The following is a 55,387-nucleotide window of genomic DNA, read 5'->3' on the forward strand; positions in this document are numbered from 1 at the left end:
TCGATCGCAGCTGGTACAACCGGGCAGGGGTCGAGCGTGTGATGGGCTTTGCCGACGAAGATCAGGTCGAACAGTTCTTTCAGGACGTTCCCGAATTCGAACGGATGCTGGTGCGCTCGGGCATCCGGTTGGTGAAATACTGGTTCTCGATCACCGATGAAGAACAGCAGATGCGCTTTCTGATGCGCATTCACGATCCGCTGAAACAGTGGAAGCTGTCGCCCATGGATCTGGAATCCCGGATCCGCTGGGAAGATTACACCAAGGCCAAAGAGGATATGTTCGAGCGTACCAACATCCCCGAGGCCCCGTGGTATATCGTGCCCGGCAATGACAAGAAACGCGCCCGGCTGAACTGTATCAGCCATCTGCTGAGCCTGATTCCCTATGAGCCCGTGCCGCAAGACGACGTCGCCCTGCCGGATCGGGTCTTTAATCCCGATTATGAGCGCGAATATCTGCCCCGGGACTTATATGTTCCGCAGAAATATTAATATCTTACAGATTTGTTCCGGATTTTTTGGAACAAATCGGTTCACCTCGGAGTTAATATAGCGATTGAAGCTGTGGCGGCCGTGCGTTCACCCCTAAGATCCCACCGCCACCCGAGATTTTTGCGTTTGCGCCCCGGCGCAGCCCGATTTTCAAGCGTCGACGTCGCCCGTCCGGATAACCTATGGTTTCTGGGCGGGCTTTTTTATGTCCCGTGACCGAAACGGAGGAAAAGCCATGCCCAAAGGATATTGGGTCGCCCATGTCGATATCGACGATCCCGCCGCCTATGAGGCCTATCGCCGCGCCAATGCGGCGGCCTTCGACAAATACGGCGCGCGGTTCCTGATCCGCGGCGGATCGCAGCAACTGCTCGAGGGTCAGGCCAGGGCCCGATGTGTCGTGGTGGAATTCGATTCGGTCGAGGTCGCGCGGGCCTGTTATCACAGCCAGGAATATCAGACGGCCAAGGCATTGCGCGATCCGGTGTCGCGGGCGGATGTGACAATTGTGGAAGGTTGCCCGTAAAACTGCTAGGGATAACATCAGATCCAAGAATCTGTCTCTAGTGAAAGTCTCCGATGTTCCGCAATCTCTTGTCCAGGCTGTTTACCGATGATCCCAATCCGGTCCGGCTGGCATCGGAAGATGCCGAGGTCGCGATTGCGGCGCTGATGGTGCGGCTGGCCCGCGCCGATGATCGGTATTCGCGCGAAGAACAGGACCGGATCGACCAGGTTCTGTCACGCAGTCGTGGCGTCACCCGACGCGAAGCGGCCGAGCGTCGCGCCGCCGCCGAGATGATCGAGGCCGAGGCCCCCGACACCGTCCGTTTCACCCGCCATATCAAGGACCGCATCGCGCTTGAGGATCGGCTGACCGTGATCTCGGCTTTGTGGGAGGTCGCTTATGCCGATAAGCGCCGCTCTTCGGAAGAGGAAAGCCTCGTGCGGCTGGTTTCGGGATTGCTGGGCGTGACGGATCGCGATTCCGCGCTGGCCCGCCAGCGCGTGCGCGAGGATATGGGCCTGCAGCCGGTCAGCAAATCGGCCTAGAACCCCAGCCTGTCGCGCAAACCATACCAGGCCATCCCCGCCACCAATAGCGGCCCGCGCAGCATGGAACCGCCCGGAAAGACCCGTGTCGGAATGGCTGCCATGGCATCAAAGCCGTCCGCCTGACCCTGAACCGCCTGCGCCATCAGCTTTCCCGCCAATGTCGCCAGCGCCAGACCGTGACCGGAAAAGCCGCTGGCCGACAGGCAATTCGGCGCGGGCCGGGCGAAACAGGGCATCCGGTTCATGGTGATCGCCAGCGTCCCGCCCCAGGCATGGGTCAGCTTCACATGGGCCAGCTGCGGATAGACCGACAGCAGATGCGGCCGCACCAGCGCGGCAATGTCCTGCGGAAAACGATAGGTCACCGTCTCGCCACCGCCGAAGATCAGGCGGCGTTCCTCATCCATGCGCCAGTAATTCACCACGAATTTCGTATCCGCCACGGCGCTGCGTTCGGGCAGGATCTCGGGCGCGCGATTACCCAAAGGCTCGGTCGCGACGATGTAATTGTTGATCGGCATGACACGGGCGGCGATCCTGCGGTTCAACCCGCCCAGATAGCCATTCGCCGCCAGGATGACCTGATCGCAGACGATCTGGCCCTGCGCGGTAAAGACAGTGCTTTTTCCCGCGGCGCTGCCATGCTGGATGCGCTGCACCGGGCTGTTTTCAAAGATCTGCGCGCCCGCAGCCTTGGCCAGCCGCGCCATGCCAATGGCCAGATTCAGCGGATGCAGATGCCCTGCCCCACGATCCAGATCCCCGCCGACATAGGTTTCGCTGCCCAGCAGCCGCGACATGCCGTCAATATCCAGCGGTTCGATCTTGTCATAATCGTAATGCCGCGCCAGATGATCGGCCATCTGCATGGCGTGATCGACCTCTTCACTGGTGCGACAGGCATGGGCGATGCCGTCGGTCACCGGCACATCGCTTTCGGCCGCCAGTTCGCGGACCAGCGCCTTGGCCTCTTCCGCGAGATCCCACAGCCGCCGGGCTGTGTCGCGGCCCAACTTGTCTTCCAGCCAGTCGACCTCTTGCCGCTGGCCCGAGCCCATCTGCCCACCATTGCGCCCCGAGGCGCCAAAGCCCACGCGATGCGCCTCCAGCAGGACGACCCGCCTGCCCGCCCGCGCCAGATGCAGCGCCGCCGACAGGCCGGTATATCCCGCCCCGACAATGGCGATATCGGCCCGAACCTCACCCTGCAGCGCGGGAAAGGGCTCCAGTTCTTGCCGCGTCTGGGCATAGAGGCTGGCGGGATATTCCCCGCGCCGGTCATTGGCGTAAAGCAGGTTCGTCATGTGGTGATCCGTCAAAGCGGCCTGATTTCTTTAACCATATTTCATGGCAGGACGGGACGAAACATCCATTGTCATCTTTTCACGCAGCCGAAAAAGGCGGCTATGCCGAAATCAGAGTTCGTTTTTTCAGAACGAATATTCAATTGTATGTTCTGTAATTGAGATCATATTCAGCATGTGCTGCCGCAGGGAATTCAACCCTTACGCGACAGTCGCACGGTACATATCGAATGAAAGGATGTTACCATGTCTTCTCCTGCAAATTTCAACGGTGCCAGACCCGTCATCGACGCCGATGATGCCGTCATGCTGCTGATCGACCATCAAAGCGGCCTGTTCCAGACGGTCAACGACATGCCAATGACCACGCTGCGCCGCCTTGCCGGGGCGCTGGCTTCCATGGCGACGCTGGCCAATATTCCCGTGATCACAACGGCCTCGGTTCCGCAGGGGCCGAACGGCCCGCTGATCCCCGAGATTCACGGCAATGCGCCCCACGCCAAATATGTCGGGCGCAAGGGCGAAATCAACGCCTGGGACAATCCGGAATTCGTGAAAGCCGTCGAGGAAACCGGGCGCAAGACGCTGATCATTGCAGGCACGATCACCAGCGTCTGCATGGCCTTCCCCGCGATCAGCGCCATTGCAGCAGGCTACAAGGTGTTCGTCGTCGTGGACGCCTCGGGCACCTATTCAAAGATGGCGCAAGAGATCACGCTGGCCCGTGTCGTTCAGGCCGGGGCGGTCCCGATGGACACCGCCGCCGTCGCATCCGAGCTGCAAAAGACATGGCATCGCGAGGATGCCGAAAAATGGGCCGAGATCTATACCCAGATCTTCCCCGAATATCAGTTGCTGATCGAAAGCTATCAGAAGGCCCGCGAGGTCGAGCATCAGGGAGAAGAGCTGGATTCGCAGAAAAGCTGACGCCTTATCCGCAGGCGTAAGTCGCACGGCCCCGGAAATCCGGGGCCGTGCCGCGATCAGACATTCAGCAACAGATGTTCACGTTCCCACGGGCTGATCACCTGCAAGAACTCTTTGTATTCATTGCGTTTGACGGCTTCGTAGACGGCTGCGAACTCTTCGCCCAGCACGTCGCGCATGGGTTTGCTTTCGTTGAACAGATCCAGCGCATCGCCCAGATTATAGGGCAGCTCATCCTGCGACATATAGGCGTCGCCCAGACATTCGGCGCGCGGGCTTTCCTGTTCGATCAGGCCCAGATAACCGCAGGCCAGCGACGCCGCGATGCCCAGATAGGGGTTGCAATCCATGCCTGCCAGACGGTTTTCGACGCGCCGCGCCTCGGGTCCGGAAATCGGCACGCGGATGCCGGTCGTGCGGTTGTCGCGCCCCCATTCCAGATTGATCGGCGCGGCAAAATCCGGGACATAGCGGCGATAGCTGTTCACATAGGGCGCCAGCAGCGCGATGGCCGCAGGCAGATGACGCTGCATTCCGCCGATGAAATGCAGGAAAGCCTCGGTCTCGCGCCCGTGATCGTCGGAAAAGACATTCTTGCCGGTTTCAAGATCCACGACGGAATGGTGGATATGCATGGCGCTGCCGGGCTCGCCCTCGATGGGCTTGGCCATGAAGGTCGCGAAACAGTCGTGACGCAGCGCGGCCTCGCGGATCAGGCGCTTGAAGAAGAAGATCTCATCGGCCAGCGCGACGGGATCGCCGTGGTTGAGGTTGATCTCGACCTGACCGGCGCCGCCTTCCTGCAGGATGCCGTCGATCTCGAACCCCTGTGCTTCGGCGAAATCATAGATGTCGTCGATCACCTTGCCATATTCATCGACCGCCGACATGGAATAGGCCTGCTTGGCCGCCGCGCGACGGCCCGTGCGCCCCATCGGCGGGATGATCGGCTGGTTCGGGTCGGTATTCCGAGCGACCAGAAAGAACTCCATCTCGGGCGCGACGACGGGCTTCCAGCCCTTTTGCCGATACAGCTCGACCACGCGTTTAAGCACGTTGCGCGGCGCGATGGGCACCGGATTGCCCTTCTGGTCATGGGCGTCATGGATCACCTGCAGCGTCCAGTCCGCCGTCCAAGGGGCAGCCGTCGCCGTGGTGAAATCCGGCGTCAGGATCATGTCCGGTTCGGTAAAGGCACCCGAGGGGTTGTCCGCCCATTCCCCGGTGATGGTCTGCAGAAAGATCGAGTTCGGCAGATAAAACTTGTCCTGCCGCCAGAATTTCGACGCGGGCATCGCCTTGCCCCGCGCCACGCCTGCAATATCGGCGACGATGCATTCGACCTCATCCAGCCGGCGATCGGCCACATAGTTCCTGGCCGCTTGCGGCAATCGGTCTGTCCAGTCGCTCATGCGCCCCCCTGCGACGTGTTGCCCGCAGCAGCACGCGATTTCCTGAAAAAGCTCTCGATCCGGTCCGCCATATTGGCCGAGGCCTTGGCCTCTCCCATCCGTCCGGCAGCGCGGTCCAGCAGATCATCGGGGACAACGCCCTTGGCGCGCGTGTCCATCAGGCCCTGCACGAAATCGTCGTTGAATTCCGGATGCGGCTGAATGGTCAGCGCCTTGTCGCCATAGACCAGCGCCGCATTGGCGCATTGATCGTTGCGGGCAATGACCGACGCGCCTTCGGGCAGTTCGACGACCTGATCCTGATGCCAGGCATTCAGCCGCAGCTTTTCACCCTGAAAATCGTAATCCTGCGTGCCGACAGCCCAGCCGCCCTCGTATTTGACCACCTTGCCACCCAGGGCCTGCGCGATGATCTGATGGCCAAAGCAGATGCCGACCATGGGGACAGGCGCGGCATAGGCCTGACGGATAAAATCCTCCAGCGGCGGGATGAAGGGATGCGGCTCATAGGCGCCGTGGCGCGATCCCGTCAGCAACCAGCCATCCGCGTCGTGGATCGTGTCGGGAAATTGCATCTCCTCGACATCCCAGATGGTGAACTCAAAGCCGCGTCCGGCCAGAAGCCGCACGAACATATCCGGATAGTCGCCCAGGTCGTCCTTCAACTGCGCGGGCGACTTGCCGCATTGAAGTATGCCGATACGCATGAAAAACCTGCGAAGTTATTGCCTGTGAAATCGTAATCGTCCGACAGGGGGTGCCGCAAGGGGGCAAAGCGATTTAGCGCGGCGACAGGCTGGCAGCAGCCGTCAGGGGCGGCTAACCTGTCACGGAAGCAGAAAACCAAAGGAAGCCGCCATGCCGCATCTGCGCCCCGAAATCGATCCCGATGGGTTAGAGGAATTTTCGGTCGTCTTCACCGATCGGTCCCTGAACCATATGTCGCAACGTTTTCAACAGGTCATGCGCGATCTGTCGGAGATGCTGAAGGATGTCTATGGCGCGGCGCAGGTGGCGGTGGTCCCCGGCGGCGGCAGCTATGCGATGGAATCAGTGGCCCGGCAATTCGGTCGCGATGCCCATGCGCTGATCGTCAGAAACGGCTGGTTCAGCTATCGCTGGACGCAGATCTTCGAAGCGGGCGGCTTTGCGCGCGACACCACCGTGGCCATGGCCCGCCCCGCCGGGAACGAGCCGCAGCCCGCCTATGCCCCGCCCCCGATTGATGAGGTGGTGGCAAAGATCCACGAGGCGCGCCCCGACGCGGTCTTTGCGCCGCATGTCGAAACCTCAGCCGGGATCATCCTGCCTGACGACTACATCACCGCACTAGCCCAGGCCGCGCATGAGGTCGGCGCGCTGATGGTGCTGGACTGCATCGCATCGGGCACGATCTGGGTCGATATGCAGAAAACCGGCGTCGATGTGCTGATCTCGGCCCCTCAGAAGGGCTGGTCCGCATCACCTGCGGCGGGTCTGGTGATGCTGTCGGACCGCGCTGCCGCAAAGCTTGCCGACACCGAAAGCGACAGCTTTGTTCTGGATCTGAAGAAATGGCGCGCCATCACGGAAGCCTATGAAAATGGCGGCCACGCCTATCACGCCACCATGCCCACAGATGCGCTGCTGGGCCTGCGCGATGCCATGGTCGAAACGCGCGAGATGGGGCTGGAGGCGGCCCGCGAGGCGCAGTGGGATCTGGGCCGCAAGGTGCGTCAGATGCTGGCCGAGAAAGGCATCCGTTCCGTCGCCGCCAAAGGGTTCGAGGCGCCGGGCGTTGTCGTCAGCTATACCAGCGACCCCGACATCAAAAGCGGCAAGAAATTTCTGGATCAGGGCATGCAGATCGCTGCAGGTGTACCCCTGGCGGTGGAGGAAGGATCCGATTTTTCGACCTTCCGGCTGGGGCTGTTCGGGCTGGACAAGCTGAAGGATGTCGATGGCACCGTGTCGCGGCTGAAAGCCGTGACCGATCAGCTGCTTTAACGGTCGCGCGTATTCACCGGATAGGCGGTTGTGTAATGCAGCCGCTCCATCGCGAAATGCGAGGTGACGTTTTTCAACGGCACGGCCTCGGTCAGGCGGCGATAGAAATCGTCAAAGGCCGCCATATCCGCGACCGCCACCCGCAGCAGGTAATCCATTTCGCCTGCCATGCGGAAGGCCTCCATCACCTCGGGCAGTCCGGCAATGGCGCGCAGAAAGCTGTCGCGCCATTCCGCGCCGTGATCCACGGCCTCGATCCCGACAAAGACCGACAATCCGAAGCCCAGTTTCGCCGGATCCGCCAGGGCGACGCGGCGGGTCAGCACGCCCGCCGCCTCCAGCTTCTGGATGCGCTTCCAGCACGGCGTCTGCGACAGACCGACGCGATCTGCGATCTGGGCGATAGGCAGGGTCGCATCCTGCATCAGCGCCGCGACGATCTTGCGGTCGATCAGGTCCAGTTCCGGCATCACGGCTCTCCTTCGGATTCCGGGGCAAGATGAAAGCAGCGGCGGGAAAAATCCACCGGTTTCATCGCGATTTTCCGGGTCGGGAGCCGTTGGCAGGTCAGTCGGCCTGCTGCCAGGCGCAGATGCCAAGGAAATCATCCTCGGTCCGGTCGGAATTGGCGATCAACCGGCTGTCGCCATCGCGGCAGACAACGGTGTAATCGTCATATCCTGCCATATCGGCCAGGATCTGATCCCAGTGGCGATATTGTACCGTATGCCCCTCGCCGGGATAGGCCGTGGCCTTCGCGACATTGGAAAAGGCGGCCTGCCACTGCTCCATATCTGTCTTCGTCACGACCTCATCCGCATCGCCGTAATACAGATAGACCGGCGCAGTCACCGCAGAGACATCGGCCACGGCATTCTCGCCGCATATCAGCGTATATTCATGCGCCAGCGCAGAGGCATCGCCCATCTGCCCACCGACGTAGAAAGAGCGTGTCCCATCGGCATAGGCTCGGGTCTGCCAGCCCGGCACCACCAGCACGGGCGACCCCGGAACGCCCCACCAGTCCTTCGGATTGTTGGTATAGGCCGACAGCACCTGCGCCCAGTCCTCGGTGCTGCGCGAACAGTCCGGCTGGCTGCGCGTTGGCAGCGTCCGCGACACCGCCGCGCCCGCATGGATCGACAGCACGCGATCCGGCACCGCAGCGGCCAGATGGGCGGCATAGGCGCCACCGCCAGAGATCGCCATGATCGCGAACTTGTCCACGCCCAGATGATCCAGCACGGCCAGAACCTCCTCGACGTAATCCTGATAGCCCAGGGCCGGATCAAATGAGGATTCGCCAAAGCCGTTCCGCTCGACCGAGATCACGCGCAGCCCCAGCTCTTCACGCATGGATCGGGCAAATTCGGTCAGTTGGAACGCTTCAAGGCTGGTGCCCTGACCGCCGATGAACACGACCGCGCGGTCATCCGCATCGCCTTCGTCGATATAGTATGAAATCCGGCCATCGCGCGACAATTCGTGAACTTCCGCGCCGATATGATCGAAATCGTTCTGAAGCTGGATCGTGGCCGCGTCCCGCCCGTCCGGCATCGGCGACGCCGTCTCATCCGCCAGCGCGGGAAGCGCCCCGGCCACGCCAAATCCGATCACCATCGCCCAATTCAAACTGTTCATCTGCATCCCCTCCATTGCGATATCCGGCAAGGGCCGCATCGAAGATGCCACCGACCGATATCCTGCACGTGTTTTCAGATGCAGGAAGTTTAGTCAGCCAGAACAGAATGATCGCGCAAAATTCGAAGCAAACCGTACAAATTACGCAGCATGGCGCGAATAGGCGGTCATGCGGGACCCGTCAGGCGCGCGCATCCTCCAGGATCATCTGCGCCGCCTTTTCCGCGATCATCATCGTTGGCGCATTGGTGTTGCCGCTGGTGATGCGCGGCATGACCGAGGCATCCGCGATCCGCAGCCGTCCCAGGGCGCGCATCCGCAGGCGGGGATCCACCACGGACCCCGCATCCGCGCCCATGCGGCATGTCCCAACCGGGTGAAAGATCGTCGTGCCAATATCGCCCGCGGCGCGCACCAGTTCGGCATCGGTCGCAAAGCCATCGCCCGGCATATGCTCTTGCGGGCGATAACGGGCGAATGCGGGCTGGGCCGCAATCTCTCGCGTCAGGCGAATGGCGCGGACCGCCACATCCCGGTCACTTTCGGTGGACAGATAATTCGGTCGGATCGCCGGGTGATCGCGGAAATCGGGACTGGTCACATGGACCGAGCCCCGGCTGTCCGGGCGCAGGTTGCAGACGCTGGCGGTCATGGCGGGAAAGGGGTGAACGGGGTCGCCGAACTTGTCCAGGCTGACCGGCTGGACGTGAAATTCCAGATCCGCCGTCGCCTTCTGCGGTCCCGATCTGGTGAAAATGCCCAACTGGCTGGGCGCCATCGACATCGGGCCAGAGCGTTTCAGCAGATATTCCAGCCCGATCCGGGCCTTGCCCCAAAGATGCGATGCCTGCTCGTTCAGCGTGGGCACGCCGGTCACCTTATAGACCATGCGCAATTGCAGGTGATCCTGCAGGTTTTCGCCCAAAGCATCGACCTGAACCTGCGGCGTGATCCCCGCCGCCTGCAGGATATCGCCACGCCCGACGCCCGAATGCTCCAGGATCTGGACCGAGCCGATGGCCCCCGCCGACAGGATGGTTTCGCGATCTGCGGCGATCTGCCTGCGCTGGCCCTGATGGTGCAGGATCACGCCGCGCACCTCGCCCGCCTTGATCACCAGACGCTCGACCGAGGCGCCGGTCATCACCCGCAGATTGGGCCGCCCACGCGCCGGGCGCAGAAATGCCTTGGCCGCGCTCCACCGCCAGCCATTGCGCTGCGTGACATCGAAATAGCCGCCGCCCTCATTATCGCCGCGATTGAAATCATCCGTGCGCGGGATGCCAGCCTGCTCGGCCGCGTCCAGAAACGCGTCCAGCACGGCCCAGCGGACGCGCGCGGTTTCCACCCGCATCTCGCCGCCAGAGCCGTGGCTGTCATCGGCGCCGCGATAATAATCCTCTTGCCGGGTGAACAGCGGCAGCACATCGTCCCAGCCCCACCCGGCACAGCCCATCTGACGCCACTGGTCGTAATCGGCAGCCTGCCCGCGCATATAGATCATGCCATTGATCGACGAGCATCCGCCCAGCACCCGACCGCGCGGATAGATCAGCGACCGCCCGTTCAGACCTGCCTCGACCTGCGTCCTGAAGCCCCAGTCGGTGCGCGGATTGCCGATGCAATAGAGATAGCCGACGGGAATGTGGATCCAGTGGTAGTTATCCGATCCGCCCGCCTCCAGCAGCAGCACCCGGTTGGCGGGATCGGCGCTGAGACGGTTGGCCAGCACGCATCCCGCGCTGCCCGCACCGATGACGATATAGTCATAGCTTTCCATCGCCTTCCCCTTTCCTGCCCTCCGTCAGGATTCAGCGCGAAACCCCAGCTTGCGGCCCAGTTTCGAGGCGAAGAATTCGCCGATCAGGCCCCGGCGGAACAGCAGCACGCAGACCATGAAGACCAGCCCGGTGATGATCGTCACCGGAAAATCCGAGGTCGCCAGATAGTTTTGCAGCGTCACCACCAGCCCGGCGCCAAAGACCGGCCCCGCCAGGGTGCCGATCCCGCCCAGCAGGGTCATCAGGATCACCTCGCCCGACATCTGCCAGGCCACATCGGTCAGGGTCGCGAATTGAAAGACCAGCGCCTTGACGCTGCCCGCAAGCCCCGCCAGTGCCGCCGACATCACGAAGGCCCCCAGCTTGTAGCGCGCCACCGAATAGCCCAGCGAGATCGCCCTCTGTTCATTCTCGCGAATGGATTTCAGGATCATGCCGAAGGGCGAATTCACAAAGCGCCAGATGATCAGCAACCCGATCACAAAGACCGCCGCGACGAAGTAATACATGTTCATCGTCGATTGCAGGTCGATGATCCCGAACAGCATGCCGCGCGGCACCGACTGGATGCCATCCTCGCCATGGGTGAACCTGGCCTGCAGGCAGAAGAAGTAAAACATCTGCGCAAGCGCCAGCGTGATCATCGCGAAATAGATCCCCTGACGGCGGATCGCGATGGCACCGATGATCAGCCCCAGACCCGCCGCGCCCAGAACGCCCAGCAGGATGCCCGCCTCGGGCGGCCAGCCCCAGACCTTGACGGCATGGGCGGTGAAATAGGCTGCGCCTCCGAAGAAGGCGGCATGACCGAAGCTCAGCAACCCGGTATAGCCCAGAAGCAGGTTGAAGGCCGAGGCGAACAGCGCAAAGCACAGTAGCTTCATCAGGAAGATCGGGTACAGGAATTGCGGCGCGATCAGCAGCGCGGCCAGCCCGATCAGCAACAGGGCGCGCCGGATATTGACGGCCTGAGGGTGGATCGCGACCTCTTCGGTCGGGATGGTTTCGGATCCGGTCGACATCTCAGACATCCTTTCCGAACAGGCCCGCCGGGCGCAGGACCAGAACGATGGCCATGATCACGAAGATCACGATATTCGAGGCCTCGGGGTAGAACACCTTGGTCAGCCCCTCGATCACGCCCAGCATATAGCCGGTGACGATAGCGCCCAGGATAGAGCCCATGCCCCCCACCACGACCACCGCAAAGACGACGATGATCAGGTTCGTGCCCATCAGCGGGCTGACCTGATAGATCGGTGCCGCCAGCACGCCCGCGAATGCCGCCAGCCCGGCGCCAAGCGCATAGGTCAGGGTCAGAAGCAGCGGCACGTTCACGCCGAAGCTTTGCACCAGTGTCGGGTTTTCCGTTGCCGCGCGCAGATAGGCGCCCAGCTTGGTCTTTTCGATCATCAGCCAGACCGCCAGACAGACCGCCATCGAGGCAACCACGACCCAGCCACGATAGATCGGCAGGAACATGAAGCCCAGATTGACCGCGCCGCTCAGTTGCGGGGGCGGTGCATAGGGCTGACCGGATGCCCCGAAGAAATAGCGGAACGTCCCCTCGATCGTCAGCGCCAGACCAAAGGTGAATAGCAGCCCGTAAAGGTGATCCAGCTGGTACAGGCGCGACAGCATCGTGCGTTCGACGATGGCCGCGAAAAGCCCCACGATCAGCGGCGACAGGATCAGCGCCAGCCAGTAATTCACGCCGAAATTCGTCAGCAGCAACAGCGCGACGAAGGCGCCCAGCATATATTGCGCGCCATGGGCAAAGTTGATCACCCGAAGCAGGCCGAAAATCACCGCCAGACCAAGGCTGAGCAGCGCATAGAAAGACCCGTTGATCAGGCCGATCAGCAATTGCCCCATCAGCGCCTGAACGGGAATACCAAAGATCATCGTCATCCTAGACCCCCAATTCGCGATGCAGCATGTCCATCTGCTGCGGCAGGTCGGCCACCGGGAATTCCGCGATCATCTTGCCATGATCCATCAGATAGAAGCGGTCGGCGACCTTGGCTGCAAAGCGGAAATTCTGTTCGACCAGCACCACGGTCATGCCGCGCTGTTTCAACTGTTGCAGCACATCGCCAATGGCCTGAATGATCACCGGGGCCAGCCCCTCGGTCGGCTCGTCCAGCAGCAGGCAGCGCGCGCCGGTGCGCAGGATCCGGGCCATGGCCAGCATCTGCTGCTCGCCGCCGGACAGCTTGGTGCCGGGGCTGTTGCGGCGTTCGCGCAGGTTCGGAAACAGCTCGTAAATCTCGGCGACCGACATGCCGCCCTCGGCCACCTTGGGCGGCAGGGTCAGGTTTTCCTCGACCGAGAGGGTGGCAAAGATGCCGCGCTCTTCGGGGACGAAGCCCAGACCTGCGCGGGCCGTCTTGTGCAGCGGCACCGACATCATGTCCTGCCCCGCAAAGCTGATCTTGCCCTGACGCTTGCGCAAAATCCCCATGATCGTGCGCAGGGTGGTGGTCTTGCCCATGCCGTTGCGGCCCAGGATGCAGATCATCTCACCTTCGTTCACATGCAGATCCACGCCATGCAGGACATGGCTTTCGCCATACCAGGCCTGCAGCTTGGCGACATCCAGCAAAGGCGCACTCATTCTTCCGTCCCCATATAGGCTTCGCGCACGCGCGGATCGGCCGAGACCTGGGCATAATCGCCCTCGGCCAGGATCTCGCCCCGCTGCAGCACGGTGACATGGTCGCAGATATCGGCCACCACGCTAAGATTATGTTCCACCATCAGCACGGCGCGCTCGGTCGCGACATTGCGGATGATATCGGCCACCATCTGCACATCCTCTTGCCCCATGCCTGCCATCGGCTCATCCAGCAGCAGGACCTTGGGATCCAGCGCCAGCGTGGTCGCAATCTCCAGCACGCGCTTGCGGCCATAGGACAGATCGGCGGCGCGGTGATCGCGATATTCGGACAGGCCAAGCTGGTCGATCAGCTCATCCGCGCGCGCGTTCAGCCGGTCCAGCGCCGAAAGCGGCAGCCAGAACTGCGTGGCCAGCCCGGCCGGACGCTGCAAGGCGATCTTGACGTTCTCGCGCACCGTCAGATGCGGAAACACGGCCGAGATCTGGAACGACCGCACCAGCCCCATCCGCGCGACCCGGTCGGGCTTTGTCTTCGTGATATCCGTGCCCAGCAGGGTGATCCGGCCGCGCGTCGGTTGCAGGAACTTGGTCAGCAGGTTGAAGACCGTGGTCTTGCCCGCGCCATTCGGGCCGATCAGCGCATGGATCCGCGCATGTTCGACATCCAGATCGACGTCATTGACCGCCGTGAACCCTGAAAAATCCTTGCCAAGGCCACGGGCGGACAGAACCACCCGTGGCTTGGACTGCGTCGCAGCAGCTTGACCCATGACTTACTGGACCAGCGGGCAGCCGCTTTCGGCGGGATTGATATAGGCCTGATCGCCGGGAATGGTGGCGACGACGTTATAGTAATCCCAATCCTCGGCGATCTGGTCGGGGGCCTTCACCTCCATCAGATAAACGTCCGAGATCATGCGACCATTCGGCGCAACCTTGCCGTTTTCGGCAAACACGTCCTGAACCGGCAATTCGTGCAGCTTGGCCGCGACGGCCTCGGTCTCATCCGTGCCGGCGGCCTCGATGGCCTTCAGATAGGAGGTGACCGCGGAATAGGTGCCCGCGTGAACCATGTTCGGCATCACGCCGGTCCGCTCCATGAAACGCTTGCCGAATTCGGCGGTCTCTGGCGTGCGGTTCCAGTAGAAGCTTTCGGTCAGGTTCAGGCCCTGCGCAGCCTCGGCCCCCAGACCGTTCACCTCGGCAATGGTGAACAGCAGCGCGGCCAGCTTCTGCCCGCCCTGGGTGATGCCGAATTCCGCCGCCTGCTTGATCGAGTTCTGCGTGTCCAGACCTGCATTTGCCAGGCCGATGATCTTCGCGCCAGAGGCCTGCGCCTGCAGCAGGAAGGACGAGAAATCGGTGCTGGCCAGCGGATGGCGGACCGAGCCCAAGACCTTGCCGCCCTGCGAGGTGACGAAATTCGTGGTGTTTTCCTCCAGCGAATAGCCGAAGGCGTAATCGGCGGTCAGGAAATACCAGCTGTCGCCGCCCGCCTCGACCAGCGCGCCGCCGGTGCCGACGGCCAGCGCATGGGTGTCATAGGCCCAGTGAAAACCATAGGGCGAACATTGCGCGCCGGTCAGTTCCGTCGTCGCCGCGCCGGTATTGATGGTGATCTTCTTTTCATCCTTCGACAGCGCCTGCACCGCCAGCCCGACCGAGGATGAGGTCAGTTCCATGATCGAATCGACCTGTTCGGTATCGTACCATTGCCGCGCGATGTTCGAGGCGATGTCGGGCTTGTTCTGGTGATCGGCGGTGATCACCTCGATCGGGGCATCCAGCACGGTACCGCCGAAATCCTCGACCGCCATCCGCGCGGCCTCATAGGATGATTTACCGCCGAAATCGGCGTAAACGCCTGACTGATCGTTCAAAATACCGATCTTCACCACACCGTCCGAAATCTCGGCAAGCGCGGGCATGGCCGTCAGGCCGACCGCTGCGGTCGAAAGTAGAATCTTGCGCATATATTCCTCCCAAGGCGCGACCCTTCTGCCAGAAACACGGCGGATTCGGGCGGGATCGCTGGCCTGCTCCAAAAATAACGGACGACTCCTCTGCCTCCGATGCGGGAAGGATGGCCGCAAATTGGTTTTGACACAAGTGTTCAGATAAGAATAGCTTTACGCATCTATTGTACATTTATGAACAGATGACACAGCTTAGCTGGGATGACCTGCAATTCTTTCTGGCGGTGGTCCGCGACCGTCAACTGTCCCGCGCGGCGCGGCGGCTGGGCACCTCTCATGTCACGGTATCGCGCCGGATCGACCGGCTGGAACAGGCTCTGGGCACGCGCCTGTTCGAACGCCACCCGCGCGGCTATGAACTGACCCCGGCAGGCCAGCGGCTGATCGACACGGCCGAGCGGATGGAGGAAGCGGCCGAGGATATCCCGACGCACAGCAATCCGGGCGCCGATGCGATCAAGCCCTTTCGACTGTCCGCGCCAGAGGGCTTCGCCAAGCTGTTCTCGACCTGCATCCTGCCGGAATTGCTGGCCCGCTTTCCGCTGACATCGCCCGAACTGATCACCATGCCGCAGGTGCTGTCCCCTTCGCGGCGGGCGGCGGATATTTCCGTGACGCTGGATCCGGTCAGCAGCGGCCCCTATCGGTCCGAGCGAATGGCCGATTACACGCTGCACCTTTACGCGACCCGCGATTATCTGGACAGCGCCCCCGCCCTGACCTGCCGAGAGGATCTGCGAAATCACTGCATCATCGGCTATATCGAGGAGATGATCTTTGCCCCCGGTCTGGATTATCTGGGCGAGATCCATCCGGCGATCCGCGCCTCGATCACAAGCTCCAGCGTGTTCAACCAGCTTTCGGCGGTGCGCGGCGGGCTGGGCATCGGCGTCCTGCCCTTCTACATCGCCAATAAATATCCCGAATTGCAGATCATGCTGCCCGATCAGATCACCCTGACGCGAACCTATTGGCTGACCTGCCATCGCGATATCCGGCGGATGCGGCGCGAAAGAACGATGATCGAGTTTCTGATCGCGCAGGTTCAGTCACACGCGCCCCTGCTGATGCATCCCGCCGCACGGAAGGGCATGACGCAGCCCTAAGCACCGCGGACAGCAAAAGACCGCCCCGATATCATCAGGACGGCCCGAAAAGCGGTCAGATCCGCTGCGCGGTCAATGTGTCCAGGGCGCGCGACGGTCGGTGGCGAAATTTTCGCCATAGCCGCGCGGGCGGACATTGGCGGCGCGGGAATGCGGTTCCTGCACCACGTAATCCAGCCCCTTGTCGCGGGCGTAATCTTCGGCCTGCTTGCGCGTCTCGAACCGCAGGCGCACCTGGCTTTGGGTGTCGTCGCTGCTGGTCCAGCCCATCAGCGGGTCAATCTCTCGCGGATCAGCCGGCGGGTATTCCAGAACCCAGACCTTGGTCCGTGCCACGCCGGACTGCATCGCATTGCGGGCGGGCTGATAGATTCGAACGCGCATGGCTGTGACCTTTCCGGCTGGCTGGTGAAGGTTTATCGCCAATATGGCCATTCTGTTCAAGACCCTCTGGAACAGAGAACCGGCGTCGTGAGTTGGATTTATGTGCACAATTTGAAGGAGGATCCCATGATGACGCGCTTTGGCTTTGCTCTTGGACTGGCCCTGCTGGCCTCGCCGCTGATGGCGCAGGACACCGCGCCCGCCGATTCCGGCGCCGAGATGCCCGAACCGGCCGCCGCCCCGCAGCTTGAAGGACAGGTCCCGATGATCGCCGAGATCAAATCCGCGACCGGGGAAAGCCTTGGCACCGCGACGGTCAGCGATACCCCGTCCGGGCTTACGCTGGTCACAGTCGAACTGACCGGCGTTACGCCCGGCATTCACGGCTTGCACATCCATGAAACCGGCACCTGCACGCCACCTGATTTCAAATCGGCGGGCGGCCACCTGTCCGGGGACAAGGCGCATGGCGTCATGTCGCCCGAAGGGCCGCATCCCGGCGACATGCCCAATATCCATGTCCCCGAAAGCGGCGAACTGATGCTGGAATATTTTGCCTCGGGCCTGACCGAACAGATGATGGATGATGAGGATGGATCGGCCATCATCATCCACGAACAGCCCGATGATTATTTCGGCCAGCCTACCGGCCATGCCGGTGCGCGTCTGGGCTGTGGCACCTTCGCCGCCGCAGAATAAGCCGGACAACCAACCTGCGCCCCCTGCGGGCGCAGGCTGCTATTCGGGCAGATCGCCCACGCCATCGCCCAGCGTGAATGGCCCGGTCAGTTCGGCATCGCCGCGCTGCTTGTCATAGATGCAGACCATGACATCCTGCCCCTCGGCCCCGAAATTCACCGCGACCAGAGCGGCGCCATAGTTTTCCGAGCCGAAGGGATTCACATTCACCTGCACCTGCGCATTATCGGGCACCTCGACCAGATCCCGGCAGGCTGCGTCAACATCCTTGCGGAACTGGTCCCAGGCCTCGTCGCTGGACGCATGGGCCAGCGGCGCCAGACCCGCCGCGAACATCGCTGAAATCAGAACAAGCCGTTTCATCTTCGCCTCTTTCCTGTTTGTCAGGGAACGACTGACGCGTGTAAGCCGTTCTGGCAATAAACAGAGAGGTGAATGAAAATGTCATTCCTGTCGCGAATAATTGTTCCTCTGGTCGCAATCTCGGCGATTTCAGGCTGCAATTCGACCAGCTCCGTGCGCAGCTGCGCCGAGGCAAGGCAGCAGGTGCAGGTCGGGACGAATATCGGCGATATCACCCTGCCCAGCGGAATACCGACCCGGGTCATCTCTCCCGGCATGGCGATGACCGAAGATTACAGCCCCAACCGGCTGAACGTCTTTGTCGATGACAAGGGCTGGATCGCGCGCGTAACCTGCGGCTGATCAGCGCAGCCACCGCAACAAGGGACGGCCAGCGGCGATCAACCGCTGGACCGGCGCTTCGACCTTTTATTGCCGCCGCGCTGCCCGGCCCGACCGGCGGTGGATCGGCCCGACGACTTGACGGCAGCCTCGGCCGCGTCCTCGATCACCGATTGCCGGGCAAGCGGGTCGTCGGCAATCGCCAGATCGACCGCTTCCAGACGCTTCACCTCATCACGCAGTCGGGCGGCCTCTTCGAATTCCAGATTTTCGGCGGCCTTGCGCATCTGGCTGCGCAGCGCGTCAAGATGGGCGGCCAGGTTCGACCCGACCATCGGCTTGTCGATCTTGGTGGTGATCCGCGACTGGTCGGTATCGCCCTGCCACAGACCGGCCAGAACATCCTCGACATTCTTGCGCACCGTCTGCGGGGTGATGCCGTGCTCTTCGTTATAGGCCATCTGCTTCTGACGGCGCCGCTCTGTCTCGGCCATGGCGCGTTCCATGCTGCCGGTAATCTTGTCGGCATAGAGGATCACCCGGCCATCCGCATTCCGCGCCGCGCGCCCGATCGTCTGAATGAGCGAGGTTTCGCTGCGCAGGAAGCCCTCTTTATCCGCATCCAGAATCGCCACCAGCCCGCATTCCGGAATATCCAGCCCCTCGCGCAGCAGGTTGATCCCGACCAGAACATCAAAGGCCCCAAGGCGCAGGTCGCGCAGGATCTCGATCCGCTCGATCGTGTCGATATCGCTGTGCATATAGCGGACCTTGACGCCCTGTTCGTGCAGATATTCGGTCAGATCCTCGGCCATGCGCTTGGTCAGGGTCGTCACCAGCGTCCGCATTCCCGCCGCCGAGACCCGCCGCACCTCATCCAGCAGATCATCGACCTGCATCTCGACGGGGCGGATCTCGACCTGCGGATCCAGAAGGCCGGTGGGGCGGATCACCTGTTCGGTAAAGACACCGCCGGTCTGATCCATTTCCCAATTCGCGGGCGTCGCGCTGACGAAGACGGATTGCGGCCGCATCGCGTCCCATTCCTCGAATTTCAGCGGGCGGTTGTCCATGCAACTGGGCAGGCGGAAACCGTGCTCCGCCAGCGTGAATTTGCGCCGGAAGTCGCCGCGATACATGCCGCCGATCTGGGGCACGCTGACATGGGATTCATCGGCAAAGACGATGGCATTATCGGGGATGAATTCGAACAGGGTCGGCGGCGGCTCGCCCGGCGCGCGACCGGTCAGATAGCGGCTGTAATTCTCGATCCCGTTGCAGACGCCCGTGGCCTCCAGCATCTCCAGATCGAAATTGGTGCGCTGCTCCAGCCGCTGGGCTTCCAGCAGCTTGCCCTCTTCCTGCAACTGCTGCAGCCGTTGGGTCAGCTCCTTCCGGATGCCCTTGATCGCCTGCTGCATGGTCGGGCGCGGCGTCACGTAATGGCTGTTGGCATAGATACGGATCTGCTTGAAATTATCCGTCTTTTTCCCGGTCAGAGGGTCGAATTCCGTGATCGCCTCCAACTCGTTTCCGAAGAAATCAAAGCGCCAGGCGCGGTCTTCCAGGTGGGCGGGCCAGACTTCGACCAAATCGCCGCGCACGCGAAAGCAGCCGCGCTGGAATGCGCTGTCCAGCCGCCGGTATTGCTGCGCGACCAGTTGCCCCAGAAATTCGCGCTGATCATAGGATTGGCCGACGATCATGTCCTGCGTCATGGCCGAATAGGTCTCGACCGAGCCGATGCCATAGATGCAGCTGACCGAGGCCACGATGATCACATCGTCGCGTTCCAGCAGCGCGCGGGTGGCACTGTGGCGCATCCGGTCGATGGCCTCGTTGATCTGCGATTCCTTCTCGATATAGGTATCGCTGCGGGCGACATAGGCCTCGGGCTGGTAATAGTCGTAATAGCTGACGAAATATTCGACCGCGTTATCCGGAAAGAAGCCCTTGAATTCGCCGTATAATTGCGCTGCCAGGGTCTTGTTCGGGGCCAGGATGATGGCCGGGCGCTGTGTCTCTTCGATCACCTTGGCCATGGTGTAGGTTTTGCCGGTACCGGTGGCGCCCAGCAGAACCTGATCCCGCTCACCATCCCTGACGCCCTGCGCCAGTTCGGCAATCGCCGTCGGCTGATCGCCTGCGGGCTTGAATTCGCTGGCCATGACGAAGCGCTTGCCGCCCTCAAGCTTGGGGCGGGTGACCTCGTCAAAGCGATGAACCGGTGCGTTTGTGTTATTGTGACCCATGCGATCCAAGGTGGGTTTGCGGGGCGGAAAGTCAAGCCGGGCTGCTGACAGGACAGGTCAGCAGGCGACGGGTACGGTGTGTCGCCGAAAGGCGTGACAGCAATGCCCCCCTTGCGTCGCCCGTCGAAAACGCGCCAAGGCGGAAGCAAAAGGCGGCTGAACTATCGTGTCTGTCTGAAAAAGTGGTGCCCGGAGGCGGATTCGAACCACCGACACGCGGATTTTCAATCCGCTGCTCTACCAACTGAGCTATCCGGGCACTGGGGGAAGCATCTCTGCCGCCCTGCGTGGAGCGGTGTTTACGGGCGCTTCGCGCGACTGTCCAGCCCCAAATCGCTGTTTTTTATCTCTCGCTCTTCTTCATCCGAGGCGATCTCGTCCAGTGGCGCGCCGGGGATGACATAGTCGCCGCGCAGCCAGCGGGCCAGATCGACATCGGCGCAGCGTTTCGAACAGAAGGGGCGGTATTCCGGCTGGCTTTTCTTGTCGCAGATCGGGCAGGCCATCAGTCCTTTCCTTCCCCGGCAAAGAGACGCGCCAGGGCGACCCGGTCGCGCTTCTTGTTGATCTCGTAAAGTCCCATCGTGGTCCAGCCGACCAGCGAGGTCTCGGCGCTTTCGCCCTTGAATGCAGCCTTCAGAACCTGATCCAGCGTCGCGCGGTCACGCTTGGGCATGGGGGCGAAATCGACGACGATCTGCCCGCCCAGGCCACGCAAGCGCAATTGCCGCGGCAACTCGCGCGCCAGGGCGATATTCGCCTTGAGCGAGGCGGCAGGCGTCGTATCCGCGCCGGTATTGACGTCGATGGCGGTCAGCGCCCGGGTCGTCTCGATATAGGCGCTGGCGCCCTGCTGCAGATCGACGCGCGATGACAGCAGCGCGTCAATGGCATCGGTCACGCCGAACCGGTCAAAGCTGCCCTCGCCCTCTTCCACGGCATCCGGCGCGGGATCGGCCCAATCCATCCAGGCCTGCTCCCAGGCATCGGGGGCGTCCAGCAGCAGTTCGGCCTCACCCGTCGCTTCCGCGGTGATCTGGTCGGCCAGGTCCAGCAATTGCCGCAGTTCTTCGGCGATCTCGTCCAGATCAGCCGTTTCCGCCGCGCTGCGCATGACGATGCCATGGGCGCGCTCACCAAGCGCGTCTTGCCCAAGCTGCTGCAATTCGCTGCGCGTCTCGGCATCGCGGATACGGCGAGAGACATTTACACCCGGCGCCCCCGGCGTCACCAGGGCGCAACGGCCCCGAAAGGTCAGCCGCGGCGACAGCGGGATCGCCTTGCCTTCATCGGCTACGCCCGCGATCTGGACCAGCATGGGCTGACCCTCACGCACGCCGGACCGCTCTCGCAGGTAGCCGCGCTGGCCATCGGGAAGGCGGACGAATGCGCCGCCCTGCCCCTTCATCAGCCGCTCGACCACGCCGCGACAGATTGCAGCGGGACGCAGGGGCGCCAGCGCACCCGGATCAGCCATCAGATCGACAAGCTGACCGTCCACCATCAGCGCAGCGGCCTCGGCCCCGAACATATGCCCCAGAACGACCTGCCGTCCCTTCATGGCTGAACCTTCTTTCCAAAAATACCGGCAGAGGCCAGCATCGCCGCCGTTTCCGCAAGTGGCAGCCCCACCACCGATGAGAAAGAGCCCTGGATCCACGGGATAAAGGCGGCGGCGGCGCCCTGGATGGCATAGGCGCCGGCCTTGCCCTGCCAGTCGCCGATCTCCAGATAGCGTTCCAGTTCGGCGGCAGCGATCGGGCGCATGCGGACCTGCGTTTCCACCAGCCTCGCGCGCGAATCTCCGTCCCGGTGCAGGACGATCGCAGTCAGAACGCGATGCCTGCGGCCGGACATCAGCCGCATGAAACGCGCCGCCTCGTCGCGATCTTCCGGCTTTCCCAGAATACGGCGACCAAGCGCGACGGTGGTATCAGCGCACAGCAGGACCTCGCCCGGCTTCGCGCCCAGGGCTGCGGCCTTGGCCAGCGCGATGCGGCGGACATAGTCACGCGGCGCTTCGTCCTTGCGGGGGGTTTCGTCAATATCGGCGGCCCGCAATTCGTCAGGCGTAATGCCGATCTGCGCAAGCAACTGCAATCGCCGCGGGCTTGCAGATCCAAGGATCAGCCGCGGCGTCATGTCTTGCGATCGGGTTTTGACATCGGCAGAGGTGCCGACGTCACTTGAAGCGGTAATTGATCCGCCCCTTGGTCAGGTCATAGGTGTTCATTTCCACCTGAACCTTGTCACCGGCCAGAACACGGATGCGGTTCTTGCGCATCTTGCCCGCCATATGTGCGATGATTTCATGGCCGTTTTCAAGCTCGACCCGGAATGTCGCATTTGGCAGGAGTTCCTTCACGACGCCGGGAAATTCGAGCATTTCTTCCTTGGCCATGGTCGCTCCATACTAATCATCCCGCAGGATTCGGGACGCGGGTTAAATGCGACCAAGTCCGGAGAAATTCAAGAGGAAAGCACGACATCACCCATTTGATACCGCCTTTGGCACCGTTTGAGGCTGCGTTTCCACGATTTCAGAGCCGGGCATGGCATCGTTTCGGAACTCATCGGGGCCGAAAGCGTCATGCGGCAAAGGCTCGGTCGTGGGGGTGACGGGCGCGGGCTGAACAGGCTCGGCAGTGGTCGTGGCATCGCGGCCCAGGCGGATGGCGTGGCATCCCTCGGCCTCTCCGAACTTTCCGGTGGCAAGCAATTGCCCGTCCGTCGTCTCAAGCCGGGCGGCGGCGATGTTGACGCGCGGCAAAGGCAGGATCTTGCCCGGCTCCAGCCCGCGAAGATCCTTCAGCGAGACCTGACGACGAAACAGCACGCCGATCAGTTCAATGGGCGCTTCTTGCATCGCCTCCATCAAGACGCCCACATGCTGCGGGGCGGGGCGGGTGTCGGCGGCCGAAGCCCGCCCGGCTGTTTCGCTACGTGGCGCGGGCTGCGAGGGCAGGCTGCTGCCGTGAACATGCGGCAAGGCCATGAAAATGCGGGCCTCGCGGCCATCATTGCCGCCAAGACGCAGGCGGAAGTCCAGACTGCGATAGGGTTTCTCTTCCAGCATCAGGGCCAGCGGACGCGGGTCGTCCAGATGCGTCGCATAGCGATACCCGGCGAAATCCTCGCTGCCTTCGACGCCCATCATCTCGGTCGCCAGTTCGGTCAGCATGCCATTGACGAAATCCACGCAGAGCAGGGCATCGCTTCGGGTCAGCCTGCGCCGCTCGGCCGGGCGGGTGGTCACGCGGCCAAGCGCCTGGATCTCGATCAGCGCGGTGACCGTTTCGGGGCAAAGCGCCATGACGCCGACCGATTCACCCGGCCCCTGCACCATTGCCAGCAAGGCCGGATCCGGCAGCACCTCGGTGATTTCGGCCTGGGTCAATGCCCCTATGTCAATCGAGATCGGCTGCACGCCCAGCTGATACAAGCGTTCTGCCGCGCGGCCGACCGCCGTGGCGGCGGCCCGTGTCGGCGTCTGCACCACAGGCTGGGGGAATTGCGGCGGCCGGTCGCCATCCGACATCGCCTGTTCCCGCGCCGCGATCAAACGGCGAAGAACGCCGAGACTTTCCGATTGTTCAACCGCTGCCGTCATCAAGCCAAGTTCCGAATCACATCAACAAACCCTGATCCGTAACCTTGCAGATTTGGCTTTATGAAAGGTTTACGCCCGCCGTTCGACCACGCCTCCGGGCAGCATGCGATTGACCACCGCGCACAGATCCCGGCCCGCAAAGGGGCGCGGCAGAACCGCATCGGCATGGATCGCCTCGACCCGCTGGTTCTTGCCGCCCGTCAGCATCACGACAGGCGTCAGCGCCAGGCTGAGATCGCCGTCGCGCCGCAATTCGGACAGGATATCAACGCCGTCCTCTCTGGCCCCTGCCCTGCCTGAAGAGGTCAGATCAAGGATCACCAAACGCGGACGCACCTCGCGTATCACCTCAAGGCAGTCCTGCCCTTTGCGGTGAAACGCGACGTCCCAGCCGTGTCGCGACAGCACGATCTTGGCCATCTTGGCGACGTTTCGCCCGTTCTCAATCACGAGAATATCCAGCATTGCGCCCGTCAGCCTCCCCCAAAGCCATCACCGCAATAAGTAAAATTTTGCCGCAACAATATGATTTTACATAGACAAATGAATATCCCACAAAGGGGATAGGCGAAATTCCGCCCATTTCCGATAATTTAAGTTAATTTTTCAGACCGAGACGCCCTGCCGTCCCGCCAGATCGGTAAAGAACTGCCAGGCAACGCGGCCAGAACGACCGCCACGGGTCGCCTGCCATTCAATCGCCTCGGCCCGCAGTTTTTCACCTGCAATTTCAAGTCCATAGGCATCGCAATAGCCCGCGACCATGGCCAGATATTCGTCCTGCGAACAGCTGTGAAAGCCCAGCCAAAGCCCGAACCTGTCCGATAGCGAGACCTTTTCCTCGACCGCTTCGCCGGGATGGATCGCGGTCGAGCGTTCGTTCTCGATCATGTCGCGCGGCATCAGATGACGGCGGTTCGAGGTCGCATAGAGAATCACATTGGCAGGCCGACCGCTGATGCCGCCATCCAGCACCGCCTTGAGCGATTTATACTGCGTGTCGTCATGGCTGAACGAAAGATCATCCGAAAACAGCAGGAAACGCCGGTCCGCAGCGCGGCCCAGAATTGCCAGAAGCCGTCCGACGCTATCCAGATCCTCGCGCGCGATTTCCACCAGAACAAGCGGCAGGCCCTGCGCCACGGCCTCGGCATGAACCGCCTTCACCAATGAGGATTTTCCCATCCCGCGCGCGCCCCAGAGAAGCGCGTTATTGGCGCCGTAACCGCGGGCGAATTGCAGCGTATTGGCCAGCAGCGTGTCCTTGGCCCGGTCAATGCCGATCAACTGCGCAAGATCCACCCGCGCCACCGTTTCGACCGGCTCAAGGCGGTCGGGATCGGGGTGCCAGACATAGGCCTCGGCCTCTGTGAACCGGGGAAGCGGCGCGGGCGCGGGCGCAAGCCGTTCAAGCGCGGCTGCGATCCGCTCCAATGGCGCGCTCAGGTCTGACGGGTTCATGCCTGACCTTCGTCCTCATCCTCGACCCAGGTGCCCGCTGCGCGCATCTCGGCCTCGCGGCGCTTTTCGATGCGGCGGATCAGGTGGATCGAGACTTCGTAAAGCGCGAAAACCACCGTGAACAGGATGATCTGGGAGATCACGTCCGGCGGGGTCGCGACCGCGGCCAGCGCCAGGATCGCCACCACCGCATAACGACGCACCGAGGCCAGACCGTTCGCCGAAACCAGCCCCGCCTTGCCCATCAGCGTCAGCAGCACCGGCAATTGAAAGCTGAGCCCGAAGGCCAGGATGAACTTGATCGTCAGGCTCAGATATTCCTGCATCGAGCCCTGGAAGGCGATGCCCGCCACGCTGTCGGTGGTTGTCACCTCATCCGTCGTCGCCACCACCGGGGCCTGCTGGAAGCTGAGGAAGAAGTCATAAGCCATTGGCAGGATGATGTAATAGGCGAATGTCGCGCCAAGCGCGAACATCAGGGGCGAGGCCAGCAGGAAGGGCAGAAAGGCCGCCTTTTCGGACCGGTACAGGCCGGGCGCGACAAAGCGCCAAAGCTGGTGGGCGATGACCGGAAAGGACAGCGCGAAGCCGCCGAAGAAAGAAATGTTGATGGCGGTAAAGAAGCCCTCTTGCAGCTTGATGATCTGCAACTGGCAATTCTGGCCTCGCGCCTCAAGCGCAGCACAGATCGGCTGCGTCAGGATGTTATAGATCGGCTGCCAGACGGTGTAGCACAGCACCATGGCGACGATGAACGCCGCCAGCGACCACATGATCCGCGTCCGCAGCTCGGCCAGATGCTCGATCAGCGGGGCCGAGCTGTCGTCAAGCTCATCATCCTGGAGGGGCGTAGAGGCCAATTCAGTTGTCTTTCCTGTCACTGCGCCGCACGGCATGCAGCCTGCGCGATCCCGGCTGCGCGGCGACCTGCGCCTGCGCCTCCGGCTGCGGATCTGCGGGCGGCGGCGGGGCGTCGGTCGCGCGCTGCGGCGCATTCGGATCGACCGGAGCGTTGCTGCGCGACGTGGGAATCTTCGGATCCCATTTCTCGAACTTGTCGGCCGCGCGATCCAGCGCATCCAGACCCAGGGATTTCTTCGATGTCAGCGATTTGACATCGTTCAGCGTCTTGGCCGCCTCATCCAGGCCGGATCCGCGCGCCGCCTCGTCCATGGCCGAGGTAAATTCGCGCGCCATGCCGCGCGCCTTGGCCGTGAACCGGCCCAGCGAGTGGAACAGATGGGGCAGATCCTTTGGACCGACAACGATCAGCGCGACCACGCCAATCAGCAAAAGCTCGGTCCAGCCGATGTCGAACATGCTGTGGCCTTAGCTGCGGTCGGTGGTCTGATCGGTGGTATGCGGCGTCACGTCACGGGCTTTCTCGCCCGGCACCTCACCGGTCGTGTCTGCCGCCTTTTCGATTTCGTTATTGCTGTCATTCACGCCCTTCTTGAAGGCGGTAATGCCCTTTCCAACCTCGCCCATCAGCGACGACACCTTGCCCCGGCCAAACAGGACAAGAACGACGACCGCGATCAGAAGAAGGCCGGGAAGGCCGATATTGTTGAACATGGTAAGCTCCCTCTTCGGGCGGTTCAGGACGCCCGCGGTTGCAGGTTTATGCGCTCATACCGGCAATTGCAAAGCTCTATTACGTGATCTTTCCGACAGCATTTGCCCGCGATTGCCACGCCCTTGCGTCATCTGATCCCGAAGGCATGCCGCATCCGCCTGTCAGGATCAAAACCGCGACAATTATAGCCTGTTTTCGGCGGGCAGTCATGGACAAGCGGGGTTTTGCTGTTCATTTTCGGCGCGCCAGACATGTTTCAGCCAGTATCAGGATCACAGCGATGCCCACCGATGACACGATGCAGCTTGTCTATTATGCGCTGCTGCTGGTCGTGATCGGCGGCGCCCTGCTGTTCGAGCTGTCGGGCCGCGGCAGCAAGGCGCGGCGGCAACTGGCGCTGTGGGTGGTGATCTTCGCCGGTGTCACGCTGGTGGCGAAGATGTGGGACGATGGCGGCATGTCGCGACAGCAGGTGCTGGCCGATGGCCGAATCGAGATCCCGGCCGGGCGCGACGGGCATTTCCGGCTTGACGCGCAGGTCAATGGCGAGACGATCCGTTTCATGGTCGATACCGGCGCCTCGACCATCGCGCTTGGGCCCGATGACGCCCGCAGGGTCGGGATCGACCCCGACGATCTGGCCTATATCGGCTCTGCCCTGACCGCGAATGGCGAGGTGCAGACCGCGCCCGTGACCCTGGAAGAGCTGGCCATCGGCGATATCGTCGACCGCAATGTCAGGGCCTGGGTGATCGGTGGCGATCTGGACGGATCGCTTCTGGGCATGTCCTATCTGCGCACCTTCGCCCGTGTCAGCTTTGAAGGCGACAGGCTGATACTGGAACGATAAGTTCACCTTGCACCCCCCTGATGCTGCGGATAGTGTCTGGCCATTCCGTTGGGGTGCCCCGTTCCGGGGCTGAGAGGCATCGCGCCGACCCATCGAACCTGATCCGGGCAATGCCGGCGTAGGGAACGGAGATTGGCCTTGCCCGAAACGGCGCGCTTTCACCCTGCCCTTACGTCACCTGCCCAAGCGGAGGACGTATGCGCGGCACGGCAAGGCTTTTGATCATCGCAGGATCCGACAGCGGCGGCGGTGCGGGCATTCAGGCCGATCTGAAGACCGCCTCGGCGCGCGGGGTCTATGCCAGCACGGCGATCACCGCGATCACGGCCCAGAATACGCAGGCCGTGCAGGCGGTCGAACTGCTGTCGCCCGCGCTTGTGCAGGCGCAGATCCGCGCGGTTTTGCAGGATATCGGCACCGATGCCATCAAGATCGGCATGCTGGGCTCTGCCCCCATCGCGCAGGGTGTCGCGCAACTGCTGTCGGAACAGGACATCCCCGTGGTGCTGGACCCGGTGATGATCGCAAAATCCGGCGACGCGCTGCTGGACCCGGATGCGGTCGCGGTCCTGCGCGGGCAATTGCTGGGTCAGGCGACGTTGCTGACGCCGAACCTGCCCGAGGCCGCCTGCCTGCTGAACGCGCCGGTTGCCAAAACGGCGGAACAGATCCGCGATCAGGGGCGCGCGCTGATGGGCATGGGGGCGCGGGCCGTGCTGATGAAGGGCGGACATGCGGCGGGGCCGGTCTGCACCGACTGGCTGCTGAGCGCCGATGGCGTGCAGGCCTTCGAGGCGCCACGGATCGACAGCCCCAACACCCATGGGACGGGCTGTTCGCTGTCATCGGCCATCGCCTCGGAACTGGCCAAGGGGCGCGGGCTGGTGCAGGCGGTGGCAGCGGCCCATGGCTGGCTGCAGGGCGCGATCCGGGCGGCGGACCGGCTGCAGATCGGTCAGGGGCATGGCCCGGTGCATCATTTTCACGAGATCTGGGCATGAGCCAGCTATTCTCGGTCCTGGGCGCGGGGGTCGCCGGTCTGACCGTCGCCGCCGAACTGGTCCATCGCGGTGCCCATGTGGAGGTGATTGACCCGGCAGGCGGACCGGGCGCGCATGGCTGTTCCTGGTGGGCGGGCGGCATGCTGGCCCCCTTCTGTGAAGGCGAAACGGCCGAGGAACCGGTGACGCGGCTGGGCCAGCAGGCCGCGACATGGTGGGAAAGCGTAGGCGCACAGGTCACGCGGCGCGGGTCGCTGGTGCTGACCCTGGGACGGGACCGGGCCGAGCTTGACCGCTTTGCCCGGCGCACCTCTGGCCATAGCTGGCTGAACAGCGATTGCCTGTCCGAGATTGAACCGACGCTGGCCCATCGCTTTGACCGCAGCCTGTTCTTCGACACCGAAGCCCATATCGATCCGCGCCAGGCCCTGACCGCCCTGCAGGACGGTCTGTCACGGGCGGGGGTCAAGGTCGGTCACGCCGCGCCGCGCGGGCGGATCATCGATTGCCGGGGTCTGGCCGCGGCCGATCACCTGCCAGACCTGCGCGGCGTCCGTGGCGAGATGGCGCTGCTTCACGCGCCCGAGGTGCAGATCAGCCGCCCGGTCCGCCTGCTGCACCCGCGCCATCCGATCTATGTCGTGCCGCGCGGCGACGGCGTCTACATGCTGGGCGCGACCCAGATCGAAAGCCAGGATCGCGGCCCGGCGCGGCTGCGATCGGTCGTGGAACTGCTGAACGCCGCCTATGCGCTGGACCCGGCCTTTGCCGAGGCGCAGGTGCTGGAACTGGGCGCGGATGCCCGCCCGGCCTTCCCCGACAACCTGCCCCATATCCGTCGAAAAGATGGAAGATTATTTGTCAATGGATTGTTCCGGCACGGATTTCTGCTTGCGCCAGCCGTGGCGCAGATGGTCGCAAATCTGCTGCTGGATCACGAAAAACCCGAGGTAATGGATGAAGATCACGGTGAATGGTGAACCGAAGGAGATCGCGGCAAGCGCCCTTGCCGACGCGCTGGCCGAGCTTGGCTATGCCGGCGCCCGCATCGCAACGGCGGTCAATGAAACTTTCGTACCTGCAGCATCACGCGGCGACACGATCCTGACCGAGGGCGACCGGATCGAGGTTCTTGCCCCGATGCAGGGGGGCTGAGATGCCGGTCTTCTATGACACCGAGATCGCCTCCCGGCTGATGCTGGGCACGGCGCAATACCCCTCGCCCCGGATCATGGCGGATGCCTTTCGCCAATCCGGTGCAGGCGTCGCCACCGTCTCCTTGCGCCGCGAAGGTGCGGGCGGTGCGGGGGATGGGTTCTGGCAGATGATCCGCGATCTGGGCGTGGCCGTCCTGCCCAATACCGCAGGCTGCCACAGCGTGCGAGAGGCCGTCACCACCGCCCATATGGCGCGCGAGGTCTTTGCCACCGACTGGATCAAGCTTGAGGTGATCGGCCATCCCGACAGGCTGAACCCCGACCCTTTCGGTCTGGTCGAGGCCGCACGGATCCTGACCGGCGACGGGTTCAAGGTCTTTCCCTATATGACCGAGGATTGCGTGCTGGCGGAACGGCTGTTGGATGCGGGCTGCCGGGTACTGATGCCCTGGGGCGCGCCCATCGGAACCGGGCTTGGCCTGAACAACCCTTACGGGTTGCGCATCCTGCGGGCGCAGTTCCCCGAGATTCCGATGGTGATCGACGCGGGCATCGGCCTGCCCAGCCACGCCGCTGCCGCATTGGAAATGGGGTTTGACGCCGTGCTGCTGAACACCGCCGTCGCCAAGGCCGGCGATCCTGTCGCCATGGCCACCGCCTTTGCCCGCGCCATCGAGGCTGGCGCATTGGCCCATGCCGCCGATCCGATGCCCGCGCGGGACATGGCCCGGCCCTCGACCCCGGTCATCGGTCTGGCAGAGCTTGCCTGATGCTGGATCGCTTCTATCCGATCTTCGATCACCCCGACTGGCTGCGCCGCGCCCTGCCTCTGGGCGTGAAACTGGTGCAGATGCGGATCAAGGACAGCCCGACGCATGAACTTCGCAGCATGATCCAGACCAGCCAGCAGCTGTGCCGCGCGGCCGGGGCGACGCTGGTGATCAACGATCACTGGCAACTGGCCATCGATCTGGGCTGCGACTGGTTGCATCTGGGGCAAGAGGATCTGGACGACGCCGATCTTGGCGCCATCCGGCGCGCCGGGCTGCGGCTTGGCGTCTCGACCCATGACCATGCCGAACTGGACCGCGCGCTTTGCCTGTCGCCGGATTACGTGGCGCTTGGCCCGGTCTGGCCGACGATCCTGAAAAAGATGAAATGGCACCAGCAGGGCCTGGGGCGGCTGCGTGAATGGCGCAGGCTGACCGGCAATATTCCGCTGGTTGCCATCGGCGGGCTGTCGGTTGCGCGCGCGCCGCTGGCATTCGGCGCGGGGGCGGATATCGTTTCCGTCGTCACTGATATCACCCTGAACGCCGATCCCGAACAGCGGATCCGCGACTGGATCGAGGCCACGCGATGAGCCGCTATGACAGACAGCTTGCCGTCGAGGGCATGAGCCAGTCCGCCCAGAACCGCCTTGCCAGCAGCACGGTTCTGGTCGTCGGCGCGGGGGGATTATCGGCGCCCCTGCTGCCCTATCTGGCCGGGGCCGGGGTCGGGCATATCCGGCTGATCGATCCGGATGTGGTCGAGGAAAGCAACCTGCATCGTCAAACCCTGTTTCGCATGTTCGACCTTGGCCTGCCCAAGGTTCTGGCGGCGGTCGGCGCGCTGAAGGATCTGAACCCGGATTGCCGGATCGAGCCTGTTACCGCGCGGCTTGATCCAAGAAATATCGACGATTTTTCAACTGGTTGCGACCTGATCCTGGACTGCGCCGACAGTTTTGCCGTCAGCTATACCCTGTCCGATCACGCGATGGAGACGGGTCAGGCGCTGATCTCTGCCTCGGCGCTTGGGCGCAGCGGCTATGCGGGCGGTTTCTGCGGGGGCGCGCCCTCGTTGCGGGCGGTCTTCCCCGATCTGCCGGGCCGCGCGGGAAATTGCGCGCAAAGCGGGGTGATCGGCCCGGTGGTGGGCGTGATCGGCTGCCTGCAGGCGGAAATGGCGATTGCCCATCTGACGAGGCTGTCACCCTCGCCCCTTGGCCGCGTGGTCAGCTATGATGCCGGGCGGGGCCGTTTTGGCAGGTTCAGCTTTCACGGCACCCCCGAGCCAGAGGTCACGCACCGCTTTATCAGCCCATCCGACCTGCGCGATTCCGACCTGTTGATCGACCTGCGGACCGCGGATGAAGGCCCGCCGCTGCGGGACCACTTTCTGCGCATGACGGTGGAAGAGGTCGGGCCGAAGCTGAAGCCGATCTGCCGCACGGTGATGTGCTGCCGCTCGGGGTTGCGGGCATGGCAGGCCGCCGAAAGGCTGTCACAATATTGGCGCGGCCCGATCGCCCTGATCGCGACCGGTTAATCCAGCGGCAGGGCCGGTGTGACGCCGCTGTCTTCCAGCGACCATTGCGCGCTCCACCTGCCGGAGCGGCGCTGCAGGGTCAGGAAGTTTCGTTCCGCGATATAGCGATGCTTCTGCCCGGGCAGCGGCTTTATCCGGATCGGATGGCCGGGCAAGGGCGCCTCGCCCAGACCGGCGAACAGGCCCAGAGCACGGGCATAGGCGCGCGGCGGCGCCCGATGCGAAATGCCAGATGCCACAAGCTGGTTCACCAACAGGTCCGACGGTGCCATCTCGGCCCGCGTGGCCAGATGGATCTCTCCTGACACCACCGTCACCGGGCCGCTGTCGCGCAGGCGCAGAACCTCGGTCAGCATGCGGCGCCATTCGGCGCGATGGGCATGGCTTTGCCACTGGTCGCGCAGGTCGTCCTCGTAATGTTGCATGCGCGGAATCGCCATCATCACCGATTCCAGCAGCGACAGGCGTGGCCCCAACAGGGGCACGCTGGACACCATGATCGTGTGCCCGTCCTTGGGCTGCAGCGCCTCGACCGCCTTCCAGCCGGCCGGACCCATGACATTGTTGCGACCGCGCTCGGATCGCAGATCGGGCGCAAAGATGGTCAATCCGGGCAGCTGATACTGCCAGCCCAAATTCTGCCCGGTGGGATCCCAGAACAGATCGGGGATATCGGCCTCGGTCCCGCCATGCTGAAACAGCAGATACATCTGCCGCGCGACGGAAAAGACCGCCTGCCCGACCTGCGATTCGGTCAGCTCGCGCGGCAAGGATCCCCAGCCATCGCAGATGTCGTGATCGTCCCAGATGCACAGCGTGGGGACCGTGGCGAAAATTCCGGCGCAGGCGCTGGCCGACAGCACGCGCATATAGCGCTCGGCAAAGCGGTCCTGCAGATGGCGACGCAGATCGGCCAGCGCCCCGGGGTCGGGATCGTCGGGCGCGTGTTCCGGCCAATCCTCGCTCAGCGGGTGATCCTTGGTCGCCTCATCGGCATAAACCTGATCGCCACCCTGCAACAGCAGCGCAAAGGGCGCCTCGGCGTGATCGCGCGCCAGACGGGACCACATCACGTTGCGCTCATCGCTTTCGCGGTCAAGATCGCCGTTTTCCTCGCCATTGCAGGACACGAAGCCCAGTCGAAGATCGCCGGACAGATCCGTGACCACGGCGTGCCAGTCGTCGCCCAGACGGTAACCGCCCTCTTCCACCGCTAAAACAAAGTCGTAGCGCCAGAAGTTCAGGCCAGAGACAGTCTGGATGCAAGCCGGGAAAACCTGCGCCGACGCGGTCGAGATCTGGGCGGGCGCAGGCAGATCCTGCGACTGGACGATCATCACCGCCAGCCGCATCCCGTCATCGTCATATCCGCGAAAATACAGGATCGGACCGATCCGGTCGATCGTCTGGTGACTGCTCATACTGCCTCGGCTTCTTTTTCTGTCCGGATGACATAGTCAGGATTTCCCGCATTGCCACCGGCGGGGCAGAAACTGCGCGGGATTTGACCTAAAAAGGCAGCCCCGCGTGGGGCTGCCTGTCTGGTGCGGGGGCGTCCGGCCTATTCGATCTCGATCAGCAGATCCTTGGCGTCGATCTGGGCGCCCGGCGTGACATGGACCGCCTTTACCGTGCCGTCGCGGTCGGCATGCAGGCCGGTTTCCATCTTCATCGCCTCGATGGTCAGCAGCAGGTCACCCTGCTTGACCGCCTGCCCCTGCGTGACCGCGACCGAGGCCACCACACCCGGCATCGGCGCACCGATATGGCCGGGATCGGCCGGATCGGCCTTGGCACGGGCGGCCGCGACATTGGTGGCCTTGCGATTGGGCACTCGCACGCTGCGCGGCTGGCCGTTCAGTTCGAAAAAGACCTTGATATCGCCCTGATCGTCGGTTTCGCCCAGCGTTTGCAAGCGGATTTCCAGCGTCTTGCCGGGATCGATCTCGACCGAGATCTCTTGCCCCGGCTCCATCCCGTAAAAGAAGTTGCGGGTCGGCAGGGTGCGGACCGGACCATAGGTCTCGTGCCGCGACATGTAGTCGGTGAAGACCTTGGGATACATCAGATAGCCGTTCAGATCCTCATCATCGACCGGCTTGTCGCCCAGTTCCTTTGACAGGCGCGCCCGCGTCGCCTCAAGGTCCACGGGCTCCAGATGAGCGCCCGGACGATCGGTCATCGGCTCTTCCGACTTCAGGATCTTCTTTTGCAGCGCCTTGGGCCAGCCGCCGGGCGGCTGCCCCAGATTGCCGCGCATCATATCGACCACCGAATCCGGGAAGCTGACATCGACGGCAGGATCGGCCACCTGTTCGGGCGTCAGGTTCTGCGCCACCATCATCAGGGCCATGTCGCCCACGACCTTGGACGAGGGCGTCACCTTCACGATATCGCCGAACATGCGGTTCACATCGGCATAGGCCTGCGCCACCTCGTGCCAGCGATCCTCCAGCCCCATGGACCGCGCCTGCGCCTTGAGATTGGTGAACTGACCGCCCGGCATTTCATGCAGATAGACCTCGGACGCGGGGGCCTGCAGGCCGGATTCGAAGGCGGCATAGTTTTCGCGCACCCGTTCCCAGTAGTTCGAGATCTGGCGGATCGCGCCGATATCCAGCCCGGTATCGCGATCGGTGCCTGCCAGCGCCTCGACCACGCTGCCCATGGTCGGCTGGCTGGTATTGCCCGACAGCGCATCCATGGCGCAATCGACGACATCGACGCCCGCCTCGGTCGCGGCAAGGATGGTGGCGCCGCCCATGCCGCTGGTGTCATGGGTGTGGAAATGGACGGGCAGACCGACCTCTTCTTTCAGCGTGCGGATCAATTGCCGCGCCGCCGGCGGCTTCAGCAGGCCCGCCATGTCTTTCAGGCCCAGAAGATGCGCCCCCGCATCGCGCAATTCGCGCGCCATGCCGACATAGTATTTCAGATCGTATTTGGCCCGGTCCGGGTCCAGCATATCGCCGGTATAGCAGACCGTACCTTCGCAGATCTTTCCGGTCTCCAGCACCGCATCCATGGCGACGCGCATATTCTCGACCCAGTTCAGGCTGTCAAAGACCCGGAACACATCGACGCCGGTCTTTGCCGCCTGATCGACAAAGGACACCACCACATTATCGGGATAATTCGTATAACCCACCCCGTTCGAGGCCCGCAGCAGCATCTGTGTCATCAGGTTCGGCATATGGCTGCGAATATCGCGCAGGCGCTGCCACGGGCATTCCTGCAAAAAGCGATAGGCCACGTCGAAGGTCGCCCCGCCCCAGCATTCCACGCTGAACAGCTGCGGCAGATTGGCGGCATAGCTTGGCGCCACCCGGATCATGTCGATCGAGCGCATGCGCGTGGCCAGCAAGGACTGATGCCCGTCGCGCATGGTCGTGTCGGTAATCAGCAGCTGCTTTTGCTGCGCCAGCCAGTCCACCACGGCCTGCGCGCCTTTTTCCTCCAGCAACTGCCGCGTGCCGGGTGCCGGATCGGCCAAGGGCGTGGGCGGTTCCGGGCGGCGGGCCTGCGCGGGCGGCAGCGTGCGGCCCGCGGTTTCGGGATGGCCGTTGACGGTGATATCGGCCAGATAGGTCAGGATCTTGGTCGCCCGGTCCTGACGCTTCTTGAAGCTGAACAGATCCGGCGTCGTGTCGATGAATTTCGTCGTATAGGTGTCATCCAGAAAAGTCGGGTGTTTCAGCAGGTTGATAACGAAATCGATATTCGTGCTGACACCGCGCACGCGGAATTCGCGCAGCGCGCGGTCCATCCGCTTGATCGCCTGATCCGGGGTTTGCGCCCAGGCGGTGACCTTGACCAGAAGCGAATCGTAATAGCGGGTGATCACCCCGCCCGAATAGGCCGTGCCGCCATCCAGACGGATCCCCATCCCGGTCGCGCTGCGATAGGCGGTGATGCGGCCATAATCGGGGATGAAATTGTTCTGCGGATCCTCGGTCGTGACCCGGCATTGCAGCGCATGGCCGGACAGGGTGATGCCCTGCTGATCGGCAACGCCGGTCGCTTCGGCCAGCGTGGCGCCCTCGGCGATGCGGATCTGGGCCTGCACGATGTCGATGCCGGTCACCTCTTCGGTGACGGTATGTTCCACCTGCACGCGGGGATTGACCTCGATGAAATAGAAATTGCCGGTTTCCATATCCATAAGGAATTCGACGGTACCCGCATTCTGATAGCCGACAGCCTGCCCGATCTTCAGCGCCAGGCCGCAGACTTCGGCGCGCTGTTCCTCGGTCAGATAGGGGGCGGGCGCACGCTCGACCACCTTCTGATTGCGGCGCTGAACGGTGCAATCGCGTTCGTAAAGGTGATAGAGACCGCCATGCGTATCGCCCAGCAACTGAACCTCGACGTGGCGCGCGCGGATGATCATCTTTTCCAGATAACCTTCGCCATTGCCAAAGGCGGCCTCGGCCTCGCGCCGACCTTCGCGGACCTTTTCGACCAGTTCTTCCGGGCCATTGATCGGGCGCATGCCGCGACCGCCGCCACCCCAGCTGGCTTTCAGCATCAGCGGATAGCCGATCTCGGCCGCTTCCACCTTGATGGCCTCGAAATCATCGCCCAGCACCTCGGTCGCCGGAATGACCGGGACGCCTGCCTCGATGGCGACCTTGCGGGCGCTGGCCTTGTCGCCAAGGGCGCGCATGGTTTCCGCGCGCGGGCCAATGAAGGTGATGCCCGCCTTGGCGCAGGCATCCACGAATTCGGGATTTTCCGACAGCAGGCCATAGCCCGGATGGATGGCATCGGCGCCGCTTTCCTTTGCGACCCGGATGATCTCGGGGATCGAGAGATAGGCCGCGACCGGCCCAAGCCCTTCGCCGATACGGTAGGCCTCATCCGCCTTGAAGCGGTGCAGACCCAGCTTATCCTCTTCGGCATAAATGGCGACTGTCTTCTTGCCCAACTCATTGGCCGCGCGCATGACGCGAATGGCGATTTCACCACGGTTGGCGATCAGAATTTTCTGAAACATGCCTGTCTCCCTCGATGTCGCGGGCATGTTAGCGATGCCGCACCGCAGCGCAAGCGTTACCACGACCATTAATTGCGCGGATGCGCCCTGCGCCGCGGTGAAAACCTTACGCAGCGGCAAGACAGTACCCGCCGCGACCGTCACCCAAGGTCGCTTTCTGCGCTGGATATTCGCAATCGTTCGCGTTATGTTCCGGCGTGACGGTTGCGTTTTCCACATTGGTCACTATGTGATGCGCTTACTCGGCAGGGGCAGGCCCATGGAACAGAAGTTCATCGAAGTGCGCGGCGCGCGAGAGCATAATCTGAAAAGCGTGGATATGGATATTCCGCGCGATCAGTTCGTGGTGATCACGGGCCTGTCGGGCAGCGGCAAATCCAGCATGGCCTTTGACACGATCTATGCCGAAGGGCAGCGGCGCTATGTCGAAAGCCTGTCGGCCTATGCCCGGCAATTCCTTGATATGATGGGAAAACCTGACGTCGATCACATCAGCGGACTGTCCCCCGCGATCAGTATCGAACAAAAGACGACGTCAAAGAACCCGCGTTCGACCGTGGGCACGGTGACCGAGATCTATGACTATCTGCGCCTGATCTTTGCCCGTGCGGGCACGCCCTACAGCCCTGCCACCGGCCTGCCGATCGAGGCGCAGCAGGTGCAGGATATGGTCGATCGCATCATGGCGATGGAGGACGGCACCCGCGCCTATCTGCTGGCCCCCATCGTGCGCGATCGCAAGGGCGAATATAAGAAAGAATTCCTGGAACTGCGCAAACAGGGCTTCCAGCGGGTCAAGGTGGACGGCGAGTTTTACGAGCTGGACGAGCCGCCGACGCTGGACAAGAAATTCCGCCATAATATCGATGTGGTTGTCGACCGGATCGTGGTGCGCGAGGGGCTGGAAACCCGTCTGGCCGATTCGCTGCGCACCGCGCTGGATCTGGCCAGCGGCATCGCGATTCTGGAAACAGCCCCGGCCGAGGGCGAGGCCGAACGCATCACGTTCAGCGAAAATTTCGCCTGTCCCGTCAGCGGCTTCACCATCCCCGATATCGAACCCCGGCTGTTTTCCTTCAACGCGCCGCTGGGCGCCTGCCCGGTCTGCGACGGTCTGGGGGCCGAGCTGTTCTTTGACGAACGCCTGATCGTGCCCGACAGCGCGCTCTCCATAGACAAGGGGGCCATCGCGCCCTGGGCCAAGTCGAAATCGGCCTATCTGACCCAGACCATCAATGCGCTGGCCAAGCATTACGGTTTTGACAAGAAGACGCCCTGGAAGGATCTGCCAGAGAAGATCCAGCGCCTGTTCCTCTATGGGTCGGGCGATGAGCAGATCAAGTTCCGTTTCGACGATGCCGGCCGCGTTTACGAGGTCAGCCGCGTCTTTGAAGGCGTGATCCCGAATATGGAGCGTCGCCTGCGCGAAAGCGATTCCGCCTGGGTCCGCGAAGAATTCGAGAAATATCAGAACAACCGCCCCTGCGGCGCCTGCCATGGCTATCGCCTGCGCCCCGAGGCGCTGGCCGTTCGCATCGCCAACCGCCATATCGGTCAGGTCACGGAACTGTCGATCCGCGACGCGCTGGACTGGATCAATGACGCGCCCAGCCACCTGAGCAAGCAAAAGAACGAAATCGCCGCCGCCATCGTCAAGGAAATCCGTGAACGGCTTGGCTTTCTGGTGAATGTCGGGCTGGACTATCTGACGCTGTCGCGCGCGGCCGGCACGCTGTCGGGTGGCGAAAGCCAGCGAATCCGGCTGGCCAGCCAGATCGGCAGCGGGCTGACCGGCGTGCTCTACGTGCTGGACGAACCCTCGATCGGGCTACATCAGCGTGACAATGACCGCCTGCTGACCACGCTGAAGGGCCTGCGCGATCAGGGCAATTCGGTGATCGTGGTCGAACATGACGAAGACGCCATTCGCCATGCCGATTACGTCTTTGACATGGGGCCGGGCGCGGGCGTTCATGGCGGCACCGTGGTGGCCAAGGGCACGCCGCAGGATATCGCCGCCGATCCCGCCAGCCTGACCGGGCAATATCTGGCCGGCACCCGCGAAATCTCGGTCCCGGCTGAGCGTCGCAAGGGGAATGGCAAGAAGGTCGTGGTCGTCGGCGCGACGGGCAATAACCTGAAGGACGTGACCGCCGAATATCCGCTGGGCAGGTTTGTCTGCGTCAGCGGCGTCTCGGGCGGCGGCAAATCGACCCTGACCATCGAAACCCTGTTCAAGACCGCCAGCCTGCGCCTGAACGGTGCCCGCCAGACCCCTGCCCCTTGCGAAACGATCAAGGGGCTGGAGCATCTGGACAAGGTGATCGACATTGACCAGCGCCCCATCGGCCGCACGCCGCGTTCGAATCCCGCGACCTATACCGGCGCCTTCACACCGATCCGCGAATGGTTCGCGGGCCTGCCCGAGGCCAAGACCCGCGGCTACAAGCCCGGTCGTTTCAGCTTCAACGTCAAGGGCGGCCGCTGCGAGGCCTGTCAGGGCGATGGCGTCATCAAGATCGAGATGCATTTCCTGCCCGACGTCTATGTCGAATGCGAAACCTGCAAGGGCAAGCGCTATAACCGCGAGACGCTGGAGGTCCAGTTCAAGGGAAAGAGCATCGCCGATGTGCTGGACATGACGGTCGAGGATGCGCAGCAATTCTTTGCCGCCGTCCCCTCGATCCGCGAAAAGATGGACGCGCTGATGGAGGTGGGCCTTGGCTATATCAAGGTCGGCCAGCAGGCCACGACCCTGTCAGGGGGTGAGGCGCAGCGGGTCAAACTGGCCAAGGAATTGTCGCGCCGCTCGACCGGGCGGACGCTGTATATTCTTGACGAGCCGACCACCGGCCTGCATTTCGAAGACGTGCGCAAGCTGCTGGAGGTGCTGCATTCGCTGGTTGATCAGGGCAATACCGTCGTGGTGATCGAACATAATCTGGACGTCATCAAGACCGCCGACTGGATCATCGATATCGGTCCCGAAGGCGGCGATGGCGGTGGCCGGATCGTGGCGACCGGCACGCCCGAGGATGTGGCACAGGTCGCGGAAAGCCATACCGGCCATTACCTGAAACAGATGCTGAAACCCGCACGGCTGCGCGCCGCAGGCTGAGGCCGTCTGACAACGCCGATGAAAGGGCATTGAATGACCACGAACCGCTGGCAACGTCTGGAAGGGCTGCTGATCTTCGTAGTCTCAATGATCCTGGCGGCTTTCGTGCAGAATGGCTGGCCGATCTGGGTCTGGCCTCTGGCGCTGCTGGCGCCTGATCTGTCGATGCTGGGCTATGTGGCCGGGCCGCGCGTCGGGGCCTTCATCTATAATCTGGGCCATCTGTACTGCTTCGGGATCATTCTGGCGGTGGTCGGGGTGGTGATCGGATATCCCAACCTCATCCCCATCGGCATGATCTGGACCGCCCATGTCGGGATCGACCGCGCCCTGGGCTATGGGCTGAAACATCCGACCGGCTTCCGTGACACCCATCTGGGGCGGATCGGGCGCGACTGACAGCCGGATCAGGGCGTCCTTGCCAGTTCAACGATCATGCAGTCACCCTGCCAGCTGTCCAGATCCCGTCGCCGCCAGGGTGCTTCTTCCTGCGTCAGCTCGAAAGAGGCGCAAAGACGCAGGCGATTGTCAGGCATAGGCTGGACCAGATAGGGCTGACCCGTCAGGGGATCGGTCTTCGCGGCCTCACCGGGGCAAAGCACGGCCTGACGCGACAGCACCTCTTCCCGATCCCCTGCAAAGGACGCACAACGGGCGAGGCTGAGCAGATCCTCGTACCGGATGCCATCACGCCGCTCCTTGGCGCCCTGCGCAGGGCCACCGGTGAACGAAAGCCCCACGGCGATGGCCAGCACGCTCAATCCGCCAAGCGCCCAGATGGCCAGATGCGAACGCCCGTCAGACATGATCTTCGTTCCGGTAATATAACAGAATCAGGCCACCCACGGCTGCAACCACCAGCGCCTTCGCCGCAAAGCGGATGCTGAGATCGCCATTCAGCAGGGCAAAGATCAATGCGATCATGTCGCCGATCAGGACCAGCGACGACACCAGCAAGGTGATCGAGGCAAAGCCGGATCTGGCCCGCGATTCGCGACCTGCCCGGTCAGAGTCGCGCCCCTGCCAGCCGCGTCGGTTCAGAAACAGGAACAGCGGCAGGAACACGATCAGCACCGCGATGGGCCAGCGCATCGACGAGGGCGATGCCGGGCGGCCATAGGGATCCTCGATCAGCATATCGATGATCGAGAAGCACAACCAGATCAGATGCCAGCTCAGCATCGACAAGGAAATGAACAGCAGCCCGTAAAAGAACACCTCTTTCACCAGCAGCGTCCGCCCCGGCCGGGGCACAGGGGGCAATCCGCCCTGCCCGTCAAGCCAGCCGTCAAGCGCGTCCGATACCTCTTTCGAGGTCCATCCGGCCTTTTGCAGGGCATCGCCGATAACCTGCCGGTCCTGACCGGCAGCCAGCGCCTGGCGCACGAAATCTCGTAATTCGTCGGTGGAGGACATTGGGCTTCCCTGAAAATTTTGCCGGAAGATCCGCAGATTTCGAAATTCTGTCAATCAGGTAAAAAAATCGCCCGATCACCGATTTTTCCTCTTGCACCCCCCGGCGTGCTCGCCTAAATCACGCCTCACCGAAGGCGGAAACGCCGAAGGAAACGGATGCGGGCGTAGCTCAGGGGTAGAGCATAACCTTGCCAAGGTTAGGGTCGTGAGTTCGAATCTCATCGCCCGCTCCAAACAAAAAAGGCCGGACCTGCGGGTCCGGCCTTTTTTGTTTTCACGCCCTCATCACAGTGATGATATGTCTGAAATGTCTGCTTTTCTTGCGGCCAGGAATACTCTAATTTCACAACTTCAATAACAAGCGGCCACCCAAAAGCTGGCGGCTCTGGCCGGAAAACAAAAACAAAGAAATTATGAAAATCCAGACCAGAGCCTTCAACGGGCCGCCCAGATTTCTACACTGCCAAAACAAGCACGCGTCTTTGAATATGCCAGCGTGCGTAACATTACCTCTGGGCATAAGGACCATCCCTGCTATGCTTGACAATGTCAAGCTAGGGTGTGCAGGCGCAGCATGAACAAAAACCGAGGGCAGAGTCGCGGTTGCGTCCGCGAAAAACTGATACTTGCGGGGATCAAACTGCTGGCAGAACATGACAGCGAAGGCCTGACCCTGCGTCGGATCGCGGCGCTGGTGGGTGTCTCTCATGCCGCACCCGCCCATTATTTCAACGGCTTGCCGGGGCTGCGTTCTGCAATCGCCGAACGCGGCTTCCAGATGCTCAGCAAGACCCTGTCCAACACACAGCTTGTCACCGTCACCAGCGATTTCGACCGGCTGGAGGCGGCCGCCGACGCCTATATAAAATTTTCCGAGGAAAATTCCGCCCTGTTCCGCCTGATGTTCGACGAATTGATCACACCGACGCCAGAGCTCAGCAAAACCGCCATAGAAAGCTATGACGTGCTGAAATCGGTCTGCAGCCCCTTCACCTCATCCGAGAAGGGCGACCAGTTCGAGATCATGGCCTGGTCGGTGATGCATGGCTACACCTCGTTGCAGATGAACCGCCCGCGCGCGCCGACGGCACCTTTCATCGTGCCCAGCCTGTCCAGCATGTTGCGTATGCTGATCAGGGCGAACGCCGTCGCCTGATCAGCAGCCGTTCAGCCATCCTGCCGGATGCGCTGGTTTTGCGGATCGTAGGGGCTGTCCTCGGTCACCTCGGCATCCCACAAATCGCCGAACATGCGGACCTGCAGGCGGGTGCCGGTTTCGGCCAGATCGGGGCGGACATAGCCCATGCCGATCTGCTTGCCAAAGCCCGCCGACCAGCCGCCAGAGGTCAGACGCCCGACCCGTTCGCCATCCTTGAACAGCCCCTCACGACCCCAGGGATCGGCGTCGCCCGGCCCGTCGATCAGCACGGTCACGCATTTGCTGCGGATGCCCTTGTCCAGCATGGCCTGCTTGCCTTTGAAATCCTTCTCCAGATCGACAAAGCGATCCAGACCGGCCTCCAGCGGGGTTGCGTCACGGCCCAGTTCGGTGCCGAAGGCGCGATAGGATTTTTCCTGCCGCAGCCAGTTCTGCGCGCGCGTGCCCACCAGCTTCATGCCCAGCGGTTCGCCCGCTTCCATCAGACGGTCGAACAGGTGGTTCTGCATCTCGATCGGGTGATGCAGTTCCCATCCCAATTCGCCGGTATAGGCCACGCGGATCGCCATGGTCGGCACCATGCCCAACTCGATATTGCGCATCGACAACCAGGGGAAGCGCTTGTTCGACAGGGCGGTTTCGGGCTGCGGATCACGGATCAGCTTTGACAGGATCTCGCGCGAGGCCGGGCCTGCGATGGCAAAGACGCCCCATTGCGTGGTGACATCCTGAATGCTGACGAAATCGCCGCCGCCTGACATGAAATCCTCGGCCGATTTGATCAGGTTGTCGCGGTCATAATCGGCCCATGCCCCGGCCGAGACGAGGTAATAGTCATTCTCGGCCAGTCGCACGATGGTATATTCGGTGCGCGTGGTGCCGGTCACGGTCAGCGCATAGGTCAGGTTGATCCGCCCGACCTTGGGCAGCTTGTTCGTGGTCAGCCAGTCCAGAAACGCCGTCGCGCCCGGCCCTTTGACCATATGCTTGGCAAAGGCGGTGGCGTCGATCAGACCGGCGCTGTTGCGGATCGCCTCGGCCTCGGCCTTGGCATAGTCCCACCAGCCGCCGCGGCGGAAGCTGCGGGCGTTATGGTCGAAATCCTCGGGCGCATCCAGCGGGCCAAAGTAATTCGGACGCTCCCACCCGTTCACGCAGCCGAATTGCGCGCCGCGGGCCTTTTGCCGGTCATAGGCGGGCGAGGTCCGCAGCGGCCGGCAGGCTTCGCGTTCTTCATCCGGGTGATGCAGGATGAAGACATGGGCATAGCATTCCTCATTTTTCTTCACCGCATATTCGGTGGTCATCCATGACCCGTAGCGGCGCGGATCAAGGCTGGCCATGTCGATCTCTGCCTCGCCCTGGGTCATCATCTGGGTCAGGTAATGGCCAACGCCGCCCGCCGCCGTGATCCCGAAGCTGAAGCCCTCGGCCAGCCACATATTGCGCAGACCCGGCGCCGGACCCACAAGCGGGTTGCCATCCGGCGTATAGCAGATCGGACCGTTGAAATCGTCCTTCAGTCCCACCTCTTCCGAGGATGGCAGACGGTGGATCATGGACATGTATTCTTCCTCGATCCGCTCCAGATCCAGCGGGAACAGATCGGCGCGGAAGCCTGCAGGCACCTCATAGGGGAAACGCGCGGGCGCGCCCTCTTCATAGGGGCCAAGGATCCAGCCGCCGCGTTCCTCGCGCACATACCATTTCGCATCGGCATCGCGCAGGACCGGGTGTTCGGGATTGCCCTCGGCCCGCCATTTGGCCAGCATCGGATCGGGTTCGGTGACGATATACTGATGCTCGACCGGGATGGCGGGGATCTTGATGCCCAAGAGCCGCGCGGTGCGCTGCGCATGGTTGCCGGTGGCGGTGACGACATGTTCGGCGTGGATCTCAAACTCCTCGCCCGAGGGGACAAGGTTGCCGCCCTTTTCGACCATCCGTTCGCAGGTGACGATCCATTCGCTGCCGGTCCAGCGATAGCCGTTCACCTGTATCTTGCGCTCGATGGTGGCACCGGCCATGCGCGCGCCCTTGGCCATGGCCTGGGTCACATCGGCGGGGTTGATATAGCCATCGGTCGGATGAAACAGCGCGCCCTTCAGGTCGTCGGTGCGCACCAGCGGCCAGCGATCCTTGATCTGCGCAGGCGTCAGGAATTCATGTTCCACCCCCACCGTCTCGGCCGTGGCGGAATAAAGCATGTATTCGTCCATCCGCGCGTCGGTCTGGGCCATGCGCAGGTTGCCGCAGCGGGTAAAGCCCGCATTCAACCCGGTCTCGGCCTCAAGCGCGGCGTAGAGTTTCACTGAGTAATCATGGATATGGCTGGTCGCATAGCCCATGTTGAACAGCGGCAGCAGACCCGCGGCATGCCAGGTGGATCCGGCGGTCAGTTCATCCCGTTCCACCAGCATGGTTTCCCAACCGGCCTTTGCAAGATGATAGGCGATGCCGCAGCCCACTGCGCCACCGCCGACCACCAGAACCTTCACATGCGACTTCATTCCCGTCTCCCTGGGTGTTTCTTCGTTTGTGCCAGAGGCGGTGACGTTGCGTCCTACAGGGCCGACCATTGGCAGCGAAAAACGACATGCTGCAATGCAGCGCTTGCCCTGTGATCGCTGTGCCCTTAGCCTGCCCCAACCCAGATCAGGGCCGTGGGAGGAAAGATGCAGATCTGCCGCAGCAAGCAATCGATCCGCGATTGCGTGGCCGCCTGGCGCGCCGAGGGGCAGCGCGTGGCGCTGGTCCCCACCATGGGCGCGCTGCATGAGGGGCATCTGACGCTGGTGCGCCGGGCGCGTGACTGGCTGGATGCGCGGGGTGGCGGACGGATCGTCACCTCGATCTTTGTCAATCCGACGCAATTCGACCAGCAGGCCGATCTGGCCGCCTATCCGCGCGACGAAGACACCGATCTGCGCCTGTTGCGACAAGAGGGCTGCGATGCCGTCTTCACGCCGGGGGTCGAGGAGATCTATCGCCCGGGCGCGCAGACCGTGGTCGAGGTGACGGCCCTGTCCCGGATGCTGATGGGCCGGCTGCGGCCCGGCCATTTCCGCGGCATGACCACGATTGTGACCAAACTGTTCAACATCGTCGGCCCCGATGCCGCGACCTTTGGCGAAAAGGATTATCAGCAACTGACCATCGTGCGGCAGATGGTTTCCGATCTGGACATACCGGTCGAGATTCTGGCCATTCCCACCGTCCGCGAAGCTGACGGGCTTGCCATGTCATCGCGAAACCGTCGCCTGCCGCCCGAAGACCGCATCGCCGCCACCGTGATCAGCCGCGCGCTGGACCGGGCGCAGGCGCTGATGGCCGGGGGCACAACCCTGCCCGTCCTGCGGCAAGAGGTCCGGGCGGTGCTGAAATCCGAACCGCGCGCCGATATCCGCTCGGTCGATATTCGCGACGCGGCCGATCTGTCGCGCATCGACAGCCTGTCCCGGCCGGTCGTGATCCTTCTGGCCGTCCGCTTTGGCGAGGTGCTGCTGATCGATCAGCGCGTCCTCAACCCCTGAGAGGTAACATGTCCGCCCAAGCCCCGATCCGCCGTTTCACCGCCCCGCAGATCGCTGCCCGCAAGGGGCAAACCCCGATCGTGGCGCTGACGGCCTATACCGCACCGATGGCCGCCATGGTCGATCAGCATGCCGAGATCATTCTTGTCGGCGACAGTCTGGGCATGGTGGTCCATGGCCTGCCCTCGACCATCGGGGTCACGGTCGAGATGATGATCCTGCACGGTCAGGCGGTCCTGCGCGGCAGCCAGCGCGCCATGATCGTGGTCGATATGCCCTTCCGCAGCTACGAGGAAAGCCCGCAGCAGGCGTTCCGGAATGCCGCGCGTATCATGGCCGAGACGGGCTGCGGCGCGGTCAAGCTGGAAGGCGGCGCCCGCATGGCCCAGACGATCCGCTTTCTGACCGAAAGGGGCATCCCGGTCATGGGCCATATCGGCCTGACCCCGCAGGCCACCAATACCATGGGCGGCTTCAAGACCCAGGGTCGGGACGAGGCGACATGGCCCGCCCATATTCAGGATGCCCGCGCCGTGGAAGAGGCCGGCGCCTTCAGCCTTGTGGTTGAAGGGGTGATGGAGGGGCTGGCCGATCAGATCACGCAGGCCGTCGCAATCCCCACAATCGGCATCGGCGCATCGGCCCGCTGCGACGGGCAGATCCTGGTGCTGGACGACATGCTGGGCCTGTCGGGCCGCGTGCCGCGCTTCGTGCAGAAATTCGGCGACCTGGGACCGCGCGCAGAAGAGGCCATCGCCGATTACGCCGATGCCGTCCGCACGCGAAGGTTTCCCGGCACGGATCAGGTCTATCGCTAGCCGAAATCGGCGGATTTCATCAGACGCGACAGCAGCAGCGGGATCAGCAGCAGCGCGGCCAGCCCGACAAAGATCACCGAGAAGCTGAAATGTTCCGCCAGCCAGCCGATGCTGCCGGGCGCCACGAGGATGCCGGAATAGCCCATCGTCGTGACGACGGACAGCCCGACACCGCTGGCCAGACCCGGCATGTTCCCGGCGGCGGAAAAGGCGATGGGCACCATATTGGCCAGCCCCAGACCGGCAAAGGCGAAGCCTGCGATGGCCATCACCGGCGAAGATGACAGCCCCGCAATCGTCAGGCCGATGATCGCGATCACCGCGCTGACCCGCAATGTGCGGACCGCGCCAAAGCGCTGCCGGATCTCATCCCCCAGAAAGCGCATCACGGCCATCGTCCCGGCACAGGCGGCAAAGCCCCACCCCGCCAGCGACAGCGAGGCGCCGAGTTCGCGTTGAAGATAGACGGCGGCCCAGTCCAGAATCGCGCCCTCGGGGATCATGCAGCACAGCGCGACAAGGCCGATCACATAGGGCAGCGGCGTTCGCGGCAGGCGCAGCGGCGTCGAAGCGCGATCCTCCTGGCTTGGCGCATCGTGCAGCAGGCGCGGAAAGATCAGCGCAAGACCGGCAGCGACCACCAGCGTCAGCAAGACCGAGTGCCCGATCTCACCCAGCAGGGTGATGCCGATGCCGCCAAGCCCCGCCCCGGCCACGCCGCCAAGGCTCCAGAATCCGTGGCAAGAGGACATGATGGCCCGCCGCCGCGCCCGCTCGACCGCGACAGCATTGGCATTCATCGCCACATCCATGCCGCCGATGGTGCCGCCGAACAGCACCACCACGGCGGCCACGCTCCACAGCGTCGGCGCCAGCGACATCAGCAGCATCACCGGCGCCGACAAGATCGCCGCCAGACGCACCGAAAAGCTGGACCCATAGCGCGCCGTCAGCCCGCCAAAGACCGGCATCATCGTGACCGAGCCCAGACCCATGCACAGCACGATCAGGCCCATCGTCGATTCCGAGATCTGCAGGCGCGACATCAGCACCGGGATCTTGGGTGCCCAGCTGCCAATGATCAGCCCGTTCAGAAAGAACAGGCCAGAGACGGCCAGCCGTGCCTGACTTACGCCGCGCATCCTTGTTACAGCATCGAGGGCACGACCAGATCCGGCGGCCGGTGGCCATCGGCGAAGGTCTTGATATTGATGATGACTTTCTCACCCATCTCGGCGCGTCCCTCGACCGTTGCCGATCCCATATGCGGCAGCAGCACCACGTTGGACAGTTCGCGCAGGCGGGGGTTGATCTCATGGCCGTGTTCGAACACATCCAAACCGGCGCCCGCGATCTCTCCGGCGCGCAGCATGCGGGTCAGGGCGTTTTCGTCGATCACCTCACCGCGCGAGGTATTCACGACCACCGCGCTTGGCTTCATCAGCTTCAGCCGTCGCGCATTCAGCAGATGGAAGGTCGAGGGCGTATGCGGCGCGTTCACGCTGATGATATCCATCCGCGCCAGCATCTGATCCAGGCTTTCCCAATAGGTCGCCTGCAATTCTTCCTCGATCTCGGGGCGCAGGCGTTTGCGGTTGTGGTAATGCACCTGCATGCCAAAGACATTGGCGCGCCGCGCCACCGCCTGACCGATCCGGCCCATGCCCAGAATCCCCAGACGGCGCCCGCCGACACGCCCGCCCAGATGCGCGGTCGGCGCCCATCCCTGCCAGCGCCCGGCCTGCATTTCGGCCAGCCCTTCGGGGATGCGGCGCGTCACCGCCAGAATCAGCGCCATCGCCATATCGGCGGTATCTTCGGTCACCACCCCCGGCGTGTTCGACACCAGAACACCGCGCTGGCGGGCGGAATGCACGTCGATATGATCCACCCCTGCCCCGAAATTCGAAATCAGCTTCAGCCGATCGCCGGCCTGCGCCAGCATATTGGCGTCGATCTGATCGGTCACCGTGGGCACCAGCACGTCGCAATTGCGCATCATCTGCACCAGATCTTCGCGGCTCAGGCGGCTGTCATCTTCCCGCAGGGACACGTCGAACAGCTCTTTCATGCGGGTTTCCACCGCTTCCGGAAGGCGGCGGGTCACCGCAACGCGCAGTTTCTGGCGAGAGGGTGGCGGGGTGGGCATAATAACCTCACTTTCTCGAACTCGTGTCGGTGCCGGACTTCCAAAGCCGGTCAGCTTTTGGCAAACTGCCCGCGATGAGGGACGGGCACAAGTCCCCATGCGGACAAAGGGTCAGATCGGTGGCGACACCCCTGCCCGGCAGACGCGGAAGGTCATAAGGGTCGGCCCCGCAGGGTCGATCAGGCAGGACGGTGGAAAAATGAAGATGACAGGGGCGCGGGGGCTCGGCTCGGCAGTTCTTATCGCAATTGCAGGGATCTGTGGCACTGGGGCGGCGCAGGTGGCGCAATCGGCCGATGCCCGGATCACCCGCGTTCAGGACAGCTCGTCCGAGGTAACGCGCGGCCCGGTTACCAACCTGCCCGTTCCCCGCTATGTCAGCCTGAAAGGAAGCGAGGGCAATGCCCGGCGCGGCCCCAGCCTGTCCCACCGCATCGACTGGGTCTTTCGTCACGCCGGAATGCCCCTGCGGGTGACGGCCGAGTTCGGCCATTGGCGGCGGGTCGAGGACAAGGACGGCGCCGGCGGTTGGGTGCATTACGCGCTGCTGTCAGGGGTGCGCACCGCATTGGTGACGGAAGATATGCTGGAACTGCGCAGCCGCCCCGAGGCCGATGGCAATGTCGTGGCCCTGGCCGAGGCCGGCGCCATCGTGCGGCTTGGCGAATGCAAGCCCGATTGGTGCCGGATTTCCGGTGGCGGGCAGCGGGGATGGGTGCCGAAATCGACGATCTGGGGCGTCGATCCGGGCGAGATCCGCGAATAGACGTTTAATCGGGGCAGCGGGCGTAATCCATGGATGCGCCGTTTTCCACGATCTGCACGCCGTCGGGCCGCAGGTTCAGCACGATATCGCGCTTGAACCGCTGCCCTTCACCGATGCACAGCAACGTCCCTTCCGAGGTTTCGACCTGACCGCCCTTCCGGCCAAAGGTGCATTGCGATTCGTAAAAGCGGAAGGTGCCGTCATTGATGCTGAGCCGCGTCTGCGAATTCAGGTTTTCGCATTGATCGCGGTTCCGGTCATAGCTGCCATCCAGCCGCGCCACCGTCGCCCCCGCCTCGACGCCGCTTTGCGCACGCAGACCGGGCACGTAGCCGCCAAGGGAAAATGCCGTCAAAAGCACCGCAAAGCCGAGCCTCTTCATCATCTTCTCCCTGCAGCAAAACGAGACGTTCAGATCAGACCGCGCCCCCGCAATAACGCCTCGACCCCCGGCATGCGTTCCCGGAAGGCGATCCATAATTCATCCGCAGGCTGTGATCCGCCTTTGGACAGGATGGTATCCTCCAACCGGCGCGCGGTTTCGGGATCGAAGATATCGCCGGTTTCCTCGAAAGCGGCGAAGGCATCTGCATCCATCACCTCGGACCACATATAGCTGTAATAGCCGCTGGCATAGCTGTTGCCGCTGAAGACATGGGCGAAATGCGGCGTCGCATGGCGCATCGGGATGGCACCGGGCGCGCCCAGCTCGGCCAGAACCTCGGCCTGTCTGGCCATGGCGTCACGGGCGGGCGCGCCACGATGCAGCGCCAGATCGACCAGCGCGCTTTCCAGATATTCCGTCGTGCTGAACCCGGCATCCGCATTACCAGCCGCCAGCAGCCGGTCGCGCAGATCGGCAGGCAGCGGCGCGCCGGTTTCAAAATGGCGCGCATGGGCATCCAGCACGGCGGGCTGTTCCAGCCAATGTTCGTAAAGCTGACTGGGCAATTCCACGAAATCCTGCGCCACCGAGGTGCCCGCGATCGAGGGCCATGTCACATCCGACAGGATGTGATGCGTCGCGTGACCGAATTCGTGAAACAGCGTATGCGCGTCATCCCAGGACAGGAAGGCCGGGGCGCCGGCCTGCTCTGGCGGGGTGAAGTTGCAGACATTGACGACGATGGGCCGCTGCCCCTTGCCGATCTTGTGCTGCATCTGCAGGGCCGAGCACCACGCGCCCGAGCGTTTGCTGGGCCGGGCAAAGAAATCCCCCAGAAAGATCGCCATCAACTGCCCGTCGCGCGTCACCCGCCAGGCCCGCACATCGGGCGACAACAGGGGCGCCTCGAAAGCCTCGAATTCCAGACGGTACAGCTTATGCGCCACATCGAAGACGGCGCCCAGCATCGCGTCCAGCGTCAGATAGGGCGTGACCTGCGCAGCATCGAAATCATGTTCGCGCTGGCGCAGCCGTTCGGCGTAAAGCCGCCAGTCCCAGGGCTCCAGCGGACCGTTGACGCCATCGTCGCGCAGCATGGCGGTCAGTTTGGCCTCATCCTCGGCCGCGCGTCTGGTTGCCGGACCCCAGACCTGCATCAGCAGGTCCTCGACCGTCTGCGCATCCCCGGCCATTTCCGGTTCCAGCTTATAGGCGGCGAAATCCTGATATCCCAGAAGCTGCGCGCGTTCGTGCCGCAGGGCCAGGATTTCGGTAATCAGCGGCAGGTTATTGGTCGCCGCACCGCCCGCGCCATCGCCCGATCCGCGCGCGGCCCAGGCCTTGAAGGCCGTTTCGCGCAGGCCACGTTCCTGCGAATATTCCAGAAACGGCACGATCAGCGACCGGTTCAGCGTCACGATCTGCCCGGCAAGCCCGCGTTCCTTTGCCGCCGCGCGCATTGCGCGCAACAGCCAGTCGGGCAGACCGGCAAGACGGTCATCGGGGATGGGCAGCACATAGTCACGCTCATCCGTCAGCACATTCTGCGCGAATTCCGTGGTCAGCACCGCCATGCGGGCGCTGATCTGCGCCATGCGCTTGCGCCCCGCTTCGTCCAGCCCCGCGCCTGCGCGCGTCAGGTTGCGCAGCGCAAGTTCGGTGATGCGCCGGTCCTGCGGGGCCAGCTGATCGGCGGTCTGGGCCACAGCCTTGACGCGTGCGTAAAGGCGGGGATCCATCGTGATGCGGCTGCTGTAATCGGCAAGGCGGGGCGCGAAGTCGCGCTGCAATTCCTGACGACGCGGATTCGAATCGACGCCGACCAGATTGTAAAAGACCGACAGGACTCGGTTCAGCCCGTCTTCGGCCAGTTCCATCGCGGCGACCGTATTTTCGAACGAGGCCGGTTCGGGATTGGCGGCAATCGCTTCGATCGCGGCCTCGGCCCCGGCCAGTTCCCGGTCAAAGGCCGGGGCAAAATCGCTATCCTCGATCAGATCGAAACGGGGCAGACCCTGTGGTCCGGTCCAATGCGTCAACTCTGGGTTCATCGCGGCATCCTTTCGGTTGTCCCGAACCTAAGTAGCTTTCGCGACCTCTTCCAGCCCCGATCCGCAGATCGGGCAATCGGCGCGCTGCTGCGTGCCGATCATCCGGCTTTCGCCGTAAAGACCGTCATAGACCAGCATCCGCCCGCGCAGCCCCTGCCCCGCGCCGGTCAGATGCTTGATCGCCTCCAGCGCCATCTGGCTGCCGATCACGCCGGGCAGCGCGCCGACGACACCCGCCTCGGCGCAGGCGGGGACAAGTTCCGGGGCGGGCGGTTCAGAGAACAGGCAGGACAGGCAGGGCCCGCCGCGGGCCGGATCGTAAAGCGTGACCTGCCCTTCCCATTGCGCGATGGCCCCGGCCAGCAAGGGCGTCCCTGCGGCAACGCAAAGCCGGTTGACCAATGCGCGGGTCGCAAAGCTGTCGGTGCCGTCCAGCACCAGATCATGCGCGGCGATCAAATCCTGATCCCCGTCGTCCAGCGGCCGCGTCAGGGCGGTGACGGTGATATGGGGGTTCAGTGCGGCCATGTTATCAGCAGCCGCCCCGGCCTTCAGCAGACCGCGCTGGTCGCTGCGAAACAGAACCTGCCGCTGCAGGTTCGACAGGCTGACCCGGTCGCCATCCATGACGGTGATATGGCCCACCCCCGCCGCTGCCAGATAAAGGCAGATCGGCGCGCCCAGACCGCCCGCACCGACCACAAGCACGCGGGCCTGCCGCAGGCGCATCTGGCCGGGGCCGCCGATCTCTCGCAGGACCAGATGTCTGGCATAGCGGTCGATCTCGGCCGCGGTCATCATCTGTTGATCTTCGGGGGGCGCAGGCGCGGGGGGATCAGCCGGGATCTTGCTGCGCAACCACCTAAGGCCGGATTGATAAGCAAAGACGGCGCCGCCCAGCAGGCCGATGACCAGCCACCCCCGCACGCCCCTTTCGCCCAGGACATAGGCCGGGATCATGGCCAGCCAGACCATCGCCAGCACCAGCCAGGCCCGCAACCGGGACAGACCAAGCGCCCAGCAGCCCAGTGCCGCGCCGATCAGCAGCAGGCCCCCCAGCATCACCCGCGCCCTGTCGAGCCAAAGCCACCCGCGCCGCGCCGGGTATCGCCGATTTCCGCAACCTCATCGAACTGCGCCTGCGGTGCGGGTGCCACAACCATCTGCGCGATCCGTTCGCCATGTGCGATGCGATGTGGCTGATCGCCCAGATTGATCAGGATCACGCCCAGAGGACCGCGATAATCGCAATCAATGGTGCCGGGACTGTTGGCCAGCGTGATCCCGTGCTTCAGCGCCAGACCGGATCGCGGGCGGATCTGAACCTCCCACTCCTCGGGGATCTCCATGGCCAGCCCCGTGGGGATCAGCGCGCGCTGACCGGGGGCCAGCAGGATGCCATCGGCCCGCGCCTCTTGCGGCAGATTGGCGCGGATATCGGCACCGGCCGCGCCGGGCGTCGCGTAAGAGGGCAGATCGACCGTGGCATCGGCATCGGGCAGGCGCATCAAACGGATCCGGGGGTGCGGCATGGGCAGGTCCTTTTCAAAGCAAAGGCCGCGCTGCATCTTGCCAGCGCGGCCCGATCATCTGTCAGATCACGATGCCCGGTTCAGCGGGGCGCGATCATCATCACCATCTGGCGGCCTTCCAGCTTGGGCATGGCCTCGACCTTGCCCGCTTCACCGACATCATCCTTGACGCGGTTCAGAAGTTCCAGCCCCAGATCCTGGTGCGCCATCTCGCGCCCGCGGAAACGCAGGGTCACCTTGACCTTGTCGCCGGCCTCAAGAAATTTCATCACGCTGCGCATCTTGACGTCATAGTCATGGATGTCGGTTCCCGGACGGAACTTGATTTCCTTGACCTCGATCACCTTCTGCTTCTTGCGTGCTTCGGCTTCACGCTTTTGCTGTTCGTATTTGAACTTGCCCAGGTCCATGACCTTGCAGACCGGCGGGGTCGCATTCGGCGAAATTTCGACCAGATCCAGCCCGGCTTCCTGAGCCATCTCCAACCCGACCGAAGGCGGCACGACGCCGACATTTTCCCCGTCGGGGCCGATCAGGCGGATTTCGGACACGCGGATGCGTTCATTGACGCGGGGGCCGGTGTCGCGGGTGGGCGGTGCGTTGTGCGGTCGACGAGCTATGGCGATACTCCTTTAATAGCCATTTCGGAATAGAGGGAAAGTAAGCGTCACGCGCGGGTGATTCAACCGGATTTGATCGGATTTGAGGCCGAATTTGCGGCTTTTGCGGATATCGCGACACAGGGCACGGGGGGCGAATGGCTTTTATGCGGCCCTGCCCTGTGCGATAGACAGACGAACAGGCTTTCAAGAGGGTTTTCTCATCAATGCGTAACGTGATTCCCTTAATCGTTGCTCTTGCCCTTGGGCTTGGCGGCTGGATGTGGTGGCAGAACCGGCAGGCGGCCGCGCCAGAGGTCACCGACCGCGCGCCTTCGGCCGTGCCCGCCGAAACGGAATCACCGGCTGACGCTGAACCCAAGGCCGAACCTGTCACCGACGGCGTCCCGGCGACCGAGGCGGCGGATGCGGCCGCAGATGCGGCTGCCGATGCCGCCGCGATTGCCGCAGATGCCGCCGCAGAAGCCGTCGCCGCATCCGATGAGACCGGCCTTGCCGCCGTCAATGAGGCCGCGACCGAGGCCGAACGCGCCGCCGAACAGGCCATCGACGCC

General features: G+C 63.1%; 58 protein-coding genes, 2 tRNA genes and 1 riboswitch (2 of these 61 cut by a window edge). Of the genes, 23 read left to right on the forward strand and 37 right to left on the reverse strand.

What is annotated here, in order from left to right:
* The 3 genes from ppk2 to JHX87_RS05905 form a co-directional block, all read left to right on the forward strand.
* A protein-coding gene (ppk2, locus tag JHX87_RS05895) for a polyphosphate kinase 2 (RefSeq protein WP_271883153.1) crosses the window boundary here: on the forward strand, positions 1-494 show its 3' portion. Its footprint begins 415 nt before the window's first position; the window shows 494 of its 909 coding nt (coding positions 416-909); its start codon lies off the left edge, out of view; its stop codon occupies positions 492-494.
* A 235-nt stretch (positions 495-729) separates the two neighbouring features.
* Positions 730-1,020 carry a DUF1330 domain-containing protein gene (locus JHX87_RS05900; RefSeq protein WP_271883155.1) on the forward strand — a complete coding sequence of 97 codons (291 nt, stop codon included), beginning with the start codon at positions 730-732 and terminating at the stop codon, positions 1,018-1,020.
* A gap of 53 nt (positions 1,021-1,073) precedes the next feature.
* The gene (locus tag JHX87_RS05905; RefSeq protein WP_271883158.1) at positions 1,074-1,547 is read left to right on the forward strand and encodes a tellurite resistance TerB family protein; all 474 of its coding nucleotides are present in this window, start codon (positions 1,074-1,076) and stop codon (positions 1,545-1,547) included.
* Here JHX87_RS05905 and JHX87_RS05910 read toward each other — a convergent pair.
* The gene (locus JHX87_RS05910; RefSeq protein WP_271883160.1) at positions 1,544-2,854 is read right to left on the reverse strand and encodes an NAD(P)/FAD-dependent oxidoreductase; all 1,311 of its coding nucleotides are present in this window, start codon (positions 2,852-2,854) and stop codon (positions 1,544-1,546) included. The two genes, JHX87_RS05905 and JHX87_RS05910, sit on opposite strands and share 4 nt — an antisense overlap.
* Before the next feature lie 246 nt (positions 2,855-3,100).
* Between JHX87_RS05910 and JHX87_RS05915 the strand changes: the two genes are divergently transcribed.
* The gene (locus JHX87_RS05915) at positions 3,101-3,781 is read left to right on the forward strand and encodes a hydrolase (protein ID WP_271883161.1); all 681 of its coding nucleotides are present in this window, start codon (positions 3,101-3,103) and stop codon (positions 3,779-3,781) included.
* Between the two features lie 56 nt (positions 3,782-3,837).
* Here the strand turns inward: JHX87_RS05915 and JHX87_RS05920 are convergent, their stop codons facing one another.
* Both JHX87_RS05920 and JHX87_RS05925 read right to left on the reverse strand, forming a co-directional pair.
* Complete coding sequence (locus tag JHX87_RS05920) at positions 3,838-5,193, reverse strand: glutamine synthetase family protein (RefSeq protein WP_271883163.1); 1,356 nt, start codon at positions 5,191-5,193, stop codon at positions 3,838-3,840.
* Positions 5,190-5,900: a type 1 glutamine amidotransferase gene (locus tag JHX87_RS05925; RefSeq protein ID WP_271883165.1), complete on the reverse strand. Its 711-nt coding sequence runs from the start codon at positions 5,898-5,900 to the stop codon at positions 5,190-5,192. The genes JHX87_RS05920 and JHX87_RS05925 overlap by 4 nt, the downstream gene beginning before the upstream one ends.
* A 151-nt stretch (positions 5,901-6,051) precedes the next feature.
* On the opposite strand from JHX87_RS05925, the gene JHX87_RS05930 reads away from it, so the two are divergent.
* On the forward strand, positions 6,052-7,179 hold the full coding sequence (locus JHX87_RS05930; RefSeq protein ID WP_271883167.1) for an aminotransferase class V-fold PLP-dependent enzyme: 1,128 nt from the start codon (positions 6,052-6,054) through the stop codon (positions 7,177-7,179).
* Here the strand turns inward: JHX87_RS05930 and JHX87_RS05935 are convergent.
* The 8 genes from JHX87_RS05935 to JHX87_RS05970 all read right to left on the reverse strand — a co-directional run bounded on the left by JHX87_RS05935 (position 7,176) and on the right by JHX87_RS05970 (position 15,194).
* Positions 7,176-7,649: an Lrp/AsnC family transcriptional regulator gene (locus JHX87_RS05935; RefSeq protein ID WP_271883169.1), complete on the reverse strand. Its 474-nt coding sequence runs from the start codon at positions 7,647-7,649 to the stop codon at positions 7,176-7,178. The genes JHX87_RS05930 and JHX87_RS05935 overlap by 4 nt on opposite strands.
* Positions 7,650-7,746: 97 nt before the next feature.
* A complete protein-coding gene (locus JHX87_RS05940; protein ID WP_271883171.1) occupies positions 7,747-8,820 on the reverse strand; it encodes an alpha/beta fold hydrolase in 1,074 nt (357 codons plus the stop codon).
* A 181-nt stretch (positions 8,821-9,001) separates the two neighbouring features.
* Positions 9,002-10,600 (reverse strand): GMC family oxidoreductase, encoded by a 1,599-nt coding sequence (locus JHX87_RS05945; protein WP_271883172.1) that lies wholly within the window; start codon positions 10,598-10,600, stop codon positions 9,002-9,004.
* A 24-nt stretch (positions 10,601-10,624) separates the two neighbouring features.
* Positions 10,625-11,623: a branched-chain amino acid ABC transporter permease gene (locus JHX87_RS05950; RefSeq protein ID WP_271883174.1), complete on the reverse strand. Its 999-nt coding sequence runs from the start codon at positions 11,621-11,623 to the stop codon at positions 10,625-10,627.
* Between the two features lies 1 nt (position 11,624).
* Positions 11,625-12,512 carry a branched-chain amino acid ABC transporter permease gene (locus tag JHX87_RS05955; protein WP_271883175.1) on the reverse strand — a complete coding sequence of 296 codons (888 nt, stop codon included), beginning with the start codon at positions 12,510-12,512 and terminating at the stop codon, positions 11,625-11,627.
* Position 12,513: 1 nt separating this feature from the next.
* A complete protein-coding gene (locus JHX87_RS05960) occupies positions 12,514-13,218 on the reverse strand; it encodes an ABC transporter ATP-binding protein (protein ID WP_271883177.1) in 705 nt (234 codons plus the stop codon).
* Positions 13,215-13,991, reverse strand: coding sequence for an ABC transporter ATP-binding protein (locus JHX87_RS05965; RefSeq protein ID WP_271883179.1), 777 nt, complete (start codon positions 13,989-13,991; stop codon positions 13,215-13,217). The genes JHX87_RS05960 and JHX87_RS05965 overlap by 4 nt, the downstream gene beginning before the upstream one ends.
* Before the next feature lie 3 nt (positions 13,992-13,994).
* Positions 13,995-15,194 carry an ABC transporter substrate-binding protein gene (locus JHX87_RS05970; RefSeq protein ID WP_271883181.1) on the reverse strand — a complete coding sequence of 400 codons (1,200 nt, stop codon included), beginning with the start codon at positions 15,192-15,194 and terminating at the stop codon, positions 13,995-13,997.
* A 185-nt stretch (positions 15,195-15,379) separates the two neighbouring features.
* On the opposite strand from JHX87_RS05970, the gene JHX87_RS05975 reads away from it, so the two are divergent.
* The gene (locus JHX87_RS05975; RefSeq protein ID WP_271883183.1) at positions 15,380-16,303 is read left to right on the forward strand and encodes a LysR family transcriptional regulator; all 924 of its coding nucleotides are present in this window, start codon (positions 15,380-15,382) and stop codon (positions 16,301-16,303) included.
* Positions 16,304-16,375: 72 nt separating this feature from the next.
* Here JHX87_RS05975 and JHX87_RS05980 read toward each other — a convergent pair whose 3' ends face one another.
* Positions 16,376-16,687 (reverse strand): ETC complex I subunit, encoded by a 312-nt coding sequence (locus JHX87_RS05980; RefSeq protein ID WP_271883185.1) that lies wholly within the window; start codon positions 16,685-16,687, stop codon positions 16,376-16,378.
* Positions 16,688-16,813: 126 nt separating this feature from the next.
* On the opposite strand from JHX87_RS05980, the gene JHX87_RS05985 reads away from it, so the two are divergent.
* Positions 16,814-17,386, forward strand: a complete 573-nt coding sequence (locus JHX87_RS05985) for a superoxide dismutase family protein (protein WP_271883187.1) — start codon at positions 16,814-16,816, stop codon at positions 17,384-17,386.
* Between the two features lie 39 nt (positions 17,387-17,425).
* Here the strand turns inward: JHX87_RS05985 and JHX87_RS05990 are convergent, their stop codons facing one another.
* Positions 17,426-17,749: a hypothetical protein gene (locus JHX87_RS05990; protein WP_271883189.1), complete on the reverse strand. Its 324-nt coding sequence runs from the start codon at positions 17,747-17,749 to the stop codon at positions 17,426-17,428.
* Between the two features lie 72 nt (positions 17,750-17,821).
* Between JHX87_RS05990 and JHX87_RS05995 the strand changes: the two genes are divergently transcribed.
* Positions 17,822-18,091 carry an I78 family peptidase inhibitor gene (locus JHX87_RS05995; RefSeq protein WP_271883191.1) on the forward strand — a complete coding sequence of 90 codons (270 nt, stop codon included), beginning with the start codon at positions 17,822-17,824 and terminating at the stop codon, positions 18,089-18,091.
* A gap of 38 nt (positions 18,092-18,129) precedes the next feature.
* Here the strand turns inward: JHX87_RS05995 and uvrB are convergent, their stop codons facing one another.
* The 12 genes from uvrB to JHX87_RS06055 all read right to left on the reverse strand — a co-directional run bounded on the left by uvrB (position 18,130) and on the right by JHX87_RS06055 (position 26,968).
* Entirely contained in the window at positions 18,130-20,322 is a 2,193-nt protein-coding gene (gene uvrB, locus JHX87_RS06000) for an excinuclease ABC subunit UvrB (RefSeq protein ID WP_271883193.1), read from the reverse strand.
* Between the two features lie 183 nt (positions 20,323-20,505).
* A tRNA-Phe gene (locus tag JHX87_RS06005) sits at positions 20,506-20,581 on the reverse strand.
* Between the two features lie 40 nt (positions 20,582-20,621).
* A complete protein-coding gene (locus JHX87_RS06010; protein WP_271883195.1) occupies positions 20,622-20,828 on the reverse strand; it encodes a DNA gyrase inhibitor YacG in 207 nt (68 codons plus the stop codon).
* Positions 20,828-21,883 carry a ribonuclease E/G gene (locus JHX87_RS06015; protein ID WP_271883197.1) on the reverse strand — a complete coding sequence of 352 codons (1,056 nt, stop codon included), beginning with the start codon at positions 21,881-21,883 and terminating at the stop codon, positions 20,828-20,830. Before JHX87_RS06015 ends, JHX87_RS06010 begins: the two co-directional genes overlap by 1 nt.
* Positions 21,880-22,464, reverse strand: a complete 585-nt coding sequence (locus JHX87_RS06020; protein ID WP_271883199.1) for a Maf family protein — start codon at positions 22,462-22,464, stop codon at positions 21,880-21,882. The genes JHX87_RS06015 and JHX87_RS06020 overlap by 4 nt, the downstream gene beginning before the upstream one ends.
* Before the next feature lie 40 nt (positions 22,465-22,504).
* A complete protein-coding gene (gene infA / locus JHX87_RS06025; RefSeq protein ID WP_010397442.1) occupies positions 22,505-22,723 on the reverse strand; it encodes a translation initiation factor IF-1 in 219 nt (72 codons plus the stop codon).
* Positions 22,724-22,810: 87 nt separating this feature from the next.
* Positions 22,811-23,932 carry a FliM/FliN family flagellar motor C-terminal domain-containing protein gene (locus tag JHX87_RS06030; protein ID WP_271883210.1) on the reverse strand — a complete coding sequence of 374 codons (1,122 nt, stop codon included), beginning with the start codon at positions 23,930-23,932 and terminating at the stop codon, positions 22,811-22,813.
* A 69-nt stretch (positions 23,933-24,001) separates the two neighbouring features.
* Positions 24,002-24,397 carry a response regulator transcription factor gene (locus JHX87_RS06035; protein ID WP_271883212.1) on the reverse strand — a complete coding sequence of 132 codons (396 nt, stop codon included), beginning with the start codon at positions 24,395-24,397 and terminating at the stop codon, positions 24,002-24,004.
* Between the two features lie 141 nt (positions 24,398-24,538).
* Positions 24,539-25,393 (reverse strand): ATP-binding protein, encoded by an 855-nt coding sequence (locus JHX87_RS06040; RefSeq protein ID WP_271883214.1) that lies wholly within the window; start codon positions 25,391-25,393, stop codon positions 24,539-24,541.
* Complete coding sequence (tatC, locus tag JHX87_RS06045) at positions 25,390-26,253, reverse strand: twin-arginine translocase subunit TatC (protein ID WP_271883216.1); 864 nt, start codon at positions 26,251-26,253, stop codon at positions 25,390-25,392. Before tatC ends, JHX87_RS06040 begins: the two co-directional genes overlap by 4 nt.
* A gap of 1 nt (position 26,254) precedes the next feature.
* Positions 26,255-26,713, reverse strand: coding sequence for a Sec-independent protein translocase protein TatB (gene tatB, locus JHX87_RS06050; protein ID WP_271883218.1), 459 nt, complete (start codon positions 26,711-26,713; stop codon positions 26,255-26,257).
* Positions 26,714-26,722: 9 nt separating this feature from the next.
* Positions 26,723-26,968: a twin-arginine translocase TatA/TatE family subunit gene (locus tag JHX87_RS06055; RefSeq protein WP_271883220.1), complete on the reverse strand. Its 246-nt coding sequence runs from the start codon at positions 26,966-26,968 to the stop codon at positions 26,723-26,725.
* A gap of 281 nt (positions 26,969-27,249) precedes the next feature.
* Here JHX87_RS06055 and JHX87_RS06060 point away from each other — a divergent pair, with 281 nt between their 5' ends.
* The 7 genes from JHX87_RS06060 to JHX87_RS06090 all read left to right on the forward strand — a co-directional run bounded on the left by JHX87_RS06060 (position 27,250) and on the right by JHX87_RS06090 (position 32,290).
* Positions 27,250-27,819, forward strand: coding sequence for a retropepsin-like aspartic protease family protein (locus tag JHX87_RS06060; RefSeq protein WP_271883222.1), 570 nt, complete (start codon positions 27,250-27,252; stop codon positions 27,817-27,819).
* Between the two features lie 39 nt (positions 27,820-27,858).
* A riboswitch (TPP riboswitch) is annotated at positions 27,859-27,961 on the forward strand.
* 55 nt (positions 27,962-28,016) lie between these two features.
* Complete coding sequence (thiD, locus tag JHX87_RS06065; protein WP_271883224.1) at positions 28,017-28,820, forward strand: bifunctional hydroxymethylpyrimidine kinase/phosphomethylpyrimidine kinase; 804 nt, start codon at positions 28,017-28,019, stop codon at positions 28,818-28,820.
* The gene (locus tag JHX87_RS06070) at positions 28,817-29,800 is read left to right on the forward strand and encodes an FAD-dependent oxidoreductase (protein WP_271883226.1); all 984 of its coding nucleotides are present in this window, start codon (positions 28,817-28,819) and stop codon (positions 29,798-29,800) included. The genes thiD and JHX87_RS06070 overlap by 4 nt, the downstream gene beginning before the upstream one ends.
* Positions 29,778-29,975: a sulfur carrier protein ThiS gene (gene thiS, locus JHX87_RS06075; RefSeq protein ID WP_271883228.1), complete on the forward strand. Its 198-nt coding sequence runs from the start codon at positions 29,778-29,780 to the stop codon at positions 29,973-29,975. The genes JHX87_RS06070 and thiS overlap by 23 nt, the downstream gene beginning before the upstream one ends.
* Before the next feature lies 1 nt (position 29,976).
* On the forward strand, positions 29,977-30,747 hold the full coding sequence (locus JHX87_RS06080; RefSeq protein WP_271883230.1) for a thiazole synthase: 771 nt from the start codon (positions 29,977-29,979) through the stop codon (positions 30,745-30,747).
* Complete coding sequence (locus JHX87_RS06085) at positions 30,744-31,340, forward strand: thiamine phosphate synthase (protein WP_271883472.1); 597 nt, start codon at positions 30,744-30,746, stop codon at positions 31,338-31,340. Before JHX87_RS06080 ends, JHX87_RS06085 begins: the two co-directional genes overlap by 4 nt.
* Positions 31,337-32,290 carry a HesA/MoeB/ThiF family protein gene (locus tag JHX87_RS06090; RefSeq protein ID WP_271883231.1) on the forward strand — a complete coding sequence of 318 codons (954 nt, stop codon included), beginning with the start codon at positions 31,337-31,339 and terminating at the stop codon, positions 32,288-32,290. The genes JHX87_RS06085 and JHX87_RS06090 overlap by 4 nt, the downstream gene beginning before the upstream one ends.
* On the opposite strand, the gene JHX87_RS06095 is transcribed toward JHX87_RS06090, so the two are convergent.
* Positions 32,287-33,711 (reverse strand): alkaline phosphatase D family protein, encoded by a 1,425-nt coding sequence (locus JHX87_RS06095; RefSeq protein WP_271883232.1) that lies wholly within the window; start codon positions 33,709-33,711, stop codon positions 32,287-32,289. The genes JHX87_RS06090 and JHX87_RS06095 overlap by 4 nt on opposite strands.
* A 140-nt stretch (positions 33,712-33,851) precedes the next feature.
* A complete protein-coding gene (locus JHX87_RS06100; protein WP_271883233.1) occupies positions 33,852-37,286 on the reverse strand; it encodes a pyruvate carboxylase in 3,435 nt (1,144 codons plus the stop codon).
* Between the two features lie 259 nt (positions 37,287-37,545).
* Here JHX87_RS06100 and uvrA point away from each other — a divergent pair, with 259 nt between their 5' ends.
* Entirely contained in the window at positions 37,546-40,404 is a 2,859-nt protein-coding gene (gene uvrA / locus JHX87_RS06105) for an excinuclease ABC subunit UvrA (protein WP_271883234.1), read from the forward strand.
* A 33-nt stretch (positions 40,405-40,437) separates the two neighbouring features.
* Positions 40,438-40,803, forward strand: a complete 366-nt coding sequence (locus tag JHX87_RS06110; RefSeq protein WP_271883235.1) for a DUF4260 domain-containing protein — start codon at positions 40,438-40,440, stop codon at positions 40,801-40,803.
* A gap of 8 nt (positions 40,804-40,811) precedes the next feature.
* Here the strand turns inward: JHX87_RS06110 and JHX87_RS06115 are convergent, their stop codons facing one another.
* A complete protein-coding gene (locus tag JHX87_RS06115) occupies positions 40,812-41,210 on the reverse strand; it encodes a hypothetical protein (protein ID WP_271883236.1) in 399 nt (132 codons plus the stop codon).
* Positions 41,203-41,820, reverse strand: a complete 618-nt coding sequence (locus tag JHX87_RS06120; RefSeq protein WP_271883237.1) for a DUF5671 domain-containing protein — start codon at positions 41,818-41,820, stop codon at positions 41,203-41,205. Before JHX87_RS06120 ends, JHX87_RS06115 begins: the two co-directional genes overlap by 8 nt.
* Before the next feature lie 158 nt (positions 41,821-41,978).
* Between JHX87_RS06120 and JHX87_RS06125 the strand changes: the two genes are divergently transcribed.
* Positions 41,979-42,053 (forward strand) — tRNA-Gly (locus JHX87_RS06125).
* Between the two features lie 341 nt (positions 42,054-42,394).
* Entirely contained in the window at positions 42,395-42,976 is a 582-nt protein-coding gene (locus JHX87_RS06130; protein WP_271883238.1) for a TetR/AcrR family transcriptional regulator, read from the forward strand.
* An 11-nt stretch (positions 42,977-42,987) separates the two neighbouring features.
* Here JHX87_RS06130 and JHX87_RS06135 read toward each other — a convergent pair whose 3' ends face one another.
* Entirely contained in the window at positions 42,988-45,489 is a 2,502-nt protein-coding gene (locus JHX87_RS06135; protein ID WP_271883239.1) for a GcvT family protein, read from the reverse strand.
* Between the two features lie 165 nt (positions 45,490-45,654).
* On the opposite strand from JHX87_RS06135, the gene panC reads away from it, so the two are divergent.
* Positions 45,655-46,512, forward strand: a complete 858-nt coding sequence (gene panC / locus JHX87_RS06140) for a pantoate--beta-alanine ligase (RefSeq protein WP_271883240.1) — start codon at positions 45,655-45,657, stop codon at positions 46,510-46,512.
* Positions 46,513-46,520: 8 nt separating this feature from the next.
* Entirely contained in the window at positions 46,521-47,330 is an 810-nt protein-coding gene (panB, locus tag JHX87_RS06145; RefSeq protein WP_271883241.1) for a 3-methyl-2-oxobutanoate hydroxymethyltransferase, read from the forward strand.
* Here the strand turns inward: panB and JHX87_RS06150 are convergent.
* Together JHX87_RS06150 and JHX87_RS06155 are read right to left on the reverse strand one after the other, a co-directional pair.
* The gene (locus tag JHX87_RS06150) at positions 47,327-48,472 is read right to left on the reverse strand and encodes an MFS transporter (protein ID WP_271883242.1); all 1,146 of its coding nucleotides are present in this window, start codon (positions 48,470-48,472) and stop codon (positions 47,327-47,329) included. The two genes, panB and JHX87_RS06150, sit on opposite strands and share 4 nt — an antisense overlap.
* A gap of 5 nt (positions 48,473-48,477) precedes the next feature.
* Complete coding sequence (locus JHX87_RS06155; RefSeq protein ID WP_271883243.1) at positions 48,478-49,479, reverse strand: 2-hydroxyacid dehydrogenase; 1,002 nt, start codon at positions 49,477-49,479, stop codon at positions 48,478-48,480.
* Between the two features lie 199 nt (positions 49,480-49,678).
* Between JHX87_RS06155 and JHX87_RS06160 the strand changes: the two genes are divergently transcribed.
* Positions 49,679-50,245: an SH3 domain-containing protein gene (locus JHX87_RS06160; RefSeq protein WP_271883244.1), complete on the forward strand. Its 567-nt coding sequence runs from the start codon at positions 49,679-49,681 to the stop codon at positions 50,243-50,245.
* 4 nt (positions 50,246-50,249) lie between these two features.
* On the opposite strand, the gene JHX87_RS06165 is transcribed toward JHX87_RS06160, so the two are convergent.
* The 5 genes from JHX87_RS06165 to infC form a co-directional block, all read right to left on the reverse strand.
* Positions 50,250-50,630 carry a hypothetical protein gene (locus tag JHX87_RS06165; RefSeq protein ID WP_271883246.1) on the reverse strand — a complete coding sequence of 127 codons (381 nt, stop codon included), beginning with the start codon at positions 50,628-50,630 and terminating at the stop codon, positions 50,250-50,252.
* Positions 50,631-50,656: 26 nt separating this feature from the next.
* Positions 50,657-52,681, reverse strand: a complete 2,025-nt coding sequence (locus JHX87_RS06170; protein ID WP_271883248.1) for a M3 family metallopeptidase — start codon at positions 52,679-52,681, stop codon at positions 50,657-50,659.
* Between the two features lie 27 nt (positions 52,682-52,708).
* Positions 52,709-53,743, reverse strand: a complete 1,035-nt coding sequence (locus JHX87_RS06175; RefSeq protein ID WP_271883250.1) for a HesA/MoeB/ThiF family protein — start codon at positions 53,741-53,743, stop codon at positions 52,709-52,711.
* Entirely contained in the window at positions 53,743-54,213 is a 471-nt protein-coding gene (gene dut, locus JHX87_RS06180) for a dUTP diphosphatase (protein WP_271883252.1), read from the reverse strand. The genes JHX87_RS06175 and dut overlap by 1 nt, the downstream gene beginning before the upstream one ends.
* 80 nt (positions 54,214-54,293) lie before the next feature.
* Complete coding sequence (gene infC / locus JHX87_RS06185) at positions 54,294-54,764, reverse strand: translation initiation factor IF-3 (protein WP_271883254.1); 471 nt, start codon at positions 54,762-54,764, stop codon at positions 54,294-54,296.
* A gap of 275 nt (positions 54,765-55,039) precedes the next feature.
* On the opposite strand from infC, the gene JHX87_RS06190 reads away from it, so the two are divergent.
* Positions 55,040-55,387, forward strand: partial view of a hypothetical protein gene (locus tag JHX87_RS06190; protein WP_271883255.1) — the 5' portion only. Its footprint extends 327 nt past the window's final position; only the first 348 of its 675 coding nucleotides appear in the window; it begins with the start codon at positions 55,040-55,042; its stop codon lies beyond the right edge, outside the window.

Source organism: Paracoccus fistulariae (assembly GCF_028553785.1).
Classification (GTDB): domain Bacteria; phylum Pseudomonadota; class Alphaproteobacteria; order Rhodobacterales; family Rhodobacteraceae; genus Paracoccus; species Paracoccus fistulariae.

Coding starts and splice junctions, on each gene's coding strand:
- JHX87_RS05970 (WP_271883181.1), bottom strand. CDS start 15,194: ATGCGCAAGATTCTACTTTCGACCGCAGCGGTCGGCCTGACGGCCATG.
- JHX87_RS06090 (WP_271883231.1), top strand. CDS start 31,337: ATGAGCCGCTATGACAGACAGCTTGCCGTCGAGGGCATGAGCCAGTCC.
- JHX87_RS05980 (WP_271883185.1), bottom strand. CDS start 16,687: ATGCGCGTTCGAATCTATCAGCCCGCCCGCAATGCGATGCAGTCCGGC.
- JHX87_RS05900 (WP_271883155.1), top strand. CDS start 730: ATGCCCAAAGGATATTGGGTCGCCCATGTCGATATCGACGATCCCGCC.
- panC (WP_271883240.1), top strand. CDS start 45,655: ATGCAGATCTGCCGCAGCAAGCAATCGATCCGCGATTGCGTGGCCGCC.
- JHX87_RS05935 (WP_271883169.1), bottom strand. CDS start 7,649: ATGCCGGAACTGGACCTGATCGACCGCAAGATCGTCGCGGCGCTGATG.
- thiS (WP_271883228.1), top strand. CDS start 29,778: ATGAAGATCACGGTGAATGGTGAACCGAAGGAGATCGCGGCAAGCGCC.
- JHX87_RS06040 (WP_271883214.1), bottom strand. CDS start 25,393: ATGAACCCGTCAGACCTGAGCGCGCCATTGGAGCGGATCGCAGCCGCG.
- JHX87_RS05905 (WP_271883158.1), top strand. CDS start 1,074: ATGTTCCGCAATCTCTTGTCCAGGCTGTTTACCGATGATCCCAATCCG.
- JHX87_RS05950 (WP_271883174.1), bottom strand. CDS start 11,623: ATGTCGACCGGATCCGAAACCATCCCGACCGAAGAGGTCGCGATCCAC.
- JHX87_RS06110 (WP_271883235.1), top strand. CDS start 40,438: ATGACCACGAACCGCTGGCAACGTCTGGAAGGGCTGCTGATCTTCGTA.
- JHX87_RS06160 (WP_271883244.1), top strand. CDS start 49,679: ATGAAGATGACAGGGGCGCGGGGGCTCGGCTCGGCAGTTCTTATCGCA.
- JHX87_RS06100 (WP_271883233.1), bottom strand. CDS start 37,286: ATGTTTCAGAAAATTCTGATCGCCAACCGTGGTGAAATCGCCATTCGC.
- JHX87_RS05985 (WP_271883187.1), top strand. CDS start 16,814: ATGATGACGCGCTTTGGCTTTGCTCTTGGACTGGCCCTGCTGGCCTCG.
- JHX87_RS06020 (WP_271883199.1), bottom strand. CDS start 22,464: ATGACGCCGCGGCTGATCCTTGGATCTGCAAGCCCGCGGCGATTGCAG.
- uvrA (WP_271883234.1), top strand. CDS start 37,546: ATGGAACAGAAGTTCATCGAAGTGCGCGGCGCGCGAGAGCATAATCTG.
- JHX87_RS06120 (WP_271883237.1), bottom strand. CDS start 41,820: ATGTCCTCCACCGACGAATTACGAGATTTCGTGCGCCAGGCGCTGGCT.
- infA (WP_010397442.1), bottom strand. CDS start 22,723: ATGGCCAAGGAAGAAATGCTCGAATTTCCCGGCGTCGTGAAGGAACTC.
- JHX87_RS05930 (WP_271883167.1), top strand. CDS start 6,052: ATGCCGCATCTGCGCCCCGAAATCGATCCCGATGGGTTAGAGGAATTT.
- JHX87_RS06055 (WP_271883220.1), bottom strand. CDS start 26,968: ATGTTCAACAATATCGGCCTTCCCGGCCTTCTTCTGATCGCGGTCGTC.
- JHX87_RS05925 (WP_271883165.1), bottom strand. CDS start 5,900: ATGCGTATCGGCATACTTCAATGCGGCAAGTCGCCCGCGCAGTTGAAG.
- JHX87_RS06130 (WP_271883238.1), top strand. CDS start 42,395: ATGAACAAAAACCGAGGGCAGAGTCGCGGTTGCGTCCGCGAAAAACTG.
- JHX87_RS06070 (WP_271883226.1), top strand. CDS start 28,817: ATGAGCCAGCTATTCTCGGTCCTGGGCGCGGGGGTCGCCGGTCTGACC.
- JHX87_RS06175 (WP_271883250.1), bottom strand. CDS start 53,743: ATGCTGGGGGGCCTGCTGCTGATCGGCGCGGCACTGGGCTGCTGGGCG.
- JHX87_RS06155 (WP_271883243.1), bottom strand. CDS start 49,479: ATGCCCACCCCGCCACCCTCTCGCCAGAAACTGCGCGTTGCGGTGACC.
- JHX87_RS05910 (WP_271883160.1), bottom strand. CDS start 2,854: ATGACGAACCTGCTTTACGCCAATGACCGGCGCGGGGAATATCCCGCC.
- JHX87_RS05995 (WP_271883191.1), top strand. CDS start 17,822: ATGAAAATGTCATTCCTGTCGCGAATAATTGTTCCTCTGGTCGCAATC.
- JHX87_RS05965 (WP_271883179.1), bottom strand. CDS start 13,991: ATGGGTCAAGCTGCTGCGACGCAGTCCAAGCCACGGGTGGTTCTGTCC.
- JHX87_RS06015 (WP_271883197.1), bottom strand. CDS start 21,883: ATGAAGGGACGGCAGGTCGTTCTGGGGCATATGTTCGGGGCCGAGGCC.
- JHX87_RS05990 (WP_271883189.1), bottom strand. CDS start 17,749: ATGAAACGGCTTGTTCTGATTTCAGCGATGTTCGCGGCGGGTCTGGCG.
- JHX87_RS06080 (WP_271883230.1), top strand. CDS start 29,977: ATGCCGGTCTTCTATGACACCGAGATCGCCTCCCGGCTGATGCTGGGC.
- thiD (WP_271883224.1), top strand. CDS start 28,017: ATGCGCGGCACGGCAAGGCTTTTGATCATCGCAGGATCCGACAGCGGC.
- JHX87_RS05975 (WP_271883183.1), top strand. CDS start 15,380: ATGACACAGCTTAGCTGGGATGACCTGCAATTCTTTCTGGCGGTGGTC.
- JHX87_RS05955 (WP_271883175.1), bottom strand. CDS start 12,512: ATGACGATGATCTTTGGTATTCCCGTTCAGGCGCTGATGGGGCAATTG.
- JHX87_RS06035 (WP_271883212.1), bottom strand. CDS start 24,397: ATGCTGGATATTCTCGTGATTGAGAACGGGCGAAACGTCGCCAAGATG.
- JHX87_RS05915 (WP_271883161.1), top strand. CDS start 3,101: ATGTCTTCTCCTGCAAATTTCAACGGTGCCAGACCCGTCATCGACGCC.
- JHX87_RS06170 (WP_271883248.1), bottom strand. CDS start 52,681: ATGAACCCAGAGTTGACGCATTGGACCGGACCACAGGGTCTGCCCCGT.
- tatB (WP_271883218.1), bottom strand. CDS start 26,713: ATGTTCGACATCGGCTGGACCGAGCTTTTGCTGATTGGCGTGGTCGCG.
- dut (WP_271883252.1), bottom strand. CDS start 54,213: ATGCCGCACCCCCGGATCCGTTTGATGCGCCTGCCCGATGCCGATGCC.
- JHX87_RS06115 (WP_271883236.1), bottom strand. CDS start 41,210: ATGTCTGACGGGCGTTCGCATCTGGCCATCTGGGCGCTTGGCGGATTG.
- JHX87_RS05945 (WP_271883172.1), bottom strand. CDS start 10,600: ATGGAAAGCTATGACTATATCGTCATCGGTGCGGGCAGCGCGGGATGC.
- JHX87_RS05920 (WP_271883163.1), bottom strand. CDS start 5,193: ATGAGCGACTGGACAGACCGATTGCCGCAAGCGGCCAGGAACTATGTG.
- JHX87_RS06150 (WP_271883242.1), bottom strand. CDS start 48,472: ATGCGCGGCGTAAGTCAGGCACGGCTGGCCGTCTCTGGCCTGTTCTTT.
- JHX87_RS06060 (WP_271883222.1), top strand. CDS start 27,250: ATGCCCACCGATGACACGATGCAGCTTGTCTATTATGCGCTGCTGCTG.
- panB (WP_271883241.1), top strand. CDS start 46,521: ATGTCCGCCCAAGCCCCGATCCGCCGTTTCACCGCCCCGCAGATCGCT.
- JHX87_RS06095 (WP_271883232.1), bottom strand. CDS start 33,711: ATGAGCAGTCACCAGACGATCGACCGGATCGGTCCGATCCTGTATTTT.
- JHX87_RS06030 (WP_271883210.1), bottom strand. CDS start 23,932: ATGACGGCAGCGGTTGAACAATCGGAAAGTCTCGGCGTTCTTCGCCGT.
- JHX87_RS05940 (WP_271883171.1), bottom strand. CDS start 8,820: ATGAACAGTTTGAATTGGGCGATGGTGATCGGATTTGGCGTGGCCGGG.
- JHX87_RS05960 (WP_271883177.1), bottom strand. CDS start 13,218: ATGAGTGCGCCTTTGCTGGATGTCGCCAAGCTGCAGGCCTGGTATGGC.
- JHX87_RS06135 (WP_271883239.1), bottom strand. CDS start 45,489: ATGAAGTCGCATGTGAAGGTTCTGGTGGTCGGCGGTGGCGCAGTGGGC.
- JHX87_RS06010 (WP_271883195.1), bottom strand. CDS start 20,828: ATGGCCTGCCCGATCTGCGACAAGAAAAGCCAGCCGGAATACCGCCCC.
- uvrB (WP_271883193.1), bottom strand. CDS start 20,322: ATGGGTCACAATAACACAAACGCACCGGTTCATCGCTTTGACGAGGTC.
- JHX87_RS06165 (WP_271883246.1), bottom strand. CDS start 50,630: ATGATGAAGAGGCTCGGCTTTGCGGTGCTTTTGACGGCATTTTCCCTT.